At 67.6% G+C, this 56,825-nt stretch carries 48 protein-coding genes, 1 other RNA gene, 1 pseudogene and 1 riboswitch (1 of these 51 only partly in view); of the genes and pseudogenes, 20 read left to right on the top strand and 30 right to left on the bottom strand.

Annotation, left to right across the window (positions count from 1 at the left end):
- The first annotated feature begins 192 nt into the window (after positions 1-192).
- Together AC5P6X_RS17185 and AC5P6X_RS17180 are read left to right on the top strand one after the other, a co-directional pair.
- Entirely contained in the window at positions 193-1,491 is a 1,299-nt protein-coding gene (locus AC5P6X_RS17185; protein ID WP_005408115.1) for a NupC/NupG family nucleoside CNT transporter, read from the top strand.
- A gap of 25 nt (positions 1,492-1,516) precedes the next feature.
- A complete protein-coding gene (locus AC5P6X_RS17180) occupies positions 1,517-2,482 on the top strand; it encodes a ribokinase (protein WP_005408114.1) in 966 nt (321 codons plus the stop codon).
- Between the two features lie 64 nt (positions 2,483-2,546).
- Here the strand turns inward: AC5P6X_RS17180 and AC5P6X_RS17175 are convergent, their stop codons facing one another.
- Complete coding sequence (locus tag AC5P6X_RS17175) at positions 2,547-3,767, bottom strand: MFS transporter (RefSeq protein WP_099605844.1); 1,221 nt, start codon at positions 3,765-3,767, stop codon at positions 2,547-2,549.
- Between the two features lie 92 nt (positions 3,768-3,859).
- Here AC5P6X_RS17175 and AC5P6X_RS17170 point away from each other — a divergent pair, with 92 nt between their 5' ends.
- The 4 genes from AC5P6X_RS17170 to AC5P6X_RS17155 all read left to right on the top strand — a co-directional run bounded on the left by AC5P6X_RS17170 (position 3,860) and on the right by AC5P6X_RS17155 (position 7,346).
- Positions 3,860-4,777, top strand: coding sequence for a LysR family transcriptional regulator (locus AC5P6X_RS17170; RefSeq protein WP_049451428.1), 918 nt, complete (start codon positions 3,860-3,862; stop codon positions 4,775-4,777).
- A 109-nt stretch (positions 4,778-4,886) separates the two neighbouring features.
- Entirely contained in the window at positions 4,887-5,318 is a 432-nt protein-coding gene (locus AC5P6X_RS17165; RefSeq protein ID WP_032966440.1) for a hypothetical protein, read from the top strand.
- 147 nt (positions 5,319-5,465) lie between these two features.
- A complete protein-coding gene (gene dusB / locus AC5P6X_RS17160; protein WP_012479176.1) occupies positions 5,466-6,461 on the top strand; it encodes a tRNA dihydrouridine synthase DusB in 996 nt (331 codons plus the stop codon).
- A gap of 57 nt (positions 6,462-6,518) precedes the next feature.
- Complete coding sequence (locus tag AC5P6X_RS17155) at positions 6,519-7,346, top strand: class I SAM-dependent methyltransferase (RefSeq protein WP_005408109.1); 828 nt, start codon at positions 6,519-6,521, stop codon at positions 7,344-7,346.
- A gap of 48 nt (positions 7,347-7,394) precedes the next feature.
- On the opposite strand, the gene AC5P6X_RS17150 is transcribed toward AC5P6X_RS17155, so the two are convergent.
- From AC5P6X_RS17150 to olsF, 3 genes are all read right to left on the bottom strand, one after another.
- Positions 7,395-8,453 (bottom strand): metal-dependent hydrolase, encoded by a 1,059-nt coding sequence (locus tag AC5P6X_RS17150; protein WP_049451427.1) that lies wholly within the window; start codon positions 8,451-8,453, stop codon positions 7,395-7,397.
- Positions 8,454-8,614: 161 nt separating this feature from the next.
- The gene (locus AC5P6X_RS17145) at positions 8,615-9,415 is read right to left on the bottom strand and encodes a UDP-2,3-diacylglucosamine diphosphatase (RefSeq protein ID WP_043035375.1); all 801 of its coding nucleotides are present in this window, start codon (positions 9,413-9,415) and stop codon (positions 8,615-8,617) included.
- Complete coding sequence (gene olsF / locus AC5P6X_RS17140; protein ID WP_099605843.1) at positions 9,412-11,127, bottom strand: bifunctional ornithine lipid synthase OlsF; 1,716 nt, start codon at positions 11,125-11,127, stop codon at positions 9,412-9,414. The genes AC5P6X_RS17145 and olsF overlap by 4 nt, the downstream gene beginning before the upstream one ends.
- 325 nt (positions 11,128-11,452) lie before the next feature.
- Between olsF and metK the strand changes: the two genes are divergently transcribed.
- Together metK and AC5P6X_RS17130 are read left to right on the top strand one after the other, a co-directional pair.
- Entirely contained in the window at positions 11,453-12,664 is a 1,212-nt protein-coding gene (gene metK / locus AC5P6X_RS17135; RefSeq protein WP_005408103.1) for a methionine adenosyltransferase, read from the top strand.
- A gap of 160 nt (positions 12,665-12,824) precedes the next feature.
- Entirely contained in the window at positions 12,825-13,331 is a 507-nt protein-coding gene (locus AC5P6X_RS17130; RefSeq protein ID WP_005412266.1) for an acyl-CoA thioesterase, read from the top strand.
- Between the two features lie 87 nt (positions 13,332-13,418).
- On the opposite strand, the gene ppc is transcribed toward AC5P6X_RS17130, so the two are convergent.
- Positions 13,419-16,130 (bottom strand): phosphoenolpyruvate carboxylase, encoded by a 2,712-nt coding sequence (gene ppc / locus AC5P6X_RS17125; protein ID WP_495215538.1) that lies wholly within the window; start codon positions 16,128-16,130, stop codon positions 13,419-13,421.
- 172 nt (positions 16,131-16,302) lie between these two features.
- Positions 16,303-18,819 (bottom strand): S9 family peptidase, encoded by a 2,517-nt coding sequence (locus AC5P6X_RS17120; RefSeq protein WP_099605841.1) that lies wholly within the window; start codon positions 18,817-18,819, stop codon positions 16,303-16,305.
- A 120-nt stretch (positions 18,820-18,939) separates the two neighbouring features.
- Positions 18,940-19,023: riboswitch (S-adenosyl-L-homocysteine riboswitch) on the top strand.
- A 36-nt stretch (positions 19,024-19,059) separates the two neighbouring features.
- Between AC5P6X_RS17120 and ahcY the strand changes: the two genes are divergently transcribed.
- From ahcY to AC5P6X_RS17105, 3 genes are all read left to right on the top strand, one after another.
- Positions 19,060-20,505, top strand: coding sequence for an adenosylhomocysteinase (gene ahcY, locus AC5P6X_RS17115; RefSeq protein WP_004154241.1), 1,446 nt, complete (start codon positions 19,060-19,062; stop codon positions 20,503-20,505).
- 200 nt (positions 20,506-20,705) lie between these two features.
- Positions 20,706-21,179, top strand: a complete 474-nt coding sequence (ybaK, locus tag AC5P6X_RS17110) for a Cys-tRNA(Pro) deacylase (protein ID WP_049451422.1) — start codon at positions 20,706-20,708, stop codon at positions 21,177-21,179.
- Complete coding sequence (locus AC5P6X_RS17105; protein WP_049451421.1) at positions 21,179-21,664, top strand: hypothetical protein; 486 nt, start codon at positions 21,179-21,181, stop codon at positions 21,662-21,664. The genes ybaK and AC5P6X_RS17105 overlap by 1 nt, the downstream gene beginning before the upstream one ends.
- Before the next feature lie 75 nt (positions 21,665-21,739).
- Here the strand turns inward: AC5P6X_RS17105 and AC5P6X_RS17100 are convergent, their stop codons facing one another.
- Positions 21,740-22,297 (bottom strand): DUF3228 family protein, encoded by a 558-nt coding sequence (locus AC5P6X_RS17100; protein ID WP_099605840.1) that lies wholly within the window; start codon positions 22,295-22,297, stop codon positions 21,740-21,742.
- Between the two features lie 137 nt (positions 22,298-22,434).
- On the opposite strand from AC5P6X_RS17100, the gene AC5P6X_RS17095 reads away from it, so the two are divergent.
- On the top strand, positions 22,435-23,952 hold the full coding sequence (locus AC5P6X_RS17095; RefSeq protein ID WP_099605839.1) for an amidohydrolase family protein: 1,518 nt from the start codon (positions 22,435-22,437) through the stop codon (positions 23,950-23,952).
- Between the two features lie 6 nt (positions 23,953-23,958).
- Here the strand turns inward: AC5P6X_RS17095 and AC5P6X_RS17090 are convergent, their stop codons facing one another.
- The 3 genes from AC5P6X_RS17090 to AC5P6X_RS17080 are packed head-to-tail and all read right to left on the bottom strand — an operon-like array spanning position 23,959 to position 26,684.
- On the bottom strand, positions 23,959-24,690 hold the full coding sequence (locus tag AC5P6X_RS17090; protein ID WP_005408094.1) for a LytR/AlgR family response regulator transcription factor: 732 nt from the start codon (positions 24,688-24,690) through the stop codon (positions 23,959-23,961).
- On the bottom strand, positions 24,687-25,733 hold the full coding sequence (locus AC5P6X_RS17085) for a sensor histidine kinase (protein WP_099605852.1): 1,047 nt from the start codon (positions 25,731-25,733) through the stop codon (positions 24,687-24,689). Before AC5P6X_RS17085 ends, AC5P6X_RS17090 begins: the two co-directional genes overlap by 4 nt.
- A gap of 24 nt (positions 25,734-25,757) precedes the next feature.
- Positions 25,758-26,684: an alpha/beta fold hydrolase gene (locus AC5P6X_RS17080; RefSeq protein ID WP_099605838.1), complete on the bottom strand. Its 927-nt coding sequence runs from the start codon at positions 26,682-26,684 to the stop codon at positions 25,758-25,760.
- Positions 26,685-26,887: 203 nt separating this feature from the next.
- Between AC5P6X_RS17080 and metF the strand changes: the two genes are divergently transcribed.
- Both metF and AC5P6X_RS17070 read left to right on the top strand, forming a co-directional pair.
- The gene (metF, locus tag AC5P6X_RS17075; RefSeq protein WP_012479162.1) at positions 26,888-27,715 is read left to right on the top strand and encodes a methylenetetrahydrofolate reductase [NAD(P)H]; all 828 of its coding nucleotides are present in this window, start codon (positions 26,888-26,890) and stop codon (positions 27,713-27,715) included.
- A gap of 40 nt (positions 27,716-27,755) precedes the next feature.
- Positions 27,756-28,340, top strand: a complete 585-nt coding sequence (locus AC5P6X_RS17070; protein WP_049451417.1) for a DUF4124 domain-containing protein — start codon at positions 27,756-27,758, stop codon at positions 28,338-28,340.
- 51 nt (positions 28,341-28,391) lie between these two features.
- Here AC5P6X_RS17070 and AC5P6X_RS17065 read toward each other — a convergent pair whose 3' ends face one another.
- The 3 genes from AC5P6X_RS17065 to AC5P6X_RS17055 all read right to left on the bottom strand — a co-directional run bounded on the left by AC5P6X_RS17065 (position 28,392) and on the right by AC5P6X_RS17055 (position 33,418).
- Complete coding sequence (locus AC5P6X_RS17065; protein WP_049451416.1) at positions 28,392-29,348, bottom strand: Nudix family hydrolase; 957 nt, start codon at positions 29,346-29,348, stop codon at positions 28,392-28,394.
- A 102-nt stretch (positions 29,349-29,450) separates the two neighbouring features.
- The gene (gene secA / locus AC5P6X_RS17060; protein ID WP_005408088.1) at positions 29,451-32,183 is read right to left on the bottom strand and encodes a preprotein translocase subunit SecA; all 2,733 of its coding nucleotides are present in this window, start codon (positions 32,181-32,183) and stop codon (positions 29,451-29,453) included.
- Positions 32,184-32,461: 278 nt separating this feature from the next.
- Positions 32,462-33,418 carry a M23 family metallopeptidase gene (locus AC5P6X_RS17055; protein WP_005408087.1) on the bottom strand — a complete coding sequence of 319 codons (957 nt, stop codon included), beginning with the start codon at positions 33,416-33,418 and terminating at the stop codon, positions 32,462-32,464.
- A 12-nt stretch (positions 33,419-33,430) separates the two neighbouring features.
- Between AC5P6X_RS17055 and AC5P6X_RS17050 the strand changes: the two genes are divergently transcribed.
- On the top strand, positions 33,431-33,880 hold the full coding sequence (locus tag AC5P6X_RS17050; protein ID WP_005408086.1) for a DciA family protein: 450 nt from the start codon (positions 33,431-33,433) through the stop codon (positions 33,878-33,880).
- Positions 33,881-34,162: 282 nt separating this feature from the next.
- On the opposite strand, the gene lpxC is transcribed toward AC5P6X_RS17050, so the two are convergent.
- From lpxC to mraZ, 15 genes and pseudogenes are all read right to left on the bottom strand, one after another.
- Entirely contained in the window at positions 34,163-35,074 is a 912-nt protein-coding gene (gene lpxC / locus AC5P6X_RS17045; protein ID WP_005408085.1) for a UDP-3-O-acyl-N-acetylglucosamine deacetylase, read from the bottom strand.
- 192 nt (positions 35,075-35,266) lie between these two features.
- Positions 35,267-36,502, bottom strand: a complete 1,236-nt coding sequence (ftsZ, locus tag AC5P6X_RS17040) for a cell division protein FtsZ (protein WP_005408084.1) — start codon at positions 36,500-36,502, stop codon at positions 35,267-35,269.
- Between the two features lie 168 nt (positions 36,503-36,670).
- Complete coding sequence (gene ftsA, locus AC5P6X_RS17035; protein WP_005408083.1) at positions 36,671-37,906, bottom strand: cell division protein FtsA; 1,236 nt, start codon at positions 37,904-37,906, stop codon at positions 36,671-36,673.
- Between the two features lie 68 nt (positions 37,907-37,974).
- A pseudogene (locus tag AC5P6X_RS17030) lies at positions 37,975-38,652 on the bottom strand (cell division protein FtsQ/DivIB); the annotation flags it as partial.
- A complete protein-coding gene (locus tag AC5P6X_RS17025) occupies positions 38,649-39,611 on the bottom strand; it encodes a D-alanine--D-alanine ligase (protein ID WP_049402364.1) in 963 nt (320 codons plus the stop codon). The gene AC5P6X_RS17025 and the pseudogene AC5P6X_RS17030, both read right to left, overlap by 4 nt.
- Positions 39,608-41,044 carry a UDP-N-acetylmuramate--L-alanine ligase gene (murC, locus tag AC5P6X_RS17020; RefSeq protein ID WP_005408080.1) on the bottom strand — a complete coding sequence of 479 codons (1,437 nt, stop codon included), beginning with the start codon at positions 41,042-41,044 and terminating at the stop codon, positions 39,608-39,610. The genes AC5P6X_RS17025 and murC overlap by 4 nt, the downstream gene beginning before the upstream one ends.
- A gap of 40 nt (positions 41,045-41,084) precedes the next feature.
- Positions 41,085-42,173, bottom strand: a complete 1,089-nt coding sequence (gene murG / locus AC5P6X_RS17015; RefSeq protein ID WP_099605837.1) for an undecaprenyldiphospho-muramoylpentapeptide beta-N-acetylglucosaminyltransferase — start codon at positions 42,171-42,173, stop codon at positions 41,085-41,087.
- Positions 42,170-43,489, bottom strand: coding sequence for a putative lipid II flippase FtsW (gene ftsW / locus AC5P6X_RS17010; protein ID WP_005412246.1), 1,320 nt, complete (start codon positions 43,487-43,489; stop codon positions 42,170-42,172). Before ftsW ends, murG begins: the two co-directional genes overlap by 4 nt.
- A gap of 1 nt (position 43,490) precedes the next feature.
- A complete protein-coding gene (mraY, locus tag AC5P6X_RS17005; RefSeq protein ID WP_004154219.1) occupies positions 43,491-44,576 on the bottom strand; it encodes a phospho-N-acetylmuramoyl-pentapeptide-transferase in 1,086 nt (361 codons plus the stop codon).
- The gene (locus AC5P6X_RS17000; RefSeq protein ID WP_049451414.1) at positions 44,566-45,960 is read right to left on the bottom strand and encodes a UDP-N-acetylmuramoyl-tripeptide--D-alanyl-D-alanine ligase; all 1,395 of its coding nucleotides are present in this window, start codon (positions 45,958-45,960) and stop codon (positions 44,566-44,568) included. Before AC5P6X_RS17000 ends, mraY begins: the two co-directional genes overlap by 11 nt.
- The gene (locus AC5P6X_RS16995) at positions 45,957-47,465 is read right to left on the bottom strand and encodes a UDP-N-acetylmuramoyl-L-alanyl-D-glutamate--2,6-diaminopimelate ligase (protein WP_049451413.1); all 1,509 of its coding nucleotides are present in this window, start codon (positions 47,463-47,465) and stop codon (positions 45,957-45,959) included. The genes AC5P6X_RS17000 and AC5P6X_RS16995 overlap by 4 nt, the downstream gene beginning before the upstream one ends.
- A complete protein-coding gene (locus AC5P6X_RS16990) occupies positions 47,462-49,306 on the bottom strand; it encodes a peptidoglycan D,D-transpeptidase FtsI family protein (protein WP_049451412.1) in 1,845 nt (614 codons plus the stop codon). Before AC5P6X_RS16990 ends, AC5P6X_RS16995 begins: the two co-directional genes overlap by 4 nt.
- Positions 49,303-49,566: a cell division protein FtsL gene (gene ftsL / locus AC5P6X_RS16985; protein WP_005412242.1), complete on the bottom strand. Its 264-nt coding sequence runs from the start codon at positions 49,564-49,566 to the stop codon at positions 49,303-49,305. Before ftsL ends, AC5P6X_RS16990 begins: the two co-directional genes overlap by 4 nt.
- Positions 49,563-50,531 (bottom strand): 16S rRNA (cytosine(1402)-N(4))-methyltransferase RsmH, encoded by a 969-nt coding sequence (gene rsmH, locus AC5P6X_RS16980; RefSeq protein WP_012479154.1) that lies wholly within the window; start codon positions 50,529-50,531, stop codon positions 49,563-49,565. The genes ftsL and rsmH overlap by 4 nt, the downstream gene beginning before the upstream one ends.
- 14 nt (positions 50,532-50,545) lie before the next feature.
- Positions 50,546-50,992: a division/cell wall cluster transcriptional repressor MraZ gene (mraZ, locus tag AC5P6X_RS16975; RefSeq protein WP_004143635.1), complete on the bottom strand. Its 447-nt coding sequence runs from the start codon at positions 50,990-50,992 to the stop codon at positions 50,546-50,548.
- Positions 50,993-51,315: 323 nt separating this feature from the next.
- Between mraZ and AC5P6X_RS16970 the strand changes: the two genes are divergently transcribed.
- Positions 51,316-52,068, top strand: coding sequence for an NRDE family protein (locus AC5P6X_RS16970; protein WP_099605851.1), 753 nt, complete (start codon positions 51,316-51,318; stop codon positions 52,066-52,068).
- Between the two features lie 317 nt (positions 52,069-52,385).
- Positions 52,386-52,865, top strand: coding sequence for a DM13 domain-containing protein (locus AC5P6X_RS16965; RefSeq protein WP_099605835.1), 480 nt, complete (start codon positions 52,386-52,388; stop codon positions 52,863-52,865).
- Between the two features lie 138 nt (positions 52,866-53,003).
- Here AC5P6X_RS16965 and rnpB read toward each other — a convergent pair.
- Together rnpB and rsmI are read right to left on the bottom strand one after the other, a co-directional pair.
- Positions 53,004-53,355, bottom strand: an RNA gene (gene rnpB, locus AC5P6X_RS16960) — RNase P RNA component class A.
- Between the two features lie 155 nt (positions 53,356-53,510).
- Positions 53,511-54,329, bottom strand: a complete 819-nt coding sequence (gene rsmI / locus AC5P6X_RS16955) for a 16S rRNA (cytidine(1402)-2'-O)-methyltransferase (protein WP_049451410.1) — start codon at positions 54,327-54,329, stop codon at positions 53,511-53,513.
- Positions 54,330-54,410: 81 nt separating this feature from the next.
- Here rsmI and AC5P6X_RS16950 point away from each other — a divergent pair, with 81 nt between their 5' ends.
- From AC5P6X_RS16950 to AC5P6X_RS16940, 3 genes are all read left to right on the top strand, one after another.
- Positions 54,411-56,132, top strand: a complete 1,722-nt coding sequence (locus AC5P6X_RS16950; protein ID WP_088436104.1) for a penicillin-binding protein activator — start codon at positions 54,411-54,413, stop codon at positions 56,130-56,132.
- Positions 56,122-56,490 carry a YraN family protein gene (locus AC5P6X_RS16945; protein ID WP_024957270.1) on the top strand — a complete coding sequence of 123 codons (369 nt, stop codon included), beginning with the start codon at positions 56,122-56,124 and terminating at the stop codon, positions 56,488-56,490. The genes AC5P6X_RS16950 and AC5P6X_RS16945 overlap by 11 nt, the downstream gene beginning before the upstream one ends.
- A 110-nt stretch (positions 56,491-56,600) precedes the next feature.
- Positions 56,601-56,825: the start of a metal-dependent hydrolase gene (locus tag AC5P6X_RS16940; protein WP_049451408.1), read on the top strand. Its footprint extends 420 nt past the window's final position; 225 of the gene's 645 nt are visible here — the first part of the coding sequence; it begins with the start codon at positions 56,601-56,603; its stop codon lies beyond the right edge, outside the window.

The raw sequence follows: 56,825 nt of genomic DNA, 5'->3' as shown, positions 1-56,825 counted from the left end.
CGAATCTCCTGCTGCGGGCCCGCATCCGGGCCGGGATCGACCCCCATTCTACCTGCCGCCGCCAGCCGCAAGCCCTTGCCGTTGCTGGCCTGATCGGTACCGTTGGCCGCGCGCACGCTGCTTTTTCTTGCCCCGGCCCCTGCCCTGCACTAGGCTTCCCGTTTTTCGCGACGCCCCAGGGGAGTCACTCACATGGTCGAAGGTTTGGGCAGGATCGGCTTCGGCCTGTTCGGGTTGGCGGTGCTGATCGGCATCACCTGGTTGTTTTCCAATAACAAGCGCGCGGTTGACTGGAAGCTGGTTGCCACCGGTATCACCCTGCAGATCGCCTTCGCGGCGCTGGTGATCCTGGTGCCGGGCGGGCGCGACGTGTTCGACGCGCTGGGCCACGGCTTCGTCAAGGTGCTGAGCTTCGTCAACGAGGGTTCCGGTTTCATCTTCGGCTCGTTGATGGACACCAAGAATTACGGCTTCATCTTCGCCTTCCAGGTGCTGCCGACCATCATCTTCTTCTCGGCGCTGATGGGGGTGATGTACCACCTGAACATCATGCAGGCGATCGTGCGCGTGATGGCGTGGGCGATCACCAAGGTCATGCGTGTGTCCGGTGCGGAAACCACCAGCGTCTGCGCCAGCGTCTTCATCGGCCAGACCGAGGCGCCGCTGACCGTGCGCCCGTACATCGCCAGGATGACCCAGTCCGAGCTGCTGACCATGATGATCGGCGGCATGGCACACATCGCCGGCGGCGTGCTGGCGGCCTACGTGGGCATGCTTGGCGGCGGCGACCCAGCGCAGCAGGCCTTCTACGCCAAGCATCTGCTGGCGGCCAGCATCATGGCCGCGCCGGCCACCTTGGTCGTGGCCAAGCTGCTGATCCCGGAAACCGGCACCCCGCTCACCCGCGGCACGGTGAAGATGGAAGTCGAAAAGACCTCCAGCAACATCATCGACGCGGCTGCGGCCGGCGCCGGCGACGGCCTGAAGCTGGCGCTGAACATCGGCGCGATGCTGCTGGCCTTCATCGCCCTGATCGCGCTGCTGAACGCCCCGCTGACCTGGATCGGTGAAGTGACCGGCCTGGCTGCGCAGATCGGCAAGCCGACCAACCTGTCGACCATCTTCGGCTACCTGCTGGCCCCGATCGCCTGGGTGATCGGTACGCCGTGGGCCGATGCCACCACCGTCGGTTCGCTGATCGGCCAGAAGGTCGTGATCAACGAGTTCGTGGCCTACACCGAGCTGTCGCAGATCGTGAACGGCCAGGTGGCTGGCGTCAGCCTGTCCAGCGAAGGTCGCCTGATCGCGACCTACGCGCTGTGCGGCTTCGCCAACTTCAGCTCGATCGCGATCCAGATCGGCGGCATCGGTGGCCTGGCCCCGGAACGTCGCCACGACCTGGCCAAGTTCGGCCTGCGCGCGGTGCTGGGCGGTACCATTGCCACCTTCATGACGGCGACCATCGCCGGCGTGCTGACGCACTTCAGTTGAACCCTTGGTTGAGAAAAGATTCCCTATGAGCAGCAGTGTCGTTGTCGTCGGTTCCTTCAATGTCGATCACGTGTGGCGGTGCGAGTCGCTGCCGGCACCGGGCGCGACCATTGCCGGCCGCTACAGCACCGGCCCCGGTGGCAAGGGCTTCAACCAGGCCGTGGCGGCCTGCCGCGCCGGTGCCGAGACGCACTTCGTGTGCGCGCTGGGCGACGACGCCGGTGGCGCCACCGCGCGCGAACTGGCGGCGCAGGATGGTTTCGGCCTCATCGCCGAAGCCAGCAGCGAACCGACCGGCACCGCCGGCATCTACGTCGATGCCCGTGGCCGCAACACCATCGTGATCGGCCCGGGTGCCAACGCTGCGCTGAGCACCGACTTCCTGCAACAGCAGCAGGCCCTGCTGACCGGCGCCAGGGTGGTGCTGGTGCAGCTGGAATCGCCGGTGCAGACCATCGAAGCGGCACTGGCCACGGCCCGCGAGGCCGGCGTCACCACCGTGCTCAACACCGCACCGGCCGATGCCCCCTCGACCATCGGCCTGCTCAAGCTGGCCGATGTGATCACCCCGAACGAAACCGAGTTCGCTGCCCTGCTCGGCCGCCATGTCGGTGAGCGCGTGGATGCCAACGACGTCGCCGCGCTGGATGGAGCCAGCCTGCACGCGCTGTGCCGCAAGCTGGTCGGCAACGGCACCGTGGTGGTCACCCTGGGCTCGGTGGGCGTGTTCGTGTCGCATGCCGACGAGAACCTGCGCGGCGATACCCAGCCGTACTACCGCGTGGGTGCCGAACAGGTGCAGGCGATCGACACCACCGGTGCCGGTGACGCCTTCAACGGTGCGCTGGCCGCGTCGCTGGCGCAGGTGGCCGACGCCCCGTTCGCCCGCCACGTGCGCTTCGCCAACCAGTTCGCCGGTCGCTCGACCGAGAAGGAAGGCGCTGCAGCGGCGATGCCGCGCTTCACCCCGGCCGACGCCGAAGCAAAGTAGATCCACGCCATGCGTGGATGAAGAAGCCCGGGTGTGCAGACACCCGGGCTTTTCTGTTTGCCTTTCAATGAGGCAGATCCACGCCATGCGTGGATGAACGGGACCGGGCAAGCCGCCGCAGCAGCAGGCCCGCGACGATTGCCAGCAGGGCCACGGCAGCGGCCACCACGCCCAGCGAGGCAAGCCCGAAGCGTTCGATGGCGCCACCTCCCAGCAGCGCGCCCAGGCCGATGCCGGCGTTGGCCGCGGACACATTCAAGGTTCCCGCCAGCGCCTGCGCCTGCGGCGCCGCACGCATCACCCGCACCTGGCACAGCGGGAACAATGCGGTATGCGCCACACCCCACAGGGCCAGTGCGATCAGCACGAGCGTGCCGTGGCCGGCCAGCCCGACACTGGCCAGCATGCCCAGCGCCAGCACCGCGCAGAACACCAGGGTCGCGCCCAGCGGCGCACGATCGACCCAGCGCCCACCCAGTGCATTGCCGATCAACCCGACAGCTCCGAAGCCCATCAGCCACCAGCCCACCTGTGCCGCCGGTACCTGCATCAGCCGCTCCAGCACATCGGCCAGGTAGGTATAGGCAGCAAACATCGCGGTAAACACCAGCACCGACAGCAGCACATCGCCCAGCAACTGCGGCTGGCGCAGTACTCGTGCCTGTTCGCCCAGCGCGCGCCGCGGTCCGGCCACGGTGTCCGGCATCCACAACGCCAGCGCGCTGGCCATCAACAGCGACAGGGCCGCCAACAGCCAGAAGCTGCCGCGCCAATCGAGGGCGTCGGCAGCCAACGTACCCAGCGGGATACCGAACAGCATTGCGGCGGTGATACCCAGGTAGACCCGCGCGACCGCACGACCTCCCTGCCCTGCAGGTGCCAGCTGCGCAGCAGTCTCACTGGCGGTGCCCCAGAACACCGGCAGGGCCAGTGCCGGCAGCACCCGCGCCAGCGCCAGCAGCCACGGCTGCGTGGCCATCGCGGCCAGCGCGTTGGAACCCGCGAACAACAGCAGGATGGCCACGAACAGGCGGCGCCGGCCGACGTGTGACAGCAGCGCGGTCAACGGTGGCCCGGCCAGCATCACGGTGAACGCGAACAAGGTAACCAGCTGCCCGGCGCGGGCGATGCCCAGGCCAAGGTCGCGCGCCAGCGCCGGCAACAGGCCGACGATCAGGAACTCGGTGGTGACGATGACGAAGGCGGACACCGCCAGCAGGACAACCGAAAGGCGTGCGCGGCCGTTTGCGTGGACAGCGGCCGCGGCGGAATCGAGGGAGGACATGGGCGGGCATCAGAACAGGGGCCGCCAGCCTATTTCCTCCCCGGATTCCGATTACTGCTATGTTTTCCATCGATTCCGGACAGAAATTCCCCATGCTTCCCACCGAGCGCCTGCGCGGCATCGAGGCCTTCGTCGCCACCGCCGATGCCGGCAGCTTCACTGCCGCCGCTGAACGCCTGCACCTGACCAGTTCGGCGGTGGGCAAGACCATCGCACGGCTGGAGGCACGCCTGGGCGCGCGGTTGTTCGAACGCAGCACGCGCCGCCTTCGCCTGACCGAGGCTGGTGAGGGCTTCTATCGCACCTGCGTGCGGGTGCTGGGCGAGCTGGCCGATGCCGAGTCGGTGCTGGTCTCGCACGCAGACGCGCCCGTGGGCCGCCTGCGGGTGGATGCGCCGGCCACCTTCGGGCGCCTCAAAGTCTGGCCGTTGCTGCTGCAGCTGGCCGCCGAGTTTCCACAGTTGCATCCGCAGGTGACCTTCAGCGACCGCTTCAGCGACCTCGCCGAGGACGGCGTCGACCTCGCCGTGCGCATCGGCGGTCCCGAGCCGCTGCCCGCCACGCTGGGCAGCCGCCTGCTCGGTTACGAATGCCTGCGCTTCTGCGCCTCCCCGGCCTACCTGCTTCGGCATGGCCAGCCCCGCTCGGCCGCCGAGCTGGCCGGGCATGACGGTGTGCTGTTCGGACGCGCGGACGGCAGCATCGGGCCGTGGCAGGTGGCCGATGGCAGGCAGCGCAGTACACCGCTGCAGGCCCGCGCGCGCCTGGTGGTTGGCAGCGCCGAGGCCCAGGTGGCGGCGGTCGAGGCCGGCTTCGGCATCGCGCAGCTGGCCACCTGGCTGGTCGATGACGCGCTGGCGCGCGGCAGCCTGGTCTCGATCCTGCCGTCGCTGGACTGCCGCGGCCTGCCGCTGCGCCTGCTGTGGCCGCAGGGCCGGCAACGGCTGCCACGCGTGGACGTGGCCCTGGACCGTCTCGGCGCCGGGTTGCCGATCGATCCGCCGCGCTGAGCGAAGCGCCATCGGCGGCGGTCGCATCGAACAGCTGCGACTGCCGGTCGCATTGCCCGCATCCCGCCCCTCACCCACCATCCGCGCAGCGTTTCAGCGTGGGCAGGACATGGACGGATTCCCCTGGTTGCTGGTTGCCGCCGCCGGTAGTGCCATCGCAGCCTTGCTGCATATCGGCTGCATTGCCTTCGGCGCCGCGTGGTACAGGTACTTTGGTGCTGGCCAGCGCATGGTCCGGCTGGCACAGGCCGGGCATTGGTGGCCGCCGCTGATGACCGCCGGCATCACTGCCGTGCTGGTGGCCTGGGCGCTGTACGCACTGGCCGCCGCGGGCTGGCATTCGCCGCTGCCGGCCAGTCGTCTGGTCCTGACGGGCATCGCCCTGCTGTTGCTGCTGCGCGCGGCGATGGGCTTCGGCCTGGCGCTGCTCCGGCCCGGCTACAACGGCCGGCGCTTCTGGGTAGCCAGTTCACTGGTCTGCCTCTGCCTGGGGCTGGCCTTCGCGCTGGGGACCCGGCAGGCCTGGCAGAGCCTGGGGTAGCCACCTACCATCGCCCGCCCTTGGGGGCGGCGGAAGCAACCGTCAAGCATCTGCTGATGCCGGTACGGCATGAGGTCGGTGCCGATGGGCCTGAACCGGGGCGGGGCTGACACGGCCGTACCGCCGCCCGCGCCCTACAATGGGCGCATGCAGATCGGCCCCTACACCATTGCCCCCAACGTCGTGCTGGCGCCCATGGCCGGCGTCACCGACAAGCCCTTCCGCCTGCTGTGCAAACGGCTGGGCGCGGGTCTGGCCGCCTCGGAAATGACCATCAGTGATCCGCGCTTCTGGAACACGCGCAAGTCGATCCACCGCATGGACCATGACGGCGAACCGGCCCCGATCAGCGTGCAGATCGCCGGCACCGAGCCGCAGCAGCTGGCCGAGGCCGCGCGCTACAACGTCGACCACGGCGCGCAGATCATCGACATCAACATGGGGTGCCCGGCCAAGAAGGTGTGCAACGCCTGGGCCGGTTCGGCGCTGATGCGCGACGAGCAACTGGTGGCGCGCATCCTCGAGGCCGTGGTCAACGCGGTGGACGTGCCGGTCACGCTGAAGATCCGCACCGGTTGGGACTGCGACCATCGCAATGGCCCGCTGATCGCACGCATCGCCGAGGACAGCGGTATCGCGGCACTGGCGGTGCACGGCCGTACCCGCGACCAGCACTACACCGGCCAGGCGGAGTACGCCACGATCGGCGAGATCAAGGCCGCGCTGCGCATTCCGGTGATCGCCAACGGCGATATCGATTCGCCGCAGAAGGCCGCCTACGTCCTGAAGGAAACCGGCGTGGATGCGGTGATGATCGGTCGCTCGGCGCAGGGCCGGCCGTGGATCTTCCGCGAAGTGGCGCACTACCTGGCCACCGGCGAGGAACTGCCACCGCCATCACTGGCGGAAGTGCGCGACATCCTGCTTGGCCACCTGCACGCGCTGCATGCGTTCTATGGCGAGCCGCAGGGCGTGCGCATCGCGCGCAAGCACCTGGGCTGGTATGCCAAGGACCGGCCGGAGAATGCCGCTTTCCGCGCGGTGGTCAACCGTGCCGAGGATCCGGCCAGCCAGATCGCATTGACCACCGAATACTTCGACCGCCTGATCGCCGGGGAACCGGCGCTGCCTTCGGCGGCCTGAGCCACCAGCCCCGCGTCTGCGAACAGTCGAGCCAGCTCGACGCTACAAGAGCCCACCATGACCCCGCCGATTTCCTCCCCGACCTATCTGCACGGGTTTTCCGGCACCGAGCAGCAGCGCCTGATGACCCAGGCCCGGCTGCTGGAATCGAGCATCTTCGGCCAGATCGACTACAGCGGCGCGCGGCGCCTGCTGGAAGTCGGCAGCGGCGTGGGCGCACAGACCGAGATCCTGCTGCGCCGCTTCCCCGAGCTGCACGTGACCGGCGTGGACCTGAGCGAAACGCAGCTGGCCACCGCGCGCGAGAACCTGGCGCGCACGCCGTGGTGCAGCGACCGCTATACCCTGCAGCAGGCCGATGCCGGCGAGCTGCCGTTCGAGGCACGCAGCTTCGACGCGGCGTTCCTGTGCTGGGTGCTGGAGCACGTGCCGTCACCCGCACGTGTGCTGAGCGAAGTGCGCCGGGTGCTGGCACCGGGTTCGCCGGTGTACATCACCGAAGTGATGAATGCTTCGTTCCTGCTCGATCCGTATTCGCCGCACATCTGGCGCTACTGGATGGCCTTCAACGATTTCCAGTACGACCACGGGGGCGACCCGTTCGTCGGCGCCAAGCTGGGCAACCTGCTGCTGGCCGGCGGCTTCCGCGACGTGCACACCGAGATCAAGACCATCCACCTGGACAACCGCGAGCCGGCGCGTCGCAAGACGATGATCGCGTTCTGGGAACAGCTGCTGCTGTCGGCCGCCGACCAGCTGCTGCAGGCCGGCTCGGTGGACGAGGAAACCGTGGAAGGCATGCGCCGCGAGTTCCGCCTGGTGCAGAACGACCCGAACGCGGTGTTCTTCTACTCGTTCGTGCAGGGCCGCGCGACGGTGTATTGAGCCAACGCAGCACTGCCGATGGTCCCGCCATCCACGCATGGCGTGGATCTACGGGTGCGCCGCACCAGTCCCTGAGGCTGCCGGCTCGTGCCAGATCCGCTGCCACATCGCCGCCAGCCGGCGCCCGGCATCCGCGCGCGCGGTCGGGCTGCTGTAATCCGTCCGCACCTGCTCCGGCGTGATCGGTCGCCACTGCCCGTCGACCTGCTCGGCCACGGCGAAGTTGAAGGTGTAGTCGGGCTCCAGCCCCATGCGCAGGTCGCTCAGCACCAGCCGCCCATCCACCACCTGTGCACGCATGAAGCCCCGGTTGAACCACGTCAGCTGCTGCACTGCAGGGATGCTCCCTGCTTCGCGCAACGCCTGCACATTGGACGCATGGCCTTCGAACTGCATCGGTCCATGGTCGGCCACCAGCGAGCGGTCGCCCACCACGTAGCCGTTCGGCGTCATCGCCACCACGCGCCACAGCAGGGTGTTGAACGGCATCGGCACCGAGAAGCGCGGTGCATCGCCCAGACCCATCGCCGCCAGGCTCTGCTGGGCAGCACGGTCGACCTGGGCCTTTGCGATCAGGCCCCAGCCCAGGTAGGCGCTGCTGAGCAGCAACGCCACGCCCAGCACCTTGCCAGCCCAGGGGCGGGCGCGGCCAAACCAGGCCAGCACGCAACCCAGCAGCAGCCACACCGTGTAGCCAAGATCGATGATGAAGACACTGGAACCCATGGTCGGGTGTGGGCGCAGCGGCCACCACAACTGGGTGCCGTAGACGGTGAACGCATCCAGCACGGGATGGGTGACCAGCGCCAGCTGGATTGCCCAGAACCAGCGCACCGGTGACTGCGCGACGCGGCCGTTGCCGAAGCGCTTGAACAACCACCAGATCAGTGCCGCCACCCAGGGCAGCACCAGCAGCGAATGGCTGAAGCTGCGGTGCTCGATCATGTTCGCCACCGGGTCGGCGGCGGTGAAGCCCAACCACAGGGCATCGAGGTCCGGCAGGGTGCCGAGCGCGGCACCGGCCAGCAGGGCCGCGCGGCGATGGCCGGGCGGAGCGATGGCAGCAGCGACGGCGCCGCCGAGCACGATCTGGGTCAGGGAATCCATGGGCCGATGCTAGCGGCTTGCGGGCGCGCCGTCTCACTCCCGGACACCGCGTCTGTAGAGTCGACTGCTGGTCGACTGCTGGTCGACTGCTCTCCCATCAGGCTGCGGAAACCACGCGCTACGCGCGACAGTTGACGAACAGTCGACTTTACGGAAACGGGTTACGCCGCCTGCGACAAGCGCGCGCCCGGCAGTTCCACCAGAGTCTGGCCATTGTGGTCCAGCAGGCGCAGCGCGCCATCATGGTCTTCGGCCAGTGCGGTCAGGCTCTCCACCCAGTCGCCGTCGTTGGCATAGACCAGGCCATCGCGTTCGATCAACGCAGCGCGATGGATGTGACCACAGACGATGCCATCCAGTCCGCGCCGGCGCACGTCATCCAGCCCGGCCTGCACGAAACGCTCGATGTAGCGTTCGGCGGCACCACTGCGCTTCTTCAGGAATTCCGACAGCGACCAGTAGCGCATGCCCAGCCGGCGCCGCACCGCGTTCAGCGCCTGGTTGCCGGTCAGGATGCGGTAGTACAGCCAGTCGCCGAACTTTTCCTGCAGGCCGCCGAAGTGGGTCACGCCGTCGTACTCGTCCCCGTGCGCGACAAGCAGGCGACGGCCATCGGCGGTCACATGGATGGCGCGGCGGCGCACCTGCATCGCTGGCAGCATCAGCCCGCACACCTGGCGCAGCGAGGCATCGTGGTTGCCGGGGATGTAGACGATCTCGGTGCCGGCACGGCGCAGCGCGTGCAGGGCCTGGATGACCTCGCTGTGCGACTGCCGCCAGTTGGCACGGCGATGGGCCATCCACCACAGGTCGATGATGTCACCGACCAGGTACAGACGCTCACAGCGCAGCTGCGAGAGAAAACGTGCCAGTTCGGTGGCATGGCAATGACGTGAACCCAGGTGCACGTCGGAGACGAACACTGCGCGCCGGTGCGGCGACAGGTTCGCCAGCACGCTCATGCCGGCATCCCCGCATCGCGCAGGTAGCGTTTGCGCTTGTTCGGCCGGATCGCGCACAGGTCCACTTCGATCAGGCCGTCGATCGAATCGCTGAAGTCCGGGTCGACACCGAAGGCGAGGAAGCGCGCGCCACCGGGTTCGCACAGATCGGTGTACTGGCGATACAGCGTCGGCACGCCGGTGCCGAGTGCGGCCAGGTTGGCCTTGAGCACGTCGAACGCGGCGCCTGCATCCAGCTCGCCAAAACTCGGCGGCGCGGCGAAGTACTGGAACGGGCGGTTCGATTCGGCCAGGCCGGCGGTACCGCCGTAATAGCGCTGGTAGTACGCCACCAGCTGCTCGCGCGCATCGCGTGGCAGCGCCGCGCTGATCGACACGGCGCCGAACAGGTAGCGGATACCCGGCCGGCACTGCAGGTAGGCACCGATGCCCTGCCACAGGTAGTCCAGGCTGCGGCTGCCCCAGTAGTCGGGCACCACGAAGCTGCGGCCCAGTTCCAGGCCTTCGGCGATGTGGGTGATGGCATCGTCGGAATAGCGGAACAGCGACGCGCTGTAGAGCCCGGACAGTCCGTGCCGGGCCAGCGCATGGGCGCCGCGCATGATCCGGTACGCGCCGGCGATGCGCTGCGCGGCCGCGTCCCAGATCACGATGTGCTCGTACTGCGGGTCGTAATCGTCCAGGTCCCGGCTGCGCCCGGTGCCCTCGCCCACCTGGCGGAAGGTCAGTTCGCGCAGGCGGCCCAGCTCCAGCAGTAGCGGCGAATCGGCAGTACAAGTGGCCAGCAGAATCTGCTTGCCGTCGGCGGTCTGGCCCAGCTGGGTGGCTGCGGCAATCCCAGCGGCGACCTGCGAGGGTGGCACCGGGGCCGCCAGCGGCTCGGGGCCTGCGAAGGCAGCGGCATTGCCGGCCGCGCCATTGCGGCCCAGCGCATACAGCGCGCGGCGTACCGACAGCAGCTGCGCGCCCGGGTCACCGCCCTTGCCCAGCTGCATCGGCTCACCGATGCTCAGGCGCAGCGGGCGGCCGCGGCGGGTGAACATCTCGCGCGCCAGCAGCGCGGTGCCGGCCGGCTTGAACAGGGTCGAGGCGCCGTAGAACAGCGCCGAGTTGCGCGCTTCCACCCGTACCGGCAGCACCGGCGCGCCGGCGGCACGGGCAAAGCGGACGAAACCGCGCTGCCAGCGACCATCGCGGATGCCTCGCAGCGAGAGGCGCGAGACCTCGCCGGCCGGGAACACGATCACGCACTGCTCGGCGGCCAACGCCTCCTCCACGGCGTGCAGGCTGCCACGCTGGGCCTTGCCACCGAGGATGCGCACCGGCAACAGCAGGTCCTGCAGTGGCGCAATCGCCCCCAGCAGGTCGTTGGCCACGATCCGCACATCGCGGCGGATGCGGCCGACCGCGTCCAGCAGGGCCAGCGCGTCCAGTGCGCCGGACGGGTGGTTGGCGACGATCAGCAAGCGACCGGTGGCCGGGATCTTCGCCAACGCGGCCGGATCCACCTGGTACTGGCCATCGATGAACTCCAGCCCGGCGGCGACGAAGCCGAATCCGCGCAATCCTGCACTGCGCTGCAGGAATGCATCGATCTGGTCCAACCGCGACCAACGCCCGACGCTGCGCAGCAATGGCCGCGCCAGTTGGCCACGACGGCCATGGAACCAATCGGGAAAGCGTTGCTGGAGACGCTGTTCAAGTTCCTGCATGGCGGATCCACTCATGCCCGGCGGCCGTATTGGCCGACAGCCTGCGCCCGGCAGGCGGCAGCCAGATGGCGGTTTCGGGGCAGAACGATGACGGTCGTCCCCGGCCGGAGGGGGCCGCAACCGCCCCCCCTCGGCACCCGGCCCGCTGTCACGCTGGTGGAACACTGGGCCTCGAGGCCGGGGCCCAATCCCGTCAGGACGGCCCTTGCCGGGCCTACGCGGGCTTAACCACCGGCAACCGGTACAGGTTCACAATGCACAGGCGGCGCACCCCGTGTATCATGCGCGCCCATCTTTCCATCCGAATCAAGGGATATTACGCCTGATGTCCAGCTATCTCTTCACCTCCGAGTCGGTCTCCGAAGGCCATCCGGACAAGGTTGCCGACCAGATCTCCGATGCGGTGCTGGACGCGATCCTGACCCAGGACCAGCGCGCCCGCGTGGCCTGCGAGACCATGGTCAAGACCGGCGTTGCCATCGTGGCCGGTGAAATCACCACCAGCGCCTGGATCGACCTGGAAGCCCTGACCCGCAAGGTCATCACGGACATCGGCTATGACAGCTCCGACGTCGGCTTCGACGGCGCCACCTGCGGCGTGCTGAACCTGATCGGCAAGCAGTCGCCGCACATTGCCCAGGGCGTGGACCGCAAGAAGCCGGAAGAAATGGGCGCGGGCGACCAGGGCCTGATGTTCGGCTATGCCACCAACGAGACCGACAGCTACATGCCGGCCGCGATCCACCTGTCGCACCGCCTGGTCGAGCAGCAGGCCAAGATCCGCAAGAAGAAGAACTCGCCGCTGTCGTGGCTGCGTCCGGACGCCAAGAGCCAGGTCACCCTGCGCTATGAAAACGGCGTGGTCTCGGCCATCGACGCCGTGGTGCTGTCGACCCAGCATGCCCCGGGCATCAAGCAGAAGGACCTCATCGAGGCCGTCCGCGAAGAGATCATCAAGCCGGTGCTGCCGGCCAAGTGGCTGCACAAGGGCACCAAGTTCCACATCAACCCGACCGGCAAGTTCGAGATCGGCGGCCCGGTGGGCGACTGCGGCCTGACCGGCCGCAAGATCATCGTCGACACCTACGGCGGCTGGGCCCGTCACGGTGGTGGCGCCTTCTCCGGCAAGGACCCGTCCAAGGTCGATCGTTCGGCGGCCTACGCGGCCCGCTACGTCGCCAAGAACGTGGTTGCCGCCGGCCTGGCCGACCGTTGCGAAGTGCAGGTCTCCTACGCCATCGGCGTGGCTGAGCCGACCTCGATCTCGGTCACCACCTTCGGCACCGGCAAGATCAGCGACGACAAGATCGAGAAGCTGATCCGCAAGCACTTCGACCTGCGCCCGTACGGCATCATCAAGATGCTGGACCTGATCCACCCGATGTACCAGCAGACCGCGGCCTACGGCCACTTCGGCCGCAAGCCGAAGGAGTTCAGCTACCTCAACGGCGAAGGCGAGACCGTCAACGCCACGGCCTTCTCCTGGGAGAAGACCGACCGCGCCGCCGCCCTGCGCGCCGATGCGAAGCTGAAGTAAAGCCGGCGGGTAGAGCCGACCGGTAGAGCCGACTGTTAGTCGGCTGACCTTGAAGAAGGGCCGCGCAAGCGGCCCTTCTGCTTTCTGGTAGAGCCGGCCGCTGGCCGGCTTTTTCAAGGCCTCCGGAAACAATCGCGCGGTTGCCGATACAATCCGCCGCATGTCGACCGAACTGAAAACCCACCAGCTGTCCATGACCGTGCTGATGTCGCCGGAAATGGCCAATTTCTCCGGCAAGGTCCACGGTGGTGCGATCCTGCGCCTGCTCGACCAGGTCGCCTACGCCTGCGCCAGCCGTTACGCCGGCAGCTACGTAGTCACCCTGTCGGTGGACCAGGTGATGTTCCGCCAGCCCATCGCGGTGGGCGAGCTGGTCACCTTCCTGGCATCGGTGAACTACACGGGCACCTCGTCGATGGAGATCGGCATCAAGGTGGTGGCCGAGGACATCCTCAAGCGCAGCGTGCGCCACGCCAACAGCTGCTTCTTCACCATGGTGGCGGTGGATGAGGAAGGCCGGCCGACGCCGGTGCCACCCTTGCAGCCGGTCACCTCGGACGAAAAGCGCCGCCAGGCGGCTGCGCTGATCCGCCGCCAGCTGCGCCAGGAAATGGAGCAGCGCCATCTGGAACTGCTGGCGTCGAACCCGCCGTCGCCGGAGGAATGAGGTAGTGCCGGGCGCTGGCCGGCAACCTCGTGCGTGCCGCCAGACATCATGAGGTTGCCGGCCAGCGGCCGGCACTACCGCGACACCTCACCCGGTGTTCTGCACACCCTGCGAAACACCGTTCACGCAGGCCACCAGCGCGCGCAGCAGATCGTCATCCTCGCGTCCGCTGGCCCGCCAGCGCTGCAGCAGGTCCACCTGCAGCACGCTGATCGGATCGACATAGGGATTGCGCAGGCGGATCGACAGCGCCAGTCGCGCATCGTGGTCCAGCAGCGTCTGCTGGTCCATCAATGCCAGCAGCCAGTGCCGGGTGAGTTCCAGTTCGCGCTGCACCTGCGGGAAGAAGCGGTCGTGCAGGCCGCCCGACAACAGCGAGAACTGCTCGGCGATGGTGATATCGCCCTTGGACAGCACCATCGCGATGTCATCCAGGAAGGTGCGGAAGAACGGCCAGTCACGCGCCATTTCGCGCAGCGTCTCTTCATGGCCAGCATCCACCGCCGCCTGCAGGCCGCTGCCTACGCCGTACCAGCCGGGAATGACGGCACGCGCCTGGCTCCAGGCGAACACCCAGGGAATCGCACGCAGGTTGCCCAGTGCTGCGTCCTGGCCGAGCCGGCGCGACGGACGCGAGCCCAGCGTCATCCGTTCGATCACATCGATCGGCGTGGCGGTACGGAAGTAATCCATGAAGCCGGCCTGGCCAACGAACGCGCGATACACCTCGCTGCTGGCCGATGACACTGCATCCATCACCGGTCGCCACTCATCCTCGCGCGGCTCGGCGGCACGCGGGCGCAGGCTGGCGCGCAGCACCGCGCCGGTGGCCTGTTCCAGCGAGCGCAGGGCCAGCGCGCGGATGCCGTATTTGCGATGAATCACCTCGCCCTGCTCGGTCACCCGCAGGCGGCCATCAATGCTGCCGCGCGGTGAAGCATCCACCGCGTGCGTGGTCTTCCCACCGCCACGGCTGATGGAGCCGCCACGGCCATGGAAGAAGGTCAGCCGGATGCCGGCCTCGGCCGCCACCTCCAGTAGTTCCACCTGCGCGCGCTGCAGGCCCCAGCGCGAGGCGGCGATGCCACCGTCCTTGCTGCTGTCCGAATAGCCCAGCATCACCATCTGCACGTCGTCGCGTGCCTGCAGATGCGCGCGATAGATCGGGTCGGCCAGCAGGTCACGCAGGGTCGCGGTGCCGCACTTGAGATCATCCACCGTCTCGAACAGCGGTGCGATATCCAGCGGTACTGATCCGTTCTCTTCCACCAGGCCGCCACGGCGTGCCAGCGCCAGCACCGCCAGCACGTCGCTGCGGTCGTGCGCCATCGAGATGATGTAGCTGCCCAGCGCATCGCAGCCATGCCGCGCACGCGCATCGGCCAGCGCGGCGAACACCGCATCCAGCCGCTGGTTGCCCTCGTCGTCGCCGTTGGGCAATGCCGTTTCACCGCTGGCATGCGGGCTCAGCAGCCGCGCACGGCCCACCGCATCCAGCGCCTGCCAGGCCTCTTCGCCGCCCAGCGCCGTCGCCAGCGCACGCGCATGCACGCTCGATTCCTGGCGCACATCCAACCGCGCCAGATGGAAGCCGAACGTCTTCACCCGCCACAGCAGGCGCTGCACGGCGAAGCCGCCGGCATGTTCGCCACGATTGGCCCGCAGGCTGTCGAGGATCAGCTGCAGGTCGTCGATCAGTTCAGCGGGGCCGGCGTAGGCGCCCTCGCCATCGTCCAGCGTCGCCTGCAGGCGTGCGCGCATGCGGTCGTTGAGCAGGCGGTACGGCATGTCGGCATGGCGCGGGCGTGACTGCACCTGCGGCAGCAGCTGCTGGTACTGCGCCACGCGTGCCTGCAGCGCATCACTGACACCCACCCGCTCGGTGGACTGGCTGAGCAGGCTGGCCAGCTGCAGCAGTTCCTTCTGGTAGCGCCCGAGCACCGCCTGCCGCTGCGCATCCAGCGTATTGCGGATGGTGTGGGCATCCACGTTCGGATTGCCGTCCATGTCGCCGCCCACCCACGTACCAAAGCGCAGCAGCCGCGGCAGCGGCAATTCTTCGCCATAGGTATCGCGCAGCGCCTGCTGCAGCGATTCGTACAGCACCGGGATCACCCGGTACAGCACCTGCACCAGGTAGAAGCCGAAGTGCTCGCGCTCGTCATCCACGGTCGGCCGCACCGGTGAGGAATCGGTGGTCTGCCACGACGCGGTGAGCGCCATGCGGAAGCGCGCGGCATCGGCGGCGGCCTCACCCGGGGTGCGCTGGCCGTCGAGGTTGTCGACCAGGCTGGCCACCATCAGCTGTTCCTTCTCCAGCAGCGCACGGCGCACCGCTTCGGTCGGGTGCGCGGTGAACACCGGTTCGATGTCGATGCGCGGCAGCCACTGCGCCAGTTCGTCCAGGCCCACGCCCTGCGCCTTCAGGTGCTGCAGTGCATCCTGCAGGCCATCCGGCTGCGCACCCGCGGTACCGGCGCGCTGGTAGTCACGGCGGCGGCGGATGCGATGCACGCGCTCGGCGATGTTGACCACCTGGAAGTAGGTGCTGAACGCCCGCACCATGGTCTCGGCCTGCTGCGGCGTGCGCCCGGCCAGGCCATCGGCCAGCTCCGACAGCGGCGCCTGGTTCTCGCGGCGGGCGATGGCACGGGTACGCACGTCCTCGACGTCATCAAGAAACGCGGCCGACACCTGTTCGACCAGCAGGTCGCCGACCAGTGCGCCAAGCCGGCGCACATCATCGCGAAGCGGAAGATCGGGAGAAGCAAATTCGATGCTGCTGCGGTACTCGTTCATCGGCGACGCACAGGCCTCGGTCAACGGATCCAGGCCCCAAGCCTATCCCAGATCGGGCGTCGTGCTGCGATGCAAAAATGGTTTCATCTGGTAGTGCCGGCCGCTGGCCGGCAACCTCAGGTTGCATGGCTCCATGAGGTTGCCGGCCAGCGGCCGGCACTACCGGGTCACGTCAGCGCTTCTTCTTCGCCTTGCCCTGCTCGGCCGGGCCGATGGTCTGCTCCAGCCAGCGCTCGCTCTCGGCCAGCATGGTCATGATCGATTCGCGTGCGCGGTAGGCATGCGATTCGTTGGGCAGCATCACCAGCCGCGCGGTGCCGCCCAGGCCCTTCACAGCGGCGAACATGCGCTCGCTCTGGATCGGGAAGGTGCCGGAGTTGTTGTCGTCCACGCCGTGGATGAAGAGGATCGGATCCTTGATCCTGTCGGCGTAGTTGAACGGCGCCATCTTCTGGTAGACCTCCTGTGCCTGCCAGTAGTTGCGTTCCTCGGCCTGGAAGCCGAACGGGGTGAGCGTGCGGTTGTAGGCGCCGCTGCGGGCGATGCCGGCCTTGAACAGGCGGGTGTGTGCCAGCAGGTTGGCGGTCATGAACGCACCGTAGGAATGGCCGCCGATGGCGATGTGATCGCGATCGGTCACGCCACGGCGCACCACCTCATCCACCGCTGCCTGCGCGTTGGCCACCAGCTGTTCGATGTAGGTGTCGTTCGGCTCCTTGTCGCCCTCACCGATGATCGGCATCGACGGGCTGGCCAGCACCACATAGCCCTTGGCCAGGAACGCCTGCGGGCCCCAGTAGCTGACCGCGTTGAAGCGGTACGGCGAATCGGTCACCTGGCTGGCCGCAGCCGCGCTCTTGAACTCACCCGGGTAGGCCCACATCAGCAGCGGCCGCGGGCCGTCCCGCTTGGGGTCGTAGCCCGGCGGCAGCAGCAGGGTCGCGGTCAGGTCGACCCCATCCTTGCGCTTGTAGCGGATCTGCTCCTTCTGCATGCCCTTCAACTGCGGCAGCGGGTGCGCGAAATGGGTCAGCGCGCGCGGTGCAGCACCGGCATCGGCCAGCGACTGCACGTAGAAGTTGGCCGGCTCATCCGGGCTCTCGCGGCTCAGCAGCAGCGAGCTGGCCTGGTCGTCCAGCAACGCCACCGGCAGCGAATAGCTCGGCGCCTGCGAGTGGAACAGGCGCGTTGCCTTGCCCGTGGCGATGTCGAAGCGGTCCACGAACGGACGGTCGCCTTCCGGCGAAGCACCGGCACCGGCCAGGTACAGGCTGCTGCCATCGGGGCTGGTCTGCAGCAGCGAACGGCCCCGCTCGTCACTGGCCAGCAGCGGCCGGCCCGGATCGGCATAGCGGTCCTGCGCGTCACGATCCCACAGCAGGCGCGGCTCGGCACCGGCGTTGTCCGGGGCGATCAGCCAGGTCTTGGTCCTGCGGGTCTTCCACCACGATTCGGTCAGCAGGGCCAGGTCACCGCGGCCCCAGCTGATGCCGGCCAGACGGCTGCCAAGCTGGGCCAGGGTGACTGGCGGTTTGTCGAACGGCGCGGCCTGCATCAGCACCGCATCGCGCACCTTGGCCTCCCTGCTCGGGTCGCCGCCGTCCTGCGCTTCGGCCCAGACCAGAGTGGCGTCGGCATCACCGCGCCAGCGGATGTCGCGCACGCCGGTCACTTCGGCATCGTTGCCGGTCGGCAGCCCTTCCACCAGCGGGCGAACGGCGACGGTGTGCACCAGCTTGCCGCTGGCACGGTCGATCACTTCGATGCGGCGCGGGAAACTGCTCACCGGCACCACGTAGGAGTACGGGCGCTGCACCGGCTGGCGCAGCACGAAGCGGCCATCCGGCGACACCGAGAAGCCCATGAAGATGCCGGCCGCGCCGATCGCGCGGGTGCTGCCATCCAGGCCGACTTCCATTGGCTGGGTAGTGGCGTAGTAGTCGAACTGGCGTGCGTCGGCCTCGTTCTTCAGCAGGTCCTGGTAGGTACGGATCGACACCACGCCGCCGCCCTGGCTGGTCTGCTGCACGGCCGGGCCGGTCGGAATGCCATCGGCGGCCGGGGCCGCACCGAGGTTGGCCGGGCGCGTGAACACCACCAGGCCGCGGCTGTCCGGCAACCACTGGTAGCCGCTGCCGATCACCGTGTTCAGGCCGGCAACCAAGCGGCGGGCGCTGCCGCCGGCCACGTCCACCAGCCACAGTTCATTGGCGCCACTGGCAGCGTCGACCTGGTTGAAGGCAAGCCACTTCTGGTCCGGCGACCACATCACACTGGCGATCGACAGCTTGGCCGGCAGGCCGCTGATCTGCCGCTCCTTGCCGTCGGCCACGTTCATCAGCCACAGCTTCTCGCCGAAGCTGAAGCGGCTGTCGGAGAACGTGCGCGGGTTGATGCGCAGGCCAGCCAGCTTCAGTTCCGGCTGCGCCACCACCTGGATCGAAGGCAGCGACGGCATCTGCATCATCGCGGCCACGTCGCGGCGCGGCGACAGGAACAACGACGGCGCGCGCGGGGCGTCGACCACTGCCTGCAGTGCGGCCGATGGCAGTTCGTAGCCATTGACGCCCTGCGCCTGCGCCGGAGCTGGCTGCGAGGCGGCCGCCCAAGCCAGCGGGGCCACCGCCAGCAGCCCCATCGACAGGACCAGGCCGGTCCAGCGCCGTGTGCGGCGCGCGTGCATGCTCATCGTTCCACCTGTGTGATGCGTGAAAACACCGACCTTAACAGGCCGTGCACGCGGCCCCATCTGCCGATGGTTGGGTCATGCCGATGTCATGCCGGGGCCGCGATATAATGGGGGTTCTCCCCTGCCGAGGGGCGCTGCGACCGGATCCCACGAGGCCCGGCCAGGCTCGGTAAGGTGGCTTTGTAACAACGGCGCCCGGCTAGATGCGAGCACCCGCTCGTCCACAACCGGAGCACACGAATGAACGCTGTTGCCAAGACCTTCTCCACCGAAGGTGACTACAAGATCCGCGATATCACGCTGGCCGACTGGGGCCGCAAGGAACTGGACATCGCCGAGCACGAAATGCCGGGCCTGATGTCGATCCGCCGCAAGTACCAGGCCGAGCTGCCGCTGAAGGGCGTGCGCGTGACCGGCTCGCTGCACATGACCATCCAGACCGCGGTGCTGATCGAGACCCTGAAGGACATCGGCGCCGACGTGCGCTGGGCCTCGTGCAACATCTTCTCGACCCAGGACCACGCCGCTGCCGCCATTGCGGCCACCGGCACCCCGGTGTTTGCCTGGAAGGGCGAGACCCTGGAAGAGTACTGGGACTGCACCCTGGACGCGCTGACCTTCACCCTGGCCGATGGCACCCTGACCGGCCCGGAGCTGGTGGTGGACGACGGCGGTGACGTGACCCTGCTGATCCACAAGGGCTACGAGCTGGAAAACGGCAGCGACTGGGTCAACACCGCCTCCTCCTCGCACGAAGAACAGGTCATCAAGAACCTGCTCAAGCGCGTCGCCAAGGAACGCCCGGGTTACTGGGGCCGCGTGGTCAAGGACTGGAAGGGCGTCTCCGAAGAGACCACCACCGGCGTGCACCGCCTGTACCAGCTGGCCCAGGCCGGCACCCTGCTGATCCCGGCGATCAACGTCAACGACTCGGTCACCAAGAGCAAGTTCGACAACCTGTACGGCTGCCGCGAGTCGCTGGCCGACGGCCTGAAGCGCGCGATGGACGTGATGCTGGCCGGCAAGGTGGCCGTGGTCTGCGGTTACGGCGACGTCGGCAAGGGCTGCGCGGCCTCGCTGCGTGCCTACGGCGCGCGCGTGATCGTCACCGAGATCGACCCGATCTGCGCCCTGCAGGCGGCGATGGAAGGCTATGAAGTCAACACCATCGAATCGACCCTGGGCCGTGCCGACCTGTACGTCACCACCACCGGCAACAAGGACATCATCCGCATCGAGCACCTGAGCGCGATGAAGGACCAGGCCATCGTCTGCAACATCGGCCACTTCGACAACGAGATCCAGGTCGATGCGCTGGTGTCGTTCGCCGGCATCAAGCACGTCAACATCAAGCCGCAGGTGGACAAGTACATCTTCCCGAACGGCAACGCGATCTTCCTGCTGGCCGAAGGCCGCCTGGTGAACCTGGGCTGCGCCACCGGCCACCCGAGCTTCGTGATGTCCAACAGCTTCGCCAACCAGACCCTGGCACAGATCGACCTGTGGGCGAACAAGGACAGCTACGAGAAGAAGGTCTACCTGCTGCCGAAGAAGCTGGACGAGGAAGTGGCCCGCCTGCACCTGGAAAAGATCGGCGTGAAGCTGACCACCCTGAGCCAGGAACAGGCCGACTACATCGGCGTGCCGGTGGAAGGCCCGTTCAAGCCGGACCACTACCGCTACTGATGCCTGCGGGGTGCCGGCCAGCGGCCGGCACCACCGGTGCATGCAACACACGGAACGGGCGCCTTCGGGCGTCCGTTCTGCGTTTGCGCGTGGTCGTACACCCCGCATCCAGTCCCCACTGGTAGATCCACGCCATGCGTGGATGCTCCGGCAGTAGCTTCGGTCAAGGCAACGCGCCCAGTGCGCGCTACGATGCAGCCATGACCCCGGCCATCAACCTGCTCAAGCGCGAGAAGATCGCCCACACCGTGCGCAGCTACGTGCACGACGCCCACGCCGAATCCTATGGCGGCGAAGCCGTGGACAAGCTCGGCCTCGATCCGGCCCAGGTGTTCAAGACCCTGCTGGCCAGCACCGAGACACACGAACTGCTGGTGGCGATCGTGCCGGTGGCCGGCCAGCTGGACCTGAAGGCACTGGCCGAAGCCGCCGGCTGCAAGAAGTGCGAGATGGCTGCTGCTGACGCCGCGCAGCGCGCAACCGGTTACCTGGTGGGTGGCATCAGCCCGCTCGGGCAGAAGAAGCGCCTGCGCACCTTCCTGGACGCCAGTGCCGAAGCGCTGCCCGCGCTGCATGTCAGCGCCGGACGCCGTGGCCTGGAAGTGGAACTGGTACCCACCGATCTGCTGCGCCTCACCGCCGGCCACTACGCCGCCATCGGCAAGTCACGCTGATGCGCTGGCCGTGGTCTGCAGCGCCGATACCCCGGCTCGACGATGCACAGGCCGATGTGCTGCTGCAGGCCCTGTTGTCGCGCGACGCAACGCGCATCACCGATGCCGCACGTACGGTCGCACGACTGTTCAGTGCCTCATCGTTGGACGCGTTGAGCGCACATGTGGATCTGATCGAACAACGCTGCCAGGGCATCGCGCTTGGCGGCATGCTGATCAGCAACCAGGCGTATCTGAAGGCCGCCCTGCGTCGGCTGCGTTACTGGCGTGCACGCGAGGGTTGCCTGTGCGCGCTCAACCCCGGCTACCCGTTCTTCGATCCCCGTCGCCTGATTGAACAAGGACAGATGCAGCTGCTCTCGGTGGAAGAGGCTGAGGGCTGCTGGGGCGACTGCCACACCGTTGCCTGCACGCAATGCGGCCAGCATTGGCAGGCCATCGACCGCGAGTACCATTACCCGTGGTGGGAATGGAAAGCTGCCTGAAGGCCAAGCGGCCACGCATGGCGTGGCTCTACTGCGGTCCGCACATTCACGCGATGCGTGGATGACAAATGTTGCTCACGGCCGCCAGTTCGCGTTGTTCTCCCAGAACTCGACGGAACGCCGGTAGGCTTCGCGGTCCAGCGGCACGCCGGATCCGCCCTCGTCCACGCCCAGCGCATTGCGCATCATCGTGATCGGTGCCATCGGTACCTCTTGCGGTTCGGCGGTGTAGATGCAGCCGACGATGCCCCAGTCGGCCTCGATCGGCGAGCCTTCCCTGGCCAGCTGCTCGGCGCTGTACAGGATCACCACCAGGTAGCTCGCACGCGGTGATTCCACGCCCTCGAACCAGCGCACCAGCACCGGTAGTTCCTCGCGGTTGCGCGCTTCGTAACCACTGCGCAGCAGGTGGCGGTTGGCCTCGGTGATCGGTACGGTCAGGCAGCGCGTGCTGGTCCAGTTCTCGTAGACGAACAGCTTGCAGAACGGCGCGTAGCCATCCAGCACCTTCAGCGGCGCATGCGCATTGAGGTGTGCCTCGAACTGCTCGGCAGTGCAGTCCTGGATGGTGTTGCCACGCGGCACGCGCGGGAACAGGCGGGGACGGGCGAAATCGGTGAGAACGATGGACATGGCGCGGGTGTGATCAGGAGTTCTGCTGCACAGGGTAACCGCCCCGGAGGCAGACAGGGCCGGATGCCGATGGTCACTGGCGCCAGCGTCCCGCTTGCAGCACCCTGCGGGCGACCCACTACAAGGATCGCCGGCTCATGGATGCAGCATGCGCATTGCCCCGTTCCGCCCACCGTCGGCAGTGGCCGATTGTACTGGTCATCCTCCTGCTGGCGCCGCCATTGCTGTTCGCCGCCGCTCTGCTCTGGCCGCTGTCGGCTCCGCCGTTGCCCGAGCCGGGCAACAGCCGCGTGATCGTCAACGCGCGGGTGGTGGACGTGGCGCGCGGCCAGGTCAGCGAACCCACCACCGTGACAGTGCGCCACGGCACCATCACTGCCATTGGGGAAGATCCGCAGGACGCGCGGCTTCCCGTGCTCGACGCCGGCGGCCGCTGGCTGCTGCCCGGTTTCTGGGACATGCACACCCATGCACTGCAATTGTCGCCGCAGCTGCAGTTCCCGCTGATGCTGGCCAACGGCATCACCGGCACCCGCGACATGATGGACTGCCCGCAGACCACCGATCCGCTGATCGCCTGCGTGGCCGACAAGCGCCGCTGGACCGCACAGGCCATTGCCGGGCAGCAGGTTGCACCGCGCTTCGTACAGATCGCCAGTTTCTACTTCGAAGATCCGTCACTCACGCCGGAGGCCGCCGCTGCGCGTGCACGGACGTACAGCGCGCGCGGGGTCGACGCGTTGAAGGTCTACAACCGGCTGCGTGCGGACACCTATCAGCGGCTGGCCACCGAGGCGCAGCAGCTGCGCCGTCCGTTGGTCGGCCACCTGCCCAAGGCGGTGCCTCTGGACGACGCGGTGCAGGCGGGCCAGCGCAGCTTCGAGCACGCCCATCTGTTCGTGCGCCACTGCTTCGACAACGCGGCGGCATGGCGCGGTGGCACGCTCGACGGCGAATACCCGATCGTATTGGCCGAACGCATGGTTGCCAGCTATCAGCCCACGCTCTGCAACAAGGCGTTCGCTTTGATGCAGGCCAGCGGTGCCGCGTTCGTACCGACCCATGTCACCCGCGAAGAAGATGCACGCGCAAGCGACCCCGCCTTCGTCGACGATCCGCGCCTGGCCTATCTGGACCCGCTTTCACGCTGGGCGTGGCGTGATGACCTGCAGGCCACCGCAGCGCGCTATCCCGGCCGACGCGGCCAAGACGCACTGAAGACCTACTTCGAGCATGGCCTGGCTCTCACCGGTGCGGCCCATCGTGCCGGCGTCACCGTGCTGGTCGGCACCGATACCGGATTGGGCGGCTTCCGCTACCACGATGAACTGCAGTGGCTGCGACAGGCCGGCCTGAGCCAGGCCGACGTGCTGCGCGCAGCTACGCTGCAGGCCGCACGTCATCTGCAACGGCAGGCATCGCATGGAAGCGTCGAGGTCGGCAAAGCCGCAGACCTGGTGCTGCTTGATGGCAACCCGCTGCACGACATCGCCAATACCCGCCGCGTGCATGCCGTGCTGCTGGCCGGCCACCTCTATGACCGCCCGCGGCTGGATGCGCTACAGACTTATGCGCGCAGGCAGGCACGCTCGCCCGCAGTGATGGCACGCCTGCTGTGGGGATTCATCACCAGCCCGGTCAGTGCCGAGCTGTAGCGGCAGCTACAACGCCATCCGCTCGCGCAGTTCACGTGCCTGCCGCCGCGATACCTCCACCTCGCTGCCGTCGTCCAGCGCCAGGTCGTAGCCATCAGCGATGCTGGGCGTCACGCCTCGGATGCGGCGCAGGTTGACCAGCGTGTTGCGGTTGGCACGGAAGAACAACTCCGGCGGCAGGCGTGCTTCCAGCGCGCTCAGGCTGCGGGTCAGCAGGGCGTTCTGGTCGCGGAACCATAGCCGTGTGTAGTTGCCATCCACCACCAGCCGACGGATCTCCGAGACCGCGACGAACCAGCAGCGTTCGCCCTCGCGCACGAACACCTGGTCCTGCGCGCCCAGCGTGCTGCGCGGCTCCGGCGTTTCGCCCGCCACCACCTCGCGCTGGCGCGCCCGCTGCAACGCTTCCAGCAAGCGCGGCGCCTCGACGGGCTTTACCAGATAGTCCAGCGCATTGGCCTGGAAGGCGCGCACCGCGTAGGTGTCGTAGGCAGTAACGAAGACCACCGCCGGCACCGTCTCCAGCCCATCCAGCACATCGAAGCCGCTGCCGGAGGGCATCTGCACATCCAGCAGCACCAGGTCCGGCGCCAGTGTGGCGATCGCCTCGCGTGCAGCGGGCACATCGTCTGCTTCGCCCACGCACTGCACCCACGGCAGCGCCGACAACAGCGTGCGCAGCTCCTGCCGCGCCAGCCGTGCATCATCAACGATCAACACACGCAGCACGCCACTCATTGCGGAATCTCCAGCAGGGCCTGCATGCGGTCGCCGACCGGCTGCAGGGTGAAACGACCCTGCGTGCCGAGCTGCGCACGCAGGTAGGCAAGGCCGACGCCATGGCCATGGGCTGGCTCGCTGACGCCGCCCAGCGGATTGTCGACCTGCAGACGCAGCACATCATTGTCCAGCGTGGCGCGGATCTGCATCTCACCGCCGCCCGGGCGGCTGGCGATGCCATGCTTGATCGCATTCTCCACCAGCAACTGCAGCGCCATCGCCGGCAGCTGTGCCTGCAGGGCATCGGCATCAATGTGCTGGCTTACCTGCAGGCGCTGTTCGAAGTGGACTGCCTCGATGGCCAGGTAGTCGTCCACGACCACCAGTTCCTCGGCCAGGGTGACCTGCTCGCTGCGGTTGTGTGCCAGCGCCTGGCGCAGCGTGCGCGACAGGCGGGTGACCATGTCGCGCGCACGCTCCGGGTCTTCCAGGATCAGCGCACGCAGGTTGTTCAGCGCATTGAACATGAAATGCGGGTTGAGCCGTGCACGCAGTGCATCGCGCTCCAGCGCGCTGCGCTCGGCCTCGGCACGCAGGCGCGCCAGTTCCGCACTGCGTATCCGGCGCAGGCTGTGCAGGCCTGCCCAGAGCGCTGCCCACAGGGCCAGCATCACCGCAGTGGTGTACCAGTAGAGCAGCAGCGCCTTGGGGCTGAAGTCGGCTGTCTGCCGCCCCAGGCTCACCCAGTTCCAGGCCAGCGCCGAGCGCAGCGCGATGTTCACCAGCAGCTGCGCCACTGCCGCGCCCAATGCCACCGACAGCGCCAGCCGCAGCAACAGCCCGGCCGTGCCGCGCGCCCACCAGTCGGCACGCAGCGCCAGCGCGCGGATGGCACCGCTGCACCCGAACAGGGCCAACGCCAGGCCCAGCGTGATCAACACGCCTGCGCTTCCGGCATCGCTGAAATAGGCCTGGCGCAGGCCGATTCCGGCAACACCATAGAGCGCCCACACCAGCGCATTGAGCAGCCAGAAGCGTACCGTCGAGGAGGAATCCGGCATGTCCATTCCGAGGCGTGTTGAAACTCAGTGGTGGTGGTCGAGGAAGGCCTGCACCTGACCGCGCAGCCAGCGCGGATCATCCCACATCAGGAAGTGGAAACCCTGCGCGCTCATCGCGATCTGCACGCCCTGCAGTTTCGCGTACTGCGCCTGGAACACCGCGCGCGTGCTGTCCTCGGTGCCGCCCATCGGCTGGTAGCCGGCCCAGCTGCCCAGCACCAGCGTCGGTGCGGTGATCGAGGCGATGCTGTCACGCAGGTCGGTGGTCATTACCGCATGCATGGCGTCAGCGGTGGTCTGGCGGTCGCTGGCTTCGCCCCAGCGCCCCAGCTCGGCCTGCCGCTGCGGATCGCGGGTCATGCCCGGCAGGCCGGCCTTCAGCTGCGCCTGCCACTGCGCGGCATCGGCGGCGAGCATGCCCTTGCGCAGCTGGTCAGCCATTGGCCGCACGCTGTCTGAGGTGGCGTTCGGGTCACGCGCGGCCGGCAGGAACGGCAATGCGTCGACCACCACCAGCGCACTGACTGCCTTCGGCTCGGCCTGCGCCATCTGCAGCCCCAGCAGGCCGCCAAGACTGTGGCCGATCACCACCACCGGGCCCAGCTGTTGGTCATGCAGGTAGGCCAGCAGCTGCCCGCGCATGGCCGGCAGGAATTCGGCCGGGCGCGGGTCGGCGGGCGCAGCGCCGGCAAAGCCCGGCAGCTGCACCAGATGGCACTGCACGTCCTTCAGCGCCAGGCAGGTCTCGCGCCAGACCTCGGCGCTGCTGTTAAGACCGGGGATCATCAGCAGTGGACGGCCCTTGCCGACCACCTCGACCTGCACCTTGCCGGTGCCGGTGGCGGCCGCCGCATGCGCCGAGCCGGAACCGAGCACGGCCATCGCCATGCCGATCATCGCCAGCCGGGCCAGGGCCTTCATTGCGTACCAGAGTGCCAGGAAGATCTTCATCGTCTGCTCCTTCATTGGGTGGGTGGTGCCGGGATGGGAGCAGCGTGGGCCTGGCGGAGGCACCCCGGTTGCGATTTCGGAGCAGCGGCCGCACGGCGGGGCGAACGGTCGCGGGCCGGGGACGGCGGGCTCTCACGCAATCTTCAAGAATCCATCTTGATGAAGAGATATACTGCTTCGCACCGACCGCCGCCATCCGCGCCATGACCGCCATCAGCTTCGAGTTCTATCCGCCCAAGACCGACGAACAGCGCAGCCAGCTGGACCGTGCTGCGGCCAAGCTGAAGGACTACGCCCCCGAATACGTGTCGTGTACCTTCGGCGCCGGTGGCTCGACCCTGAGCTACACCTCCGAGACCGTGCGCCACCTCAACCAGCACCATGGCTTCGATGCCGCGCCGCACCTGTCGTGCGTGGGCGGCACCCGCCAGGAGATCCGCGAACTGCTCAAGCTGTACCGCGCCATCGGCTGCCGTCGCCTGGTCGCGCTGCGCGGTGACCTTCCCTCGGGCATGGGCTTCCCCGGCGACATGCGCTACGCCGCCGAGCTGATCGACTTCATCCGCACCGAGCATGGCGATGCGTTCCACATCGAAGTGGGCGCGTATCCGGAAACGCATCCGCAGGCGACCGATGCGCTGGCTGACCTGAAGCACTTCAAGGCCAAGATCGATGCCGGTGCCGATGCGGCGATCACCCAGTACTTCTTCAACCCGGATGCCTACTTCCACTTCGTCGATGAAGTGCGCCGGCTCGGCGTGCAGGTGCCGATCACGCCCGGCATCATGCCGATCGCCAACTTCAGCCAGCTGCGCCGCTTCTCCGAGCAGTGCGGCGCGGAAATACCGCGCTGGATCGGCCGCAAGATGCAGGCCTACGGCGATGACGCCGAGTCGGTACGTGCATTCGGCACGGAAGTGGTGGCCCGGCTGTGCCAGCGCCTGATCGAAGGCGGCGCGCCCGGCCTGCACTTCTACACCTTGAACCTGGCCAAGCCGACCACCTCGGTGCTGAAACTGCTACGGGGCTGAAAGCACGCCATGCGGACCGGATCGGCGCTACCCTGCGAGGATGATCCGGCTTTCCTTCCTGCTGTTGCTGCTGCCGCTATGCGTGCTGTCGAGCGTCGCCCACGCACAGTCCACGCGCCTGAACCGCTGCACCGATGCGCAGGGCCAGAGCGTGTATACCGACCGGCCCTGCGACAGCGTGGGTGCACGGTCACGGCTGCCGCCGCCCTCCCCCACCGGCAATACCGCAGCGCGCGACACGCTGGGTGCACGTTGCCCGCGCCGGCTGAGCGAGCTCGTGGACGCATTGCGCAACGGCATCCTCAGCAACGACGTCAATCGGCTGTCTTCACTGTACCTGTGGGGCTCGGTGTCCGACGCGGGCGCGCAGCGCATTCTCGGCCAACTGGAATCGTTGGCGCGGCGGCCGCTGGTGGACGTGGTGCCGGTGTATCCGTGGCAGGACCAGGTCGCAGAGCCGGAGGAGGGTCAGAGCCCTGCTGCGCAGGGGTCCGACCCTGAGCCGCCGGCCGTGCGCCATCCGGTCGGCCTGCGCCTGGAGCAGACGTTGCCGGGCAGCGTGGCGCGCGCCTCGACGGTGCTGGGATTGCGGCGGCAGTACGGGTGTTTCTGGATCACGCTGTGATCGGGAGGGGTCAGAGCCCTGCTGCGCAGGGATCTGACCCCGCATGCCGGCTCACTCCGGCCACAGCCCGCGAATGGCGGCAATGCCTTGCCCGCCATGGCGACGCGCTTCGGCGATGTGACCGCGACCCACGCCGCCCAGCGCATAGATCGGCAGTGACACCTGCGCGCGCAGCTCGGCGAAGGCATCCCAGCCCAGCGGTACCGCGTCCGGATGGCTGGCCGTGGCCTGCACCGGGCCCAGCACGGCGAAGTCGCAGCCCAGCTGCTGTGCGGCCTGCAGCTGCTGCAGGTCGTGGCAGGATGCGGCCACCAGCTGGCCTTCGGGAAGTGGACGCTGCGACAGTTCCTGCAACTGCTCGCTGCCCAGGTGTACGCCCACGCCCAACGCACGCGCCAGTTCGATATCGCGATTGAGCAGCCACTGCACCCCACTGCGACGATGCGCGCGCACGGCCTGTTCGACCATCGCCTGCCGCTGCGGATGCGCCGTCGGCAACCGCAGCTGGATGCGCTGCTGGCCCGCGGCCACCACGCGCTGCAGCTGTTCATGCCAATGCTGCACGCCGCCCTCATCATCGGCCGGCGCCGGGGTGATCAGGTAGCTGTCGGGCTGGCGCAGGGCAGCCACCACCGGCAGGTCGGCCGGTGGCATTGAATAGCGGCCCAGCTTGTCCGGCGCCACCCAGGTGATTGCCTGGCCCTCCCGCCCACGCGGTGTCCCCTTCCAGCTGCGCACGTGGCGCACCTCCAGGGTCAGGTGCTTGTCCGGATAGCGCTGCGGCACATCCATCAGCCACTCGCCGACATCGGCCTCGATGCCCAGTTCCTCGCGCAGCTCGCGCACCAGCGCCTGTTCGGAGGTCTCGCCGGATTCGCGTTTGCCGCCGGGAAACTCCCACAGGCCGGCCATGTCGCGGTTCTCGGTACGGCGGTTGAGCAGCACGCGGCCACGGGCGTCGGTGATGACGGCGGCCACGACATGGATCGATCGGGTGGGGGAAGGCATGGGGGGAAGCATGCCCAGAACAGGGCGGCCGGCGCAATCACGGATCCGCTGCAACTCCCCTGCCACAAACGAAAAGCCCCGCTTTCGCGGGGCTCTTCGGCATCAGCTCAGCTGGCCGTGGCAGTGCTTGTACTTCTTGCCACTGCCGCACGGGCACGGATCGTTGCGGCCGATCTTCGGCTCGTCGCGCTGCATCTGCGCCACGCCCTGCTGGGCAGCCTGCACCTGCGCGGCTTCCTCGTCGGCGCTGTAACCGCCCACGTCCTGGTGCTGGAACTGCGACTGGCTCAGGCGGGCTTCGGCCTGCTGGCGTTCGGCCGCTTCCAGCGCCTGCACTTCCTCGTCGCTGCGGATGCGCACGCGCGACAGCAGGGTCACCACTTCGCGCTTGACGTTTTCCAGCATGTCCGAGAACAGCTCGAAGGCTTCCTTCTTGTATTCCTGCTTGGGCTGCTTCTGCGCGTAACCACGCAGGTAGATGCCCTGGCGCAGGTAATCCATGCGCGCCAGGTGCTCCTTCCAGCTCTGGTCCAGCACGGTCAGCATCACGTGCTTCTCCAGCGCGCGCATGGTTTCTTCGCCCACGCCGGCTTCCTTCTCGGCGAAGTGCTGGTTGACGCGTTCCTGCACCTTGGCGGCAATCGCCTCGGCGTCCAGCTCCTCGTGTTCCTTGACCAGGTCGGTCAGCGACATCTGCAGGCCGAAGTCCGACTCCAGGGTCGCTTCCAGGCCACGCAGGTCCCACTGCTCGTCGATCGAGTTCGGCGGCACGAAGCGGGCCACCACGTCGAAGATCACATCGTCGCGGATGCCGTCGACGTTGTCCTTCACCGACTCGGCGTCCAGCAGTTCGTCGCGCTGGGCGTAGATCACCTTGCGCTGGTCGTTGTTGACGTCGTCGAAGTCCAGCAGGTTCTTGCGGATGTCGAAGTTGTGGGCCTCGACCTTGCGCTGCGCCTTCTCGATCTGGCGGCTGACCAGGCGGTCTTCGATGACGTCGTCTTCCTTCATGCCCATCATGCGCATGGCCTTCTGCACCCAGTCGGAGGCGAAGATGCGCATCAGATTGTCTTCCAGCGACAGGTAGAAGCGGGACGAACCCGGGTCACCCTGGCGGCCCGAACGGCCACGCAACTGGTTGTCGATACGGCGCGACTCATGGCGCTCGGTGCCGACGATGTGCAGGCCGCCCGCCGCCTTCACTGCCTCGTGGCGCTTCTGCCAGTCGGCCTTGACTGCGGCCTTCTGCTCGTCGGTCGCGTCCTCGCCCAGCGCGTGGAGCTCTGCTTCCAGCGAACCGCCCAGCACGATGTCGGTACCACGGCCGGCCATGTTGGTGGCGATGGTCACCGCGCCCGGACGGCCGGCGTTGGCGACGATGGTCGCTTCGCGGTCGTGCTGCTTGGCATTGAGCACTTCGTGCTTCACACCGGCCTTGCTCAGGTGCTCGGACAGCATTTCCGAAGTTTCAATCGAGGTGGTACCGACCAGCACCGGCTGGCCGCGCTTGGCGCACTCTTCGATGTCGGCCAGCACCGCATTGAACTTGCCCTTGCGGTTGAGGAACACCTGGTCCGGGCTGTCCTTGCGGATGGTCGGGCGGTTGGTCGGGATCACCACCACTTCCAGGCCGTAGATGCTCTGGAACTCGAAGGCTTCGGTATCGGCCGTGCCGGTCATGCCGGACAGCTTCTTGTACATGCGGAACAGGTTCTGGAAGGTGATGCTCGCCAGCGTCTGGTTCTCGCGCTGGACCGGCACGCCTTCCTTCGCTTCCACCGCCTGGTGCAGGCCATCGGACCAGCGGCGGCCGGCCAGGGTACGGCCGGTGAACTCGTCGACGATGACCACTTCGCCGTCGCGCACGATGTAGTCAACGTCACGCTGGTAGATCGCGTGCGCGCGCAGGGCGGCGTTGAGATGGTGGACCACGGTCAGGTTCTGCGCCGCGTACAGGCCTTCGGTTTCGCCGTTGAGGATGCCGGCTTCCACCAGCAGCTGCTCGGCGTGCTCCATGCCCGCTTCGGACAGGTGCACCTGCTTGCCCTTCTCGTCGACCCAGAAGTCGCCCTCGCCGTCTTCCGCTTCCTGCTTGACCAGGTGCGGCACGACGCGGTTGACACGGATGTACAGCTCCGGGGAATCGTCGGCCGGGCCGGAGATGATCAGCGGGGTACGCGCTTCGTCGATCAGGATGGAGTCGACTTCGTCGACGATGGCGTAGTGCAGGCCGCGCTGGTAGCGGTCGGCCTTGGACAGCGCCATGTTGTCGCGCAGGTAGTCGAAGCCGAATTCGTTGTTGGTGCCGTAGGTGATGTCGGCGGCGTAGGCTTCGCGCTTGTCGCTGTGCGGCATGCCCGGGTAGACCACGCCCACGCTCAGGCCCAGCCAGTTGTACAGCTTGCCCATCTGCGCGGCGTCGCGGCGGGCCAGGTAGTCGTTCACGGTGACCACGTGCACGCCCTTGCCTTCCAGCGCGTTGAGGTACACCGGCAGGGTCGCCACCAGGGTCTTGCCTTCACCGGTGCGCATTTCTGCGATCTTGCCCAGGTGAAGCACCATGCCGCCGATCAGCTGCACGTCGTAGTGGCGCATGCCCAGCACGCGGCGGCCGGCTTCGCGGCAGACCGCGAAGGCTTCCGGCAGCACCTTGTCCAGGGCTTCACCGTCAGCGATGCGCTGCTTGAACTCCGGCGTCTTGGCCTGAAGCTGCTCGTCGGAAAGCTTCTCGATCTCCGGCTCCAGCGCATTGATCTTGGCGACGATGCGGTTGAGCTGGCGCAGCTGTCGTTCGTTACGACTGCCAAATACGCGGGTAAGCAGGCTGTTGATCATTGAAGGAACCGGGTTGGATGGACACGACGCCCGGCCTCCCCCTTGGGATCCGTCCGCCGCAAACGAAACAGGGCGCCTGGCGCCCTGTCGATGGCAACACCCATTGTAGCTTGGGACGGGCGGCTGAGGTTTCAACCCCGAGGGGTAGTGCCGGCCGCTGGCCGGTGACCCGCGATGCTGCCGAAGATCATGAGGTTGCCGGCCAGCGGCCGGCACTACCAGATCAACCGCATCGGGTCAGAGCCCTCCCGCGGCGCGGAAGGGATCCGACCCGGGCATCAGCCGCGGCTGATGCGGCCGACCGGCGTGTTGCCGCCGTCGCCGAGGAACTTGCGCGGGTTGACCACGTTGCCGTTCTCCCACACCTCGAAGTGCACGTGGGCGCCGGTCGAACGGCCGGTGGAACCGGCCTTGGCCACTTCCTGCCCGGCACGGACCAGGTCACCGGCCTTCACCACCAGGCGCGAATTGTGCGCGTAGCGGGTGACGTAGCCATTACCGTGGTCGACATCGACCACGTTGCCGTAGCCGCCCTTCACGCCGGCGAAGCTGACCACGCCTTCGGCCACGGCCATCACCGGGTCGCCGACCTTGGCGTGGAAGTCCATGCCCTTGTGGGTGGCGGCACCGCGGCCGAACGGGTCGGCACGGGTGCCGAAGCCGGAGGTCACGTAGCTGTTGCGGATCGGCATGCGCGACGGCACGGCGTTCTGCTGCAGCTGGTGGTCGAACATCAGCGATTCCATCACCGACAACTGGCGGCCTGAAGCAGCGAAACGCTGCTCCAGCACCTGTAAGTCGGCGTTGACGTCCTTGACCGGGATGTCGCTGGTCGGGCCGCCGGCATCGCCGTCACCGAGGCCAGGGGTCTCGTTGAAGTCGAACTCGCCGTCTTCCAGCTTGCCCATCTGGGTCAGCCGTTCGCCAAGGGCGTTCAGGCGGGTAGCCTGCGCCTGCAGCTCGCCGAGGCGTGCCGCCAGCGCGTTGACCTGGGTCTGCGCATCGCGCTTGACCTTGGCCAGTTCCGCATCCTGGCGCTCGACCTTGGCCTGCAGCCGGGAATCATTCAGCGCGCTGGCGCCAATGCCGCCAGCAAGGCCGATAATGCAGCCTACCCCGAGCACGCTGCCCAGCAGGGCGCGGGGGCGGTCCTCGAAATAGAACCGCAAACGCGCGATCGGCGACGACTTGGCCTGTCCTTCACGCGTTTTGATTACGATCTTTTTGAATGCCATCAGTGAGTTTTCATGTCTGAGCCGAAATCCAGCGTTCGCCCCGCGTCAGTGCCGAAGCCGGCGCTGGATGCGGTGATGGCGGACAAAAGCGGGAACCCGCTGCGGCGTGCCTTGTGGCTCGACGCGCTGGACCGTCAGTTGCGCCCCCAGTTGCCGCCACCTCTGCGCAGCCGTTGCCGGCTGGCCAATGTGGACGGGGAACACCTCGTTTTTCTCGTCGAGTCCCCGGTCTGGCATGCCAAGTTGCGGCTTGCCGAAGCCCAGTTGCTCGACGCGGCCCGTTCCATCGGGCTGAAGGCCACCAGGGTGACCATCAAGACTGCGTCTCCCACTCCCACGCGCTCCCCAGCGCTCGACAACCGGAATGGACCCCACGCAGTTTCAGCCGCCACGCACAAAGGGCTACGCGACGCCTTGGCTTGCCTGCAGGACGTTCCTTCGAAGCCGAAGAAGCGGTCCTGACGACAACGGAGCATCCGGCTCCGCTCCCCGTCGCGCGTGTCACCACGGCGTGAAACATTTCGGGGGCCGGGTCGCATCCTAGCTGCCATCCGGGGGCCTGTCGTTAGATTGTTGTTAAAACTGCGTTAAATTCAGGCTTCCGATCCAACAGGTTCACAAAACCGTGACCTCGAACCGGCCTTGACGCGTGTCAAGCATGCTGAATGCGCCGGACACGCATGAAACGACAACGCCGCCCTGGAAGGCGGCGTTTTTGTCTTTTAATTCAACAACCTACATAAATCAGGCGTAGGCCGGAGTGGCATATTCGACCGGATCCGGCGTCGCCGGCGAGTCGAAACTGACCCATTCCCAAGCAGTGGCGTCGGCCATCAGCGCCCGCACCAGCTTGTTGTTGAGGGCGTGACCGGACTTGAAGCCTTCGTAGGCACCCAGCACTTGGCCACCGGCCAGGTAGAGGTCGCCGATCGCATCGAGGATCTTGTGGCGCACGAATTCGTCGGCATAGCGCAGGCCGTCTTCATTGAGCACGCGGAACTCGTCCAGCACGATGGCGTTGTCCATCGAACCGCCCAGGCCCAGGTTGCGCTCGCGCATGTATTCCAGGTCGCGCATGAAGCCGAAGGTGCGCGCGCGGGAGATTTCCTTGGTATAGGCCAGCGTCGAGAACTCGATTTCCTGGCGCGACTGCTTGGCCGGAATCATCGGGTGGTCGAACTGGATGGTGAAGCCCAGCTTGTAGCCCTCGTACGGGCTGAAGCGGGCCACCTTGTCGCCTTCGGTCACTTCCACGGTCTTCAGCACGCGGATGAAGCGCTTGGGCGCATCCTGTTCCACGATGCCCGCCGACTGCAGCAGGAACACGAACGGGCCGGCCGAACCGTCCATGATCGGCAGCTCGGCCGAGGACAGTTCGACAATGATGTTGTCCACGCCCAGGCCGGCCAGCGCCGACATCAGGTGTTCGACGGTCTGGATCTTGGCGTCGTTGCAGGTCAGGCCGGTGCACAGCGTCACTTCGGTGACCAGCTCGGCCTTGGCCGGCACTTCCACCACCGGGTCCAGGTCCACGCGGCGGAACACGATGCCATGGTTGACCGGTGCCGGGCGCAGGGTCATGTAGACCTTGTCACCGCTGTGCAGGCCAACGCCGGTGGCGCGGATCGTGTTCTTGAGGGTGCGTTGCTGGATCATGGGGGATGGACCGGAAGTGACACATTAGATTAACACGCACGGTCCCCTACCCCGGCTGAAAGGCAGGCAGGACACACCGGCGCGCCAATGGGACGCACATGAAGCAGGGCGGCCGGGCCCATCCTGGCCCGGCGCCCGCGTTTTCAGGACATGGTGGCGCAACCCGGGGAGGACAACCCTGGGCCGGCCCGCTCAGTCCGCCTGGCGGCGCAGGAACGCCGGGATGTCCAGGTAATCGTTCGGCAGTTCTGCCGCGGCCGGGGCCGAAGAGGACGGCGCCGACGGGGCCGAAGCCGCCGCGGTATCGCTGCTGGCGCGACGCAGGCCCAGGCCCATGCCGCCGACGGCCTTGGACACGGCGTCGCCGCCGTTGTCGAAGTCGCCGAACTCCGGCTGGCCGGTGGTGGCGTTGCGGACCAGCTTGATCGGCGCGCGCTCGCCCGGACGCTGGGCCTTGCTGGCCGACACGCGGTTCAGGCCGGTGGCAACCACGGTCACGCGCACTTCGTCCTGCATGTCCGGGTCGAGCACGGTGCCGACCACCACGGTGGCGTCTTCCGAAGCGAAGCCGTCGATGGTGCGGCCGATCTCGTCGAACTCGGCCATGGTGAAGTCCGCACCGGCGGTGATGTTGACCAGGATGCCGTTGGCACCGGCCAGGTTCACGTCGTCCAGCAGCGGGTTCTGGATGGCCGATTCGGCAGCGGCCTGGGCGCGGTCATCGCCACGGGCGGTGCCGGTACCCATCATCGCCAGGCCCATTTCGGACATGACGGTGCGCACGTCGGCGAAGTCGACGTTGATCAGGCCCGGACGCACGATCAGGTCGGCGATGCCCTGCACGGCGCCCTGCAGCACGTCGTTGGCGGCGCGGAATGCCTGGATCATGGTCGCATTGCGGCCCAGCACGGTGATCAGCTTCTCGTTCGGGATGGTGATCAGCGAGTCGCAGTGCTGGCTCAGTTCCTCGATGCCCTTCAGCGCCACCTGCATGCGGCGACGGCCTTCGAACGGGAACGGCTTGGTGACCACGGCCACGGTCAGGATGCCCATCTCCTTGGCCAGCTGCGCCACCACCGGTGCAGCGCCGGTACCGGTGCCGCCGCCCATGCCGGCGGTGATGAACACCATGTCCGCGCCCTGCAGGGCGTCCATGATGCGCTCACGGTCTTCCAGCGCGGCCTGGCGGCCGACTTCCGGGTTCGCGCCTGCGCCCAGGCCCTTGGTCACGTTGGTACCCAGCTGCAGCTGCAGCTTGGCACCGCAATTCTTGATGGCCTGCGAGTCGGTGTTGGCGGTGATGAATTCCACGCCGTCCACCGCCGAGTTGACCATGTGCGCCACGGCATTGCCGCCGCCGCCGCCCACGCCAACCACCTTGATCACCGCATTGGGTGCCATCTTTTCGATCAGTTCAAAATGCGCCATGTCCGTGTCCTCGTTGTATCCGCTTGTCGGTGGCATGGACGGTCGGGCCTCCTGCCTTCGCGTGTCATGTTGCCGTTGCGGCTGTGTGGGTTGTGTATTGCGTTGCTGCGTTGTGATGCGGGTACTGCAGGTGCTGCGCCGGGTGACCCCGGTGTTACGGGTTCCGCGTCAGAACTCGCCGCGGAACCAGGTCTTGAGTTTCTTGAACATGCTTCCGGCGCGCCCGGTCGGCAGCGACGGCCGCCGCGGGTGCTCGATCTGGCTGCCCATCAGCAGCAGGCCCACGCCGGTGGCATGCACCGGGTTGCCCACCACTTCGCCCAGGCCGGTAACGTGCTGCGGGATGCCCACGCGCACCGGCATCTGCAGCATTTCCTCGGCCAGCTCGACCACGCCTTCCATCTTCGAGGCACCACCGGTCAGCACCATGCCGGCGCGCACCAGTTCCTCGAAGCCGGACCGGCGCAGTTCGGCCTGCACCATCTCGAAGATTTCCTCGTAACGGCCCTGCACCGCCTGCGCCAGCGAATGGCGCGGCATGCGGCGCGGCGGACGGTCGCCCACCGACGGCACCTGGATGCTTTCCTCGGCGGTGGCCAGCTGGGCCAGGGCGCAGGCGTAGCGCACCTTGATCTGCTCGGCTTCCGGGGTGGGCGTGCGCAGCATGTGCGCGATGTCATTGGTGACGTGGTCGCCGGCGATCGGCAGCGAAGCCGTGTGGCAGATCGCGCCCTGCACGAACACCGCGATGTCGGTGGTGCCGGCGCCCATGTCGACCAGCACCACGCCCAGCTCGCGTTCGTCGGCGGTCAGCACCGCAACGCTGGAGGCCAGCGAGGACAGCACCAGGTCGTCCACCTGCAGGCCGCAGCGCTGCACGCACTTGCTGATGTTGGCCGCGGCCGACTGTGCGCACACCACCAGGTGCGCATGCACCTCCAGGCGCACGCCGGTCATGCCGACCGGATTGCGGATGCCTTCCTGCGAATCGTCCAGCACGTACTCGCGCGGGATCGCGTGCAGGATCTTCTGGTCGGCCGGAATCGCCACCGCCTTGGCCGCATCGAGCACGCGATCCAGGTCGCCCCAGGTCACTTCCCCGTCGCGGATCGGCACGATGCCCGGCGAGTTCTTGCACTGCACGTGGTTGCCGGAGATCGAGGCGTACACCGAGCGGATCTCGCAGCCGGCCATCAGCTCGGCTTCTTCCACCGCGCGCTGGATCGACTGCACGGTCGATTCGATGTCCACCACCACGCCGCGCTTCAAACCGCGCGACTCGTGCGAGCCGATGCCGATCACTTCGATCGGGTTGCCCGGCGAATACTCGCCCACCAGCGCCACCACCTTGGAGGTGCCGATGTCCAGGCCAACGATCAGCGATTTGTCACCCTTGCGATTCATGTCCTTTCCTGCGTGCTTCTGGCCGGGGTCGCCGGCGTTTTCGCCGGCGTGGCCGGGGTACCCCAGCTCAGCGTGAAACCATTGGTGTAACGGAGGTCGGCGCGCTCGATCGGCGCGTCCTGACGGTTGAGCTGCGGCAGTACCTTGACGAAGCGCTGCATGCGCGAGCGCGCGTCGTCGCGGCCGACCACCACTTCGGTGCCGTTGCTCAGCACCAGCGACCAGCTGCCGCGTGCATCCATCGTCACCCGGCGCACATCGACGCCGGCCGGTGCGAACAATGCACGCGAGTCGCTGTACAGCTTCATCACTTCTTCGGTCTGGCTGTCCGGGCCATCCAGTTCGGGCAGCGCAAGGTCGGCCAGCTTCTTCGGCGTGGGGAACAGCTTTCCCTGCTCGGAAACCAGGCGGTCGTTGCCCCAGCGCGCGAACGGCTTGTGCTCGACCAGGGTTACTTCCAGCACATCCGGCCACTGCTTGCGTACCCGTGCGCTTTCCACCCACGGCAACTTTTCCAGTGCGTCCTGGGCATCCTGCAGCTTGACCGCGAAGAACCCGGCGCGCGCATACGGCAGCAGCACCTGCTGCAGCTGTTCGGCCGGTACCCGCTTGAACTCGCCATGCACGCGCAGCTTCGCCAGCGGCCAGCGCTCGGCGCCGACCCAGCCATTGACCACGGCCACCACCGGCAGTGCAACCACCGACAGCGCCAACAGCCAGACGAAGATGCGCAGCACCGCGTTCATGCGTGCGAGGCCTCCAGGGTCTGTTCCAGCACGCGCCACACCAGCTCTTCGAAGCTGATGCCGGCCTGGCCTGCGGCCTTGGGCACCAGCGAATGGCTGGTCATGCCCGGCGCGGTATTCACTTCCAGCAGGAAGAAGCGGCCGCTGCTGCGGTCGCGCATCACGTCCACGCGGCCCCAGCCACGGCAGCCAGCAGCGCGGAACGCGGCCAGCGCGATGCGGCGGATTTCCTCTTCGTCGCCACCGTCCAGGCCCGGGCACAGGTACTGGGTGTCCTCGGCGATGTACTTGGCGTTGTAGTCGTACCACTGGCCCTTGGGCACGATGCGGATCGACGGCAGCGCGACGTCGCCGAGAATGGCCACGGTCAGTTCGTCGCCGACCACCATCTGCTCCATCAGCAGCTGGCCGTCGTAGCGCGCAGCCAGGGCCACGGCCTCATCCAGGCCGGCGTCGTCGGTGACCCGGCTGATACCCACGCTGGAGCCTTCGTTGGCCGGCTTCACCACCACCGGCAGGCCCAGCTCGGCCGCCAGTGCATGCACGTTCGATGCGTCGACCTTGCGGTATTGCGGGGTCGGCAGGCCCAGCGACAACCACACCTGCTTGGTACGGATCTTGTCCATGCTCAGCGCAGAGCCCAGCACGTCCGAGCCGGTGTACGGCACGCCGAAGGCGTCCATCAGGCCCTGCACGATGCCGTCCTCACCACCACCGTTGTGGCCGTGCAGGATGTTGAACACACGGTCGATGCCGCCGGCAGCCAGCGCCTTGGCCAGCGCCGGAATGCCATCCACCGCGAACGCATCGACACCGCGCGACTGCAGTGCTTCCAGTACGTTGCGGCCGGAATCCAGCGACACCTCGCGTTCGCTGGAAGTGCCACCGAGCAGCACGGCGACGCGGCCGAATACAGCCGGGTCGGTCACGCGCAGCGGCGGGAAGGTCAGCGCGCTCACGCCTCGCCCTCCCCCTTGAAGCCTTCCACCGCGATGTGGGTAGCCACGGCGCCGATGTCGCCCGCCCCCATCATCAGCAGCAGGTCACCGTCCTGCAGCACGTCCGGCAGCACGCTGGCCAGCTCGGCGGCCTTGCCAACCACCACCGGTTCGCTGCGGCCGCGCGCGCGGATGGCGCGGGCCAGCGCATGCGAGTCGGCACCGGCAATCGGTTCCTCGCCAGCCGGGTAGACCTCGCTCAGCACCAGCGCATCGACGCTGGACAGCACTGCGGCGAACTTGTCGAACTGGTCGCGGGTTCGGCTGTAGCGGTGCGGCTGGAAGGCCACCACCAGGCGCTTGTCGGCCCAGCCACCACGGGCGGCGGCGAACACGGCTTCCAGCTCGCTCGGGTGATGACCGTAGTCATCGATGATGCGCACCTTGGCGCCACTGGCGGTGGTCACTTCGCCCAGATCGTTGAAGCGACGGCCGACACCGGCGAAGCCTTCCAGCGCACGCGCGATGGCGTCCGGGGCCACGCCCAGCTGCCAGCCCACTGCGGCGGCGGCCAGTGCGTTGAGTACGTTGTGCCTGCCCGGCAGTGCCAGTACCACTTCCTGGCTGGTGCCCTGCGGCAGGCGCAGGGTGAAGCGCATGCGCGACCCTTCCTGCACCACGTTCTCGGCGCGCACGTCGGCCTGCGGGCTCATGCCGTAGCTCATCACGTGGCGCGGGGTCCTGGCGGCCAGCGCAGCCACTTCCGGGTCGTCGATGCACAGCACCGCCAGGCCATAGAACGGCAGGCGCTGCAGGAACTCGGCAAACGCCGCCTGCACGCGGGCAAAGTCGTTGCCGTAGTTCTCCAGATGATCGGCATCGATGTTGGTGATGATCGACATCAACGGATTCAGGCGCAGGAAGCTGCCATCGCTTTCGTCGGCCTCGGCCACCAGCCACTGGCCACCACCCAGCTTGGCGTTGGCGCCGGCGGCCAGCAGCTGGCCACCAATCACGAACGTCGGGTCCAGGCCGCCTTCGCTCAATACCGCAGCGGTGAGGCTGGTGGTGGTGGTCTTGCCATGCGTACCGGCCACGGCGATGCCGCGACGGAAGCGCATCAGCTCGGCCAGCATGGCCGCACGCGGCATGATCGGAATGCGCTGGCTGCGCGCTTCCATCAGTTCCGGGTTGTCTTCGCGGATGGCGCTGGAGACCACCACGCAGTCGGTGCCCAGCACGTTGGCCGCCGAGTGGCCGCGCATGATGCGCGCACCCAGGCTGGCCAGGCGGCGGGTCGCCACGTTGTCGGCGTTGTCCGAGCCGGACACTTCATAGCCCAGCGTCAGCATCACTTCGGCGATACCGCTCATGCCGGTGCCGCCGATGCCGACGAAATGCACGCGCGGGAACGCGCGCACCAGGTCGTTGGTGTCGTGCAGGCGGCGGATCATGCGCGGCCTCGCGCAGGGCAGGCGCGGTGGCATGCCTTCTTCATACAGCTTCCTCGAGAATGATATCGGCGATGCGCTCGGCGGCATCGACCTTGGCCAGGGCACGCGCGGCTTGCGCCATCTGCATGCGGCGGGCGGGATTTTCGGACAGATCGCGCAGCAGTGCGGCAATGCCGTCGGCCAGCGTTCCGTCCTGCTTAAGCAAAACCGCCGCGCCGCGCTCGACCAGGTACTCCGCATTGCGGGTCTGGTGATCGTCGACGGCAGCGGGGAATGGCACCAGCACACTGCCGACACCGACCGCGCAAAGCTCGGCCAGGGTCGAAGCGCCTGCGCGGCACACCACCAGGTCGGCCCAGGCAAAGGCTTCGGCCATGTCGGCGATGAACGGCGTGATTTCAGCCTGCACGCCGGCCTTGGCATAGGCCTCGACCGCTTCGGCATGCATCTTCTCGCCACTCTGGTGGCGCACCTGCACCGGAACCCCGGCACCGAGCGCGGCGATCGCCTGCGGCACGCCGGTATTGAGCGCGCGTGCACCCTGGCTGCCGCCCACCACCAGCACGCGCAGCGGACCCTGACGGTCGGCGAAGCGCTGTTCCGGCGGTGCGATGGCGGCGATCTCCGCACGCACCGGGTTGCCAACGAACTCCTCGCCCTTGGCGAAGGTGCCCGGGAAGCCGGTCAGCAGACGGCGTGCATAGCGCGACAGGATGCGATTGGTCAGGCCCGGTGCGCGGTTCTGCTCATGCACGATCAGCGGCAGGCCATGCAGGCGCGTGGCCATGCCGCCGGGACCGGAGGCGAATCCACCGAAGGCCACCACCGCACGCGGCTGGCGCTTGCGGATGATCATGCCGGCCGCGCGCAGCGCGCGCATCAGCCGCCACGGCGCGCCCAGCAGGGCCAGCTTGCCCTTGCCGCGCAGGCCGGTGATGGCCAGCGTGTCGATCGGAATATCGTGCTGCGGCACCAGACGGGTTTCCATCGCACCGTCGGCGCCCATCCAGGTGACCGGCACGCCGCGCGCGCGCAGCACGCGGGCCACGGCCAGGCCGGGGAAGATGTGACCGCCGGTACCACCGGCCAGGATCATCACCGGGCGCACGTTGTCGGTGGCTGTGCTCATGACAGCCTCCCGAAGGTCGGTTCGATGCGCGACTGCAGGCGGCTGGTGCCACGCGCAGCGTTCGCTGCAGCGGCAGCCACCGGCTCGGCGCTCATCGGTACGCTGGCGGCCACCGGCGCGGCCGGCTCGTCGCTCGGCTCGGCAGCGGCGTCTTCGCTGCCGCCGATGCGCACGGCCTGGCGGCGCTCGGCGCGCTTGAGTTCATAGGACACGCGCAGCAGCAGGCCCATCGCCACGCAGGTCATCAGCACCGACGAGCCGCCGGAAGAGATCAGCGGCAGGGTCAGGCCCTTGGTCGGCAGGATGCCCAGGTTCACGCCGATCGAGACGAAGGTCTGCATGCTGATCCACAGGCCGATGCCGAAGGCGATGTAGCCGGAGAAGTGCCGCTTCATTTCCACGCAGCGCATGCCCAGCCAGAAGGTCCGGCCAACCAGCAGCGCGTACAGCGCCACGATCACGCAGGTGCCCAGGAAGCCGAATTCCTCGGCGGTAACCGAGAAGATGAAGTCGGTATGCGCTTCGGGCAGGTAGTACAGCTTCTGCACCGAGTTGCCCAGGCCAACCCCGGTCCATTCACCACGGCCCACGGCCATCAGCGCGTTCGACAGCTGGTAGCCGTCACCCTGCTGGTCGGCCCACGGGTCCAGGAAGGAAGTAATGCGGCGCATGCGGTACGGCTCGATGATCGCCAGCGCGCTCATGCCGACCAGGCCGATGATCACCGGCATCGACATGCGCGGCATGTTCACCCCGCCCAGCACCAGCATGCCGGCGGTGATCGCCAGCAGCAGGGTCGACGAACCGAAGTCCGGCTGCAGCAGCAACAGCACCACCAGGGCACCGGCCACGCCCAGCGGCTTGAGCATTGCCGGCCAGGTCGCATTGACCTCGTCGCGGAAACGCACCAGGTAGCTCGACAGCCAGACGATGTAGAGCACTTTCACCGCTTCGACCGTCTGGAACTTGGAGATGCCCAGGTTGATCCAGCGGCGTGCGCCGTTGACCGTGCTGCCCAGGCCCGGTGCGAACACCGCCAGCAGCAGCACGAAGCAGCCCAGCAGCAGCATCTGGTTGTACTGCTCGATGGACTTCAGCTCGGTGCGGGCGGCGATGACCGCCAGCACGATACCTACCGCCAGGAAGATCAGGTGGCGGTTGAGGTAGTAGAACGGGCTGCTCATCAAGGCGATCGAGCTGGACGCCACCATCACCACGCCCACGCCGGTGAGCGCGATGATCGCGCCCAGCAGCCACTTGTCGTAGCTGCCTTCGATGGCTTCAAGGCGTGTTGCCTGGCGGGACAAGTCGTTCATCTCAGCGCACCTTCAACGTGGCCAGGCCGATCAGCACGAGCACGACGGAGATGATCCAGAAGCGCACGATCACGCGCGGCTCGGGCCAGCCCTTCAGTTCGAAATGGTGGTGGATCGGCGCCATGCGGAACACGCGCTTGCCGGTCAGCTTGAACGAGGCCACCTGGATCATCACCGACAGTGTTTCGATGACGAATACGCCGCCCATGATCACCAGCACCAGTTCCTGGCGGGTGATCACCGCGATCGTGCCCAGCACCGCGCCCAGCGCCAGCGCGCCGATGTCGCCCATGAAGACCATGGCCGGATAGGTGTTGAACCACAGGAAGCCGAGGCCCGCACCGGCGATGGCCGCACAGATGATGACCAGCTCGCCGGCGCCCGGAATCTGCGGAATCTGCAGGTAGTTGGCGAATACCACGTTGCCCGAGGCATACGCGAACACGCCCAGCGCGCAGGCCACCAGCACGGTCGGCATGATCGCCAGGCCATCCAGGCCGTCGGTCAGGTTCACCGCGTTGGAGAAGCCGACGATCCAGAAGTAGGCGATGGCCACGAAGCCGATGCCGGCCAGCGGCAACGCCACCGACTTGAACATCGGGATGTAGAAGGTCAGCGCCGCCGGCACGTCGGCCGTGTAGAACAGGAACAGGCCAGCAGCCAGGCCGAAGATCGACTGCAGCAGGTATTTCCAGCGCGACTTCAGGCCGTTCGGGTCGCGGCGGACGATCTTGATCCAGTCGTCATACCAGCCGATGGCGCCGAAGCACAGCATCACCGCCAGCACCAGCCACACGTAGCGGTTGCGCAGGTCGGCCCACATCAGCACCGACAGGGTGATGGTGAGCAGGATCAGCGAACCGCCCATGGTCGGCGTACCGGCCTTGGAGAAATGGGTCTGCGGACCGTCCTTGCGGATCGGCTGGCCGCCCTTGAACTGGGCAAGCTTGCGGATCATCGCCGGGCCAAGCCACAGCGACAGGAACAGGGCCGTCAGCGCGGCAAGGATGGCGCGGAACGTCTGGTAGTTGAACAGCCCGAACAGGCTCTCCAACTGCTGCAACCATCGAGCCAGTTCATACAACATGCGGGGATTCCTCTCCTTGCGCCAGCAGCGCTTTGACGATCAGGTCCATGGCACTGCCACGGGAACCCTTGACCAGGCAGCGCACACCAGCGTGCAACTCGTCCTGCAGCGCCTGCGACAGCGCACCATGGGTAGCGAAATGGCGTCCGCCTTCACCGAAGGCGGACGCAGCGGCGGCACTGAGCGGACCCAGTGCATACAGCCGCTTCAGGCCGGCGGCGCGTGCACGGATGCCGGCCTGCGCATGCAGCGCCTCGCCGTCCGGACCCAGCTCGCGCATGTCGCCCAGCACCAGCCAGCCCTCTTCCGGCGCGGCGGCCAGGGCGTCGATGGCCGCAGCCAGCGAACCGGGGTTGGCGTTGTAGCTGTCGTCCACCAGCACCGCGCCATTGCGTAGCTGATGGGCAATCTGGCGGCCCGGCACCGGCTGCGCTTCGGCCAGGCCGGTCGCGATCAGCGCCAGGTCGACACCGGCGGCCAGCGCCAGGCTGGCGGCGGCCAGCGCATTGCTGACGTTGTGGCGACCGGGCAGGCCGAGCACCACGCGGGCTTCGCCGCTCGGTGCGACCAGGGTGAACTGGCTGCCCTGCGCGCCGGCGCGGATGTCGCGCGCGGTCACCTCGGCGGTATGTTCCAGGCCGTAGCGCAGCACGCGGCAACGCGGCGGGGTGCCGACGAAATGCTGTTCGAACCAGCGGCCGTAGGCATCGTCCACATTGATCACCGCCACGCCATCGGCCGGCAGCGCGGCATAGATCGCGCCCTTGGTCACCGCCACGCCGAGCAGGCTGCCCATGCGTTCCAGGTGCGCCGGGGCAATGTTGTTGACCAGCGCATAGCGCGGGCGGGCGATGTCGGTCAGGTAGGCGATATCGCCCGGCTTGCCGGCGCCCATCTCGTAGACGGCGTAGTCGGCATCTTCCGGCGCATCGATCACCGCCAGCGGCAGGCCGATCTCGTTGTTGCGGTTGCCCGGGTTGGCGTAGACCACCTTGTGGGCGTGCTGTGCCACCTGCTGCAGGATCGACAGCAGCAGGCTCTTCACGCTGGTCTTGCCGTTGCTGCCGGTGATCGCGAACACCTCGGTGCCGCGGTCGCGCTGCATGCCGGTGGCGATCTTCGCCAGTGCCAGTTCGCTGTCGGCCACCAGCACCTGTGGCAGTTCGATCGGCAGCAGGCGCTCGACCAGCACCGCACTGGCACCGCGCGCCTGCGCGTCAGTCGCGAAGTCATGGCCGTCGAAACGCTCGCCGCGCAGCGCCACATACAGGCTGCCCGGGCCGAGGCTGCGGGTGTCATTGCTGACCGCATCGATGGCCACGTCGTCGCCGTGGATCTCGCCGCCGGCCCAGTGTGCGATCAGCGAAAGCAGGGTGCGCTTCATGCGGTGCCCTCCCCGGCCTGCGCCTCTAGTACACCGGCCTTGGCCGCCAGTGCAGCGGCGGCCACTTCGGTGTCGTCGAAATCATGGCGCACGCCATTCACTTCCTGGTACGGCTCGTGGCCCTTGCCAGCGATCAGGATGATGTCACCGGCACCGGCACGCTTCACCGCCAGGCCGATCGCACGCGCGCGGCTGCGCTGCACCGTCACGGCGGAGGCATCGGTGAAGCCGGCCAGGATGTCGGCCACGATCACGTCGCCATCCTCGCCACGCGGGTTGTCGTCGGTGACGATGACCTGGTTGGCCAGACGCTCGGCAATGGCCGCCATCTGCGGGCGCTTGCCGGTATCACGCTCGCCGCCGCAGCCGAACACGCAGAACAGCGTGCCCTGCAGGTGGCCATGCAGGCTGTCCAGCGCCTGTTCCAGCGCGTCCGGGGTGTGTGCGTAGTCGACCACCACGGTCGGCAGGCCGTCTTCGCCGCCCAGGCGGTTCATGCGGCCACGGATCGGCTGCAGCGCCGACAGTACTTCGGCGATGCGCGGCAGCGGCTGGCCCTGCGCATGCAGGGTACCGGCCACCGCCAGCAGGTTGTCCACGTTGAAGCGGCCCAGCAGCGGCGACTGCACCGCCGCGCGCTGGCCGTCGATGACCAGTTCGAAGGCAATGCCACGGCCATCCAGCTGCAGCGCCTCGGCGCGCACGCTGGCGTCGGTGGCACCGCGCGAGCTCAGGCCGATCGGTTGTACGCCCGCCGGCAGGCCGGCGAACAGCTGGCGGCCGAACGCGTCGTCCAGATTGATCACCGCGGCCTTCAGGCCCGGACGGTGGAACAGCCGCGCCTTGGCCGCGCCGTAGCTGGCCATGTCGCCGTGGTAGTCCAGATGGTCGCGGGTGAGATTGGTGAACACCGCCACGTCGTAGTGCACGGCATCCACGCGACCCTGGTCCAGCGCATGCGAGCTGACTTCCATCGCCACCGCGCGCGCACCGGCGTCGCGCAGCTGCGCCAGCAGCGCATGCATCTGCAGCACCAGCGGCGTGGTGAAGCCGGTCGGCTCGACCGCGCCATAAAGTCCGGCACCCAGCGTGCCGATACTGCCACTGGGCGTACCGAGCAGGTGCCAGGCCTGGGCCAGCAGCTGCACGGTGGAGGTCTTGCCGTTGGTGCCGGTGACACCGACCATCGCCATCGCCCGCGACGGCGCGCCATGGAACTGGTCGGCCATCGCACCCATGCGTGCGCGCAGGCCCGGCACGGCGATCGCATCGGCCGGTGCCGGCAGTTCGGCAGGCGCCGGCGGTTCAAACAGGATGGCGCTGGCACCGGCGGCGCGGGCCTGCTCGACAAAGCCCAGGCCATGCGCGCCGAAACCGGCGATGGCGACGAAGGCATTGCCGGGACGCACGGCGCGGCTGTCCAGCACCAGGCCGGTCAGAACGGGGTCGTGCCCTGCAAGGGCAACATCCGGAAGCAACTGCGAAAGCAACATCGAAGGACTCATTGCGTGCCTCCCGTAGTGGGCGGCGTCTGGGCGTGCGCGCTCGGCAGCGCAGCATCGAATTCAGCGGCGGCATCCACTGGCAGCGCGGTCTCGGCCGGCGGCGCAGGCAGGATCGAGGCCGAGTGGCCAACCTTGCCGGACTGCTGTGCGGCCAGCCACGACTGCAGGTCGTCCAGTGGCACGTCCATCAGGCGCAGGGTGCCTTCCATCACGTTGTGGTAGACCGGCGCCGACACCAGGCCGCCGTAGAACTTGCCGGCCTGCGGATCGTTGATGACGATGACGGTGGCGAAGCGCGGGTTGGTGGCCGGTACCACGCCAGCGAACAGCGCGTTGTAATGGCCACGCTCGTAACCACCCGGGCCGGCCTTGCGCGCAGTACCGGTCTTGCCGGCCACGCGATAGCCCAGCACCGCCGCCTGCTTGGCGCCGCCCTGGGTGACCACGGTTTCCATCATCGCCACCACCTGCCTGGCGACGTTTTCGTCGATGATCTGCTGGCCTTCATTGCGCTGGCCCTTGACGAAGGTCGGCGCGATCAGACGACCGCCGTTGGCCAGTGCCGAATAGGCGGTAGCGATCTGCAGCGGCGTCACGTTCAGGCCGTAGCCGTAGGACATCGTGGTCTTGGTGGTACCCGACCAGCGCGCCGGGCGCAGCACCACGCCGCCGGATTCACCGGGGAAACCGCTGTGCGGTACCGAGCCATAACCAAAGCGGCGCACGCCGTCGTAGAACACCTGGTCCGGCATCTTCGCCGCGACCTTGGCCGCACCCACGTTCGAACTGCGGGTGATCACGCCAGTCACGTTCAGCACGCCGTTGTTGCGCGGCACGTCACGGATGGTGAAGCGGCCCAGGGTCATGTAACCCGGATTGGTATCGATGATGGTGTCCTTGGTCACCGCACCGGCCTGCAGCGCGGTAGCGATGGTCAACGGCTTCATCGTCGAACCCGGCTCGACCAGATCGGTCACCGCACGGTTGCGGCGCGCATCAGGCAGCGCGCCGGTCAGCGAATTCGGGTTGTAGGTCGGCAGGTTGACCATGGCCAGGATCTCGCCGGTGGTCACGTCCATGATCACCATCGAACCGCCCGCTGCCTTGTTGGCCACCAGCGCGTTGCGCAGTTCCTTGAACGCCAGGTACTGGATGCGGCGGTCGATGCTGAGGGTCAGGTCCTTGCCCGGCTCGGCGGCGCGCAGCAGATCGCTCTCGACGGTCTCGCCCTTGCGGTTGCGGATCACCCGCTTCGCACCAGCCTTGCCGCGCAACCATTCGTCGAACGCCAGCTCCAGGCCTTCCTGGCCGCGGTCGTCGATGTTGGTGAAGCCCAGCACGTGCGCCATCGCCTCACCCTGCGGGTAAAAGCGGCGGAACTCGCGCTGCGCGGCCACGCCCGGAATCTTCAGCGCGACCACCTTCTCTGCCTCGTCCGGATTGATCCGGCGACGCAGGTACATGAATTCCTTGTCCGACTTCTGCGACAAGCGGCTGCTCAGCTCATCCACCGACATGCCGACCGCCTGGGCCAGCTCCGGAATGCGCTCGGGCGAACGCAGCAGGTCCTGCGGATTGACCCAGATCGAGGCGACCGGGGTGGACACCGCCAGCGGCTCGCCGTTGCGGTCGGTGATCATGCCGCGCGAGGTCTTGATCGGCAGCTCGCGCAGGTAACGGGCCTCGCCCTGGCGCTGGTAGAAGTCGCTGTTGATGATCTGCACGTAGGCGGCACGACCGACCAGCGACACCGAGCACAGGCCGAGCGCCAGCGCTACCCAGCGCAGGCGCTGGCGCAGGTTGAAGGCGTTGCGCGGGCGGTTGCGGCCGGTCTTGCTCATGGCCGCACCACCACGATGTCGGCGGCCTCGGGGAACTTCATGCCGAGCTTCTCGCGGGCGATGCGATCGACACGGTTGGCTTCGGCCAGCGTGGCCTGCTCCAGCTGCAGGCGGCCGAATTCCAGATTGATGTCATCGCGCTTGCGCTCGGCGCGCGACAACTCGATGAACGTCTGCCGGTGACGGTGACGCACGAACACGACGCCGATCGCCGAGGCCACGGTGGACGCCAGCAGGATGATCAGCAGCAGCCGGCTCATGCGTCGGCCTCCCGCTTCTGGGCCACGCGCAGCACGGCGCTGCGGGCGCGCGGGTTGGCGGCCAGCTCTTCGTCGGTGGCCTTGATGGCACCGCCGATCAGGTCCAGCGTCGGCACGAACGCGACCGCCTCGGGCAGGCGGCGGTTGGCCGGCGGCGCCTTGGCCAGGCGGTTCATGTACTGCTTGACGATGCGGTCTTCCAGCGAATGGAAGCTGATCACCGCCAGGCGGCCACCGGGCTTGAGCCGCTCCACGGCCGCATCGAGCCCGGCTTCCAGATCGGCCAGCTCGCGGTTGATGTGGATGCGGATGGCCTGGAAGCTGCGCGTGGCCGGGTGGATCTTGTCTTTCCCACGCGGCATCACCGAGGCGATCAGCTCGGCCAGTTCGGCGGTGCGGGAGAAGGGCTGCTTCTCACGGCGGGCCACGATGGCACGGGCGATGCGGCGGCTCTGGCGTTCTTCGCCATAGGTCCACAGCACGTCGGCAATTTCGCGCTCTTCCACGCGGTTGATCCACTGCGCGGCGCTTTCACCGCTGTCCGGGTCCATGCGCATGTCCAGCGGGCCGTCCTTGCCGAAGCTGAAGCCACGTTCGGCCACGTCCAGCTGCGGCGACGACACGCCCAGGTCGAACAGCACGCCGTCCAGGCCTTCGGCCGTCGCATCCCACTGCAGCAGCTGGGCGAAGCTGCCACGGAAGATGGACACGCGCGGGTCCGGCGCGAAATCGCGCTCGGCAACGGCGATGGCTTCCGGATCCTTGTCCATGACCAGCAGGCGCCCCTCGGGACCGAGCTGGGTGAGCACGCCACGTGCATGACCGCCACGACCGAACGTGCCATCCAGATAACGTCCGTTTTCGATCACCCTCAGGCCTTCAAGGACCTGGGTGTACAGGACCGGCAGGTGCACCGCCGGCGACTGCGACACCGGAAGGTGACCGGTCTGCGCTTCTGGGCGCATCCGGGCACCCCGGCTCACAACTTCAGGTCGAGCAACCCATCACCCAGATCCTCGTCAGACAACGTCTGCTGGATCAGGGCCCGATGCGCCTGCTCGCTCCACAATTCGAACTTGTCGCCCATACCGAGCAATACCGCCTTCTTCTCAATGCCCACCGCACCGCGGTGGCTGGCGGGGATGCTGATGCGACCGTTGCCGTCCAGTTCCAGATGGGCGGCCGAGCCGACCAGCTTCTGCTGCAACAGGCGCACGACGCGCTGGGTGTTGGGCTTGGACATGACGTCGTCGCGGACCCGCTCCCATTCCGACTCTGCATACAGCCACAGGCAGCCGGCTTCGAACGGGTTGTAGGTCAGCACGAGACGGTTGTTGCTGGCGCGCGCGACGAGGTCGCGGTAAGCGGTGGGAACCGCCATGCGCCCTTTATCGTCAACTGTGATGGCCGTCTCGCCCTGGAACACGACGCGTGCACCTATCCTTCGCCCGGTGAAACATTGAACCACGAAAACCCACAAAACACCCGGATTTCCCTCTGATGCCCACCTTAGCAGCGGCCGAAGGGTTGTCAACAACTTTTCAGCGGGGAAATCGCCAGCCGCATCAATGGCTTGCAACAACCTTTAGAGAATTGTTCAAGGCTTATCCACAAGTTGCTGATCCGTCTCAATTTTTGAGATTGAACGGAAGTTCAGGGCTGTGGACAAGGCGTGAAACATCGCCCGCGCATTCATCCGGAACCGGCCGGAAACGCCGCCGGACTGCGCAAACGATGCACAATGAGGCCATGTGCCTGCTCGCTCTTGGCTGGATGCACCACCCGCGCTGGCGGCTGGTGATGACCGGCAACCGTGATGAGTTCCACGCCCGCCCGACTGCGGCGCTGGCCCCCTGGCAGGATGAGACCTCCGTCATCGGAGGGCGCGACCTGCGCTCCGGCGGTGGCTGGGCCGGCGTCGGCGCCGGCGGCCGCATGGCCGTGGTCACCAATGTCCGTGATCCGCTGGCCGCACAGACCGGCCCGTCCCGGGGTGCACTGGTAGCCGACTTCCTGCGCGGCCGCGACCCCGCCGCCGTGCATATCGACCGGCTGGCCACCGTGGCGGGCGCGTATGCGCCCTTCAACCTGCTGCTGGCCGATGGCGACAGCCTCGAGTACCTGGGCAACCACCCCGCCGAGCGCCAGAGCCTGGGCCCGGGTGTGCATGGCATGTCCAACGGCGCGCTGGACGCGCCCTGGCCGAAGACCCGACGGCTGATGGATGCGCTGTCGGCGTGGCTGCAGGCCGGCGATGAGGACCTGACCCCACTCTGGGCCGCGCTGGCCGACGAACATCGCCCCGCCGACAGCGACCTGCCCGACACCGGCATCGGCCTGGAACGCGAGCGCTGGCTGAGCCCGGCCTTCATCCGCGGCGACGATTACGGCACCCGCGCCAGCACCGTGCTGCTGATCGACGCCGACGGCCACGGCGAGATCCACGAGCGCCGCTTTGGCCCGCAGGGCGCAGCCAACGGACAGAGCCACGTCATTTTCTGACCCGGTCATGCTGGCCGCTGGCCGGAATCTCTTTCCAGCAGGGTAGTGCCGGCCGCTGGCCGGCAACCTCCGGATCTTCGGGCAGGCCACGCAGCTGCCGGCCAGCGGCCGGCACTACCCGCTCCAGGACTGCCAACGGCGTCATTCAGCTTCCCGGCGCAGCGCCTTCTCGCCCGTACCACAGGGCCTGCGCCACCGCGGCCATCCCACTGTGCCCTTTTTGCGTCTGCCACTGTGTCTATAAATGCCGCCCGCAACCTCTCAAGGTGGTCGTGCCCGGCACCAGGCCGCGCGATCCACATCCACATGGAGGCCCCATGCGCCGCACCCTCATCCTGCTCGCCACCCACCTGCTCACCCTCGGCCTCGGCTTCGGCCTGGGCGTGTACTTCCTCCCGATCCTGATCGCTCCTGATGATCCGCCGGTGGCACAGGTGCAGGCTGCCATGAGCGACGCCACTCATCACACCACGTTCCGCCGTGACCTCAAGGGCAGCGACGCGGTGCACTGGGCCGAAGGCAAGGTCAGCGTCAGCGCGCGCCAGGTGGCCTTCGACGGCAAGATGGGGCCGGGACCGGACTACAAGGTCTACCTGGTCCGCGACTTTGTCGACAACAAGGCCGATTTCCTGAAGATCAAGGCGCAGGCCCAGCGCATCGGCGAGGTGAAGACCTTCAACCGCTTCCTGGTGGAGGTGCCTGCGAACGTGGACGTGGACGACTACACCACCGTGGTGGTGTGGTGTGAACGGTTCGAGCAGTTCATCTCCGCCGGGCAGTACCGTACGCCGGGTTGAAGACCGCGCGACGTCGAGGTAGTGACGGCCGCTGGCCGGTATTCTGTCCGCCGCTGCTGGCAGCGTGAAGCTGCCGGCCAGCGGCCGGCACTACCGATGCGCGGTTCACCCATATGGAAGCACGCATGTAGAAGAAAGAGGCGGAGCCGGCCGATAAGCCGGGTTCTGTCGTGGACAGTCATTCCTCTAGGCGTTACGTCACCGCAACGCTCAAGCAACCTACCCGGATCCAACGCGGGCCGCGCCAAAGGATCCCTATTTGGTCTTGCTCCAGGTGGGGTTTGCCGTGCCGGTCTGTTGCCAGACTCGCGGTGCGCTCTTACCGCACCATTTCACCCTTACCGGCCTTCCGAAGAAGACGTAGGCGGTATCTTTCTGTTGCACTTTCCGTCGGCTTGCGCCGCCCAGGCGTTACCTGGCACCTTGCCCTTTGGAGCCCGGACTTTCCTCGGCACCCCCGAAGGGATGACGCGACTGTCTGGCCGGCTCCGCCAGCGCACATTCTAGCCTACGCGCGCCCTTCCTGCCGTGCTGATAGCGGCATCCGGTTCATCCATCCACGCATGACGTGGATCTACCGACTCCGCTGCTCTGGTGGGTGCGGATTCCGCTTTGGTGGGTGCGGACCTTGGTCCGCACGATCCATCAACTGCCGTACAACGCCTTGCGCGGTGCACCGGTCAACTCTGCCGCCAGCTTCGCCGCGGTCGACGGCGGCAGATGCTCGCTCAGCTTGGCGTAGACGCGGCGGCCATGCGCCAGCTGCGCTTCTTCATCGTCGCCAGCGCCCTGCACCATCACCACGAACTCGCCCTTGCGCTGGTTATCGTCAGCTTCCACCTTCGCCAGCAGTCCGGCCAGATCGCCATCGAGCACGGTCTCGAACAGCTTGGTCAGCTCACGCGCCAGCACCGCAGGGCGTTCGCCGCCGAAGATCGCCGCCATGTCCGCCAGCGACTCGGCGATGCGATGCGAGGATTCGTAGAACACCATCGTGCGTACTTCACCGGCCAGCGCCTGCAGGCGGTCGCGGCGGCCGCTGGCCTTGGCCGGCAGGAAACCCTCGAAGCTGAAGCGGTCACTGGGCAGGCCGGCCACGCTCAGCGCGGCGATGGCGGCACAGGCGCCGGGAATCGGGCTGACCTTGATGCCCGCCGCACGCGCGGCACGCACCAGGCGGAAGCCGGGATCGCTGACCAGCGGGGTACCGGCATCGCTCACCAGCGCCAGCGACTCACCGGCCTGCAGGCGCGAGACCAGGCGCTGCGACAGCGCTTCCTCATTGTGCTCGTGCAGGGCCACCAGCGGTTGCTGGATGCCGAAATGGGACAGCAGCTGGCCGCTGCGGCGGGTGTCTTCGGCACAGATGGCCGCCACCGAGCGCAGCACCTCCTGCGCGCGCGGGCTCAGATCGGCCAGGTTGCCGATCGGGGTGGCGACGACGTACAGGGTTGGCACACTCATTTCAGCGGTACTCACGGGGCAAGGGTAGAATCGTAGCGTGTACCCGGCCAAGGCCGCTGCCCTCATCGCATGGACCCGATCATGAACAAGCCCGCCGCACGGATCTCCGCCCTGTCGCTGTCGTTGATGCTGCTGGCCGGCTGCGCCACCACCAGCCTGACCAGCGCGCCCGAATCGCCGGCCCAGAGCCAGGCGCTGGCGCTGATCGACCAGGGCAAGCCGCGCGACGCCGCACTGCAGCTGGAAGGCCTGGCTGCCACCCTGCGCGGCGGAGCCCGCGCCAATGCCCTGGCCGATGCGGCCTGGGCCTGGCACCTGGCCGGCGACAGCGCCCGCGCGCGCAGCCTGCTGGGCCAGCTCACCGCCCGCCAGCTGACCGGCGCCAGCCTGCAGCGCTACCAGTTGACCAGTGCCGAGCTGGCGCTGGCCGACAAGCAGCCGGGGCAGGCCCTGGCCCTGCTGAAGGACCACGGCGACAACGTTCTGCCGGCACTGCGGACGCGCTGGTATCTGGCCCGCGCCACTGCGCTGCAGGGCACCGGCGATGCCTTCGGCGCTGCCACCGAACGTGCCCGCGCCCATGCCAGCCTGACCGGCAGTGCGCGCAGCGAGAACCAGGCCGCCATCGCCGGCCTGCTCGGTACCCTCGACGACGCCACCCTGCGCAGCCGTGCCGCCGCCCTGCCGGCCAACGACCCGCTGTACAACTTCGCCGGCCGCGCACTGATCGCACGCGGCCTGCCGCTGCCGCGACCGTTCGACCGCGATGGCGCCGCCCAGTTCGACACCAGCAAGCGCCCGCCGGCGATGAGCGACGGTTACCGCCCGCCGGCCAAGCTGGCTGTGCTGCTGCCGCTCAGCGGCCGCCTGGCCACCGCCGCGCAGCCGGTGCGCGATGGCCTGCTGGCCGCGTACTACGGCGAGACCCGCCGCCGCCCGGACATCAACTTCATCGACACCGCGGGTACCCCGGCCGGTGCCCTCGCCGCCTATGACAAGGCCGTGGCCTCCGGTGCCGACTTCGTGGTCGGCCCGCTGGGCCGCGACGAAGTGGACGCGGTGTACGGCCGTAAGCAGCTGCAGGTGCCGGTGCTGGCGCTGAACCGTGGCAAGGATGGGCCGCCGACCGGCAGCGCCGGTTTCTCGCTGGCACCGGAAGATGACGGCATCGTCGCCGCTGAATACCTGCGTGGTCGCGAGCGCGGCAAGGCGCTGGTGATCAACAGCGCCGACGATACCGGCCGCCGTGCCGCCGCCGCCTTCGCCCAGCGCTTCGCCCAGCGTGGCGGCCAGGTGGTGGCCACCATCGGCGTCAGCGATGCAGTCGGCGATGTCGGTGCGCAGGTGCGCAATGCCGGCCAGGTCGATGCCGTATTCCTCGCCGTGCGTGCGCCGCAGGCGCGCCTGCTGGCGCCGCAGCTGGCGCTGGCCGGTGCCGGCGGCGCCACCCGCGTCGGCACCTCGCAGCTGACCATCGGCAGCGGCAAGGTGGAAGAAGACGTGGCGCTGGACGGCATCGTCTACCCGAATGAGGCCTGGAACGTGCGCAGCGTGTCGGGCCTGCCGTCGGCCAGCCAGGTCGCCAGCACCCTGCCCAGCGCACGCGGTGCAGCCGGCCGCCTGTTCGCGTTCGGCGCCGATGCCTGGAAGATCACCGCCTATCTGGACAAGCTGTCCAACGAAGGCGGCCTGGACGGTGCCACCGGCACCCTGTTCCTGGACAGCAACGGCAACATCCTGCGCCAGCCGGCATGGTCCACCTTCAATGGCGGCCGGCCGATGCCGATCGTCGGTGGTCGCTGAGCGCAGCCAACGTGGCTCGGCGGTGGAAGCCGCCGCCGAGCAGCATCTGCAACAGGCGGGACTGCAGCCGCGTGCGCGCAACGTGCGCTATCGCGGCGGTGAACTGGACCTTGTGATGGACGATGCCGGCACCGTGGTGTTCGTGGAAGTGCGCTATCGCGCGCGATCGGATTTCGGTGGCGGTGCCGCTTCGGTGGATGTGCGCAAGTGCCGACGCCTGGCGCACGCCGCGCAGCTGTACCTGCAGGACAACCCGGCGCTGGCCAATGCACCCTGCCGTTTTGATGTGGTCGACGCCACCGGCGAGCCGCCGCAGCTGCGGTGGCTGCGTGATGCGTTCCGGCTGGATGATTGCTGATGGGTACCGTCCGCTCTGGTAGAGGCCGACCTTGGTCGGCGCTTCTGTGCCAACCAAGGTTGGCACCTGCCAGAGCGCAGCCAGGCCGGCACGACCACGGTGTGTGACTGATGCCTTCGATCATCACCCATGCTGCTGTGCCGCTGGCGCTGTGGTGCGCCGCTGATCGCGGCCGCATCCCGCCGCGCCTGCTGGCGGCCGGCGTGATTGCAGCGATGCTGCCCGATGCCGATGTACTGGCCTTCGCGCTGCACATTCCCTACGCCGATGCGTTCGGCCATCGCGGCGCCAGCCATTCGCTGCTGTTTGCCGGCGTGCTGGCGGCATTCGCCGCG

This window comes from Stenotrophomonas sp. YJH_SMC_40, from assembly GCF_059368615.1.
Note: the sequence above shows the minus strand (reverse complement) of the source record. Positions and strands in the feature narration are given on the sequence as shown.

Bases quoted from the DNA above. Each gene is read 5' to 3' on its own strand.
- AC5P6X_RS17100 (WP_099605840.1), bottom strand. From the start codon at position 22,297: ATGTCCATCGTTCTCACCGATTTCGCCCGTCCCCGCCTGTTCCCGCGC.
- murG (WP_099605837.1), bottom strand. From the start codon at position 42,173: ATGAGCACAGCCACCGACAACGTGCGCCCGGTGATGATCCTGGCCGGT.
- olsF (WP_099605843.1), bottom strand. From the start codon at position 11,127: ATGCAGGAACTTGAACAGCGTCTCCAGCAACGCTTTCCCGATTGGTTC.
- AC5P6X_RS17170 (WP_049451428.1), top strand. From the start codon at position 3,860: ATGCTTCCCACCGAGCGCCTGCGCGGCATCGAGGCCTTCGTCGCCACC.
- AC5P6X_RS17120 (WP_099605841.1), bottom strand. From the start codon at position 18,819: ATGAGCATGCACGCGCGCCGCACACGGCGCTGGACCGGCCTGGTCCTG.
- AC5P6X_RS17080 (WP_099605838.1), bottom strand. From the start codon at position 26,684: ATGAAGATCTTCCTGGCACTCTGGTACGCAATGAAGGCCCTGGCCCGG.
- rsmH (WP_012479154.1), bottom strand. From the start codon at position 50,531: ATGCGCCCAGAAGCGCAGACCGGTCACCTTCCGGTGTCGCAGTCGCCG.
- secA (WP_005408088.1), bottom strand. From the start codon at position 32,183: ATGATCAACAGCCTGCTTACCCGCGTATTTGGCAGTCGTAACGAACGA.
- metK (WP_005408103.1), top strand. From the start codon at position 11,453: ATGTCCAGCTATCTCTTCACCTCCGAGTCGGTCTCCGAAGGCCATCCG.
- AC5P6X_RS17000 (WP_049451414.1), bottom strand. From the start codon at position 45,960: ATGAAGCGCACCCTGCTTTCGCTGATCGCACACTGGGCCGGCGGCGAG.
- AC5P6X_RS17070 (WP_049451417.1), top strand. From the start codon at position 27,756: ATGATCCGGCTTTCCTTCCTGCTGTTGCTGCTGCCGCTATGCGTGCTG.
- AC5P6X_RS17050 (WP_005408086.1), top strand. From the start codon at position 33,431: ATGTCTGAGCCGAAATCCAGCGTTCGCCCCGCGTCAGTGCCGAAGCCG.
- AC5P6X_RS16990 (WP_049451412.1), bottom strand. From the start codon at position 49,306: ATGAGCAAGACCGGCCGCAACCGCCCGCGCAACGCCTTCAACCTGCGC.
- AC5P6X_RS17165 (WP_032966440.1), top strand. From the start codon at position 4,887: ATGGACGGATTCCCCTGGTTGCTGGTTGCCGCCGCCGGTAGTGCCATC.
- AC5P6X_RS17185 (WP_005408115.1), top strand. From the start codon at position 193: ATGGTCGAAGGTTTGGGCAGGATCGGCTTCGGCCTGTTCGGGTTGGCG.
- ftsL (WP_005412242.1), bottom strand. From the start codon at position 49,566: ATGAGCCGGCTGCTGCTGATCATCCTGCTGGCGTCCACCGTGGCCTCG.
- ftsA (WP_005408083.1), bottom strand. From the start codon at position 37,906: ATGAATCGCAAGGGTGACAAATCGCTGATCGTTGGCCTGGACATCGGC.
- AC5P6X_RS16950 (WP_088436104.1), top strand. From the start codon at position 54,411: ATGAACAAGCCCGCCGCACGGATCTCCGCCCTGTCGCTGTCGTTGATG.
- mraY (WP_004154219.1), bottom strand. From the start codon at position 44,576: ATGTTGTATGAACTGGCTCGATGGTTGCAGCAGTTGGAGAGCCTGTTC.
- AC5P6X_RS16970 (WP_099605851.1), top strand. From the start codon at position 51,316: ATGTGCCTGCTCGCTCTTGGCTGGATGCACCACCCGCGCTGGCGGCTG.
- AC5P6X_RS16995 (WP_049451413.1), bottom strand. From the start codon at position 47,465: ATGAGTCCTTCGATGTTGCTTTCGCAGTTGCTTCCGGATGTTGCCCTT.
- AC5P6X_RS17150 (WP_049451427.1), bottom strand. From the start codon at position 8,453: ATGGATTCCCTGACCCAGATCGTGCTCGGCGGCGCCGTCGCTGCTGCC.
- rsmI (WP_049451410.1), bottom strand. From the start codon at position 54,329: ATGAGTGTGCCAACCCTGTACGTCGTCGCCACCCCGATCGGCAACCTG.
- AC5P6X_RS17105 (WP_049451421.1), top strand. From the start codon at position 21,179: ATGCGCTGGCCGTGGTCTGCAGCGCCGATACCCCGGCTCGACGATGCA.
- AC5P6X_RS17175 (WP_099605844.1), bottom strand. From the start codon at position 3,767: ATGTCCTCCCTCGATTCCGCCGCGGCCGCTGTCCACGCAAACGGCCGC.
- ppc (WP_495215538.1), bottom strand. From the start codon at position 16,130: ATGAACGAGTACCGCAGCAGCATCGAATTTGCTTCTCCCGATCTTCCG.
- AC5P6X_RS17145 (WP_043035375.1), bottom strand. From the start codon at position 9,415: ATGAGCGTGCTGGCGAACCTGTCGCCGCACCGGCGCGCAGTGTTCGTC.
- ybaK (WP_049451422.1), top strand. From the start codon at position 20,706: ATGACCCCGGCCATCAACCTGCTCAAGCGCGAGAAGATCGCCCACACC.
- metF (WP_012479162.1), top strand. From the start codon at position 26,888: ATGACCGCCATCAGCTTCGAGTTCTATCCGCCCAAGACCGACGAACAG.
- AC5P6X_RS17090 (WP_005408094.1), bottom strand. From the start codon at position 24,690: ATGAGTGGCGTGCTGCGTGTGTTGATCGTTGATGATGCACGGCTGGCG.
- AC5P6X_RS17130 (WP_005412266.1), top strand. From the start codon at position 12,825: ATGTCGACCGAACTGAAAACCCACCAGCTGTCCATGACCGTGCTGATG.
- dusB (WP_012479176.1), top strand. From the start codon at position 5,466: ATGCAGATCGGCCCCTACACCATTGCCCCCAACGTCGTGCTGGCGCCC.
- ftsW (WP_005412246.1), bottom strand. From the start codon at position 43,489: ATGAACGACTTGTCCCGCCAGGCAACACGCCTTGAAGCCATCGAAGGC.
- AC5P6X_RS17085 (WP_099605852.1), bottom strand. From the start codon at position 25,733: ATGCCGGATTCCTCCTCGACGGTACGCTTCTGGCTGCTCAATGCGCTG.
- AC5P6X_RS17180 (WP_005408114.1), top strand. From the start codon at position 1,517: ATGAGCAGCAGTGTCGTTGTCGTCGGTTCCTTCAATGTCGATCACGTG.
- AC5P6X_RS17155 (WP_005408109.1), top strand. From the start codon at position 6,519: ATGACCCCGCCGATTTCCTCCCCGACCTATCTGCACGGGTTTTCCGGC.
- lpxC (WP_005408085.1), bottom strand. From the start codon at position 35,074: ATGATCCAGCAACGCACCCTCAAGAACACGATCCGCGCCACCGGCGTT.
- ahcY (WP_004154241.1), top strand. From the start codon at position 19,060: ATGAACGCTGTTGCCAAGACCTTCTCCACCGAAGGTGACTACAAGATC.
- AC5P6X_RS17095 (WP_099605839.1), top strand. From the start codon at position 22,435: ATGGATGCAGCATGCGCATTGCCCCGTTCCGCCCACCGTCGGCAGTGG.
- ftsZ (WP_005408084.1), bottom strand. From the start codon at position 36,502: ATGGCGCATTTTGAACTGATCGAAAAGATGGCACCCAATGCGGTGATC.
- AC5P6X_RS17065 (WP_049451416.1), bottom strand. From the start codon at position 29,348: ATGCCTTCCCCCACCCGATCGATCCATGTCGTGGCCGCCGTCATCACC.
- AC5P6X_RS17055 (WP_005408087.1), bottom strand. From the start codon at position 33,418: ATGGCATTCAAAAAGATCGTAATCAAAACGCGTGAAGGACAGGCCAAG.
- murC (WP_005408080.1), bottom strand. From the start codon at position 41,044: ATGATCCGCCGCCTGCACGACACCAACGACCTGGTGCGCGCGTTCCCG.
- AC5P6X_RS16965 (WP_099605835.1), top strand. From the start codon at position 52,386: ATGCGCCGCACCCTCATCCTGCTCGCCACCCACCTGCTCACCCTCGGC.